Source organism: Fimbriimonadales bacterium (genome assembly GCA_035559795.1).
Classification (GTDB): domain Bacteria; phylum Armatimonadota; class Fimbriimonadia; order Fimbriimonadales; family ATM1; genus DATMAR01.
This window is the reverse complement of record DATMAR010000013.1, coordinates 1-57,671: the sequence shown is the minus strand read 5'-3', so window position 1 is coordinate 57,671 and position 57,671 is coordinate 1. Positions and strand designations below refer to the sequence as shown.

The following is a 57,671-nucleotide window of genomic DNA, read 5'->3' as shown; positions in this document are numbered from 1 at the left end:
GGGAAGCGCATCGTTTCCATATGTCCGCCGGGAAGGTGTCCTTTTCCCATGCCCGGGTGCACGGAGCGACTTCTTCTTCTATGAACTGCTCTACTTCTCGCAGAAACTTTTGTTCTTCTTCGGTAAATTTCAGTGTCATAGGCAATCAAAGACCCAAGCCAATCCATGTTACATCAAACTGCCCAAAAAAATTTATGAGATAAACCCAGTGAATTACGTTTTGGGAATAAAACTCTGGATAAATGCTTGGGCTTTTTCTTTGCTCGACAAATCGGGTAGGGGGACAGGCGCGAGGAGACCTTTTCGAGCACGAACGGATTGCGCTTCCAAGCGGCTCTCCATAGCGAGTTGAATGGCTTTGGCGAGGATTCGCGCGCACTCTTGCGGCGCGTGGAAACCCATTCCGTTGTTCGCCGCGACGTAATCCCAATACATCTGCGCTTTGCGAACGAGATTGCGCGCATTTTCTAATTCCGCATCCGTTGCGCCTTTTCGCCAAGCATCGCCGATTTCTAAATGAGCACGAACCAATTCGTTTTCGGCACGGTTCAACAAATCCTGTGTCTTATCTTGAATGCTCGTTACGCGAATTTTTACTTCCTCTTCCGACCAGCGATGACACACCTGACATGAATTCGCGATATTTAAGAGCGGACTGCGAACTTGATGGTCGGTAAATTTAATCCCCCCCTCGACTTTATACGGCATATGACAATCTGCACAAGACACGCCTCGGAAGGAATGTATTCCCTGCATATATACTTCGTAATCGGGGTGCTGCATTTTGAGCATTTTCGCGCCGCTAATCGCATGCACCCAATCCGTGTGTTGAATGCGTTCGTAATATTCCTCCATCTCTTCTACTTTCAAACCGTTATCCCACGGAAAAGTGAGATATTTTTTGTCTTTGAAATAATATTCCACATGGCATTGCGCACAAACGAGAGTGCGCATTTCCTGATGAGATGCTTTCGTAATGTCCTTTCCCATTCTTTTAAAAGCGTCTATCAACGCTGGACGAGAAATGCGCAGACGCATGGTTTTCGGGTCGTGACAATCCAAGCATCCGATGGGGTTCCGCGCTTCCGGCAACATTTCAAAGAATTTATGTTCATAAAATCTTTCGACTCCGATTTTCGCCATAATGCGAGGCACATCGGAACTTTTGCATGTAATGCATGTCGCAGGACTTTTTTCGTTTATGCGTCCTGTTTTCGAAACGTCTTCGAGTGCATGAAAATGTCCTCGCGCTTGATTGTAATCTTTGCTGAAGGGATAACCTGCCCAGAGAACGACGAGCCTCGGATTCGCCGCTAAATAATCCCGAAAACTCGACCCCCCGTATTTCGTTCGTTCATCCGTTTTTTTCGTGAGTTCCCAAGAATTATATTCGCGTGGAAAGTTAATCCCCCATTTCGCATTATCGGATTCGAATTCCCCTAAAGGTTCGATGATACGAATGCGCGCTAACTCGCGTTCTGCGCGTCGCTCCGTTATAGAAACACCCAAAATCCCAACGAAAACACCGAGTATCGCACTCACGAAAAACAACAAAAATGCAAAGACAATGGATTTGCGTTCGGTTCTCACTTTTCAGTACCTCCTGTTTTCATAAGCCACTCTGGAAGAACGGGCGAGAGAGGCGGAACAGCAGCGTTCGGAGTGGCAGCCAAACTGTGCACGCGCCCATGCGGAACTTCCCTATGGCAATCTATACAAGGTCTTTCGAAATCGGCATGCAATGGCGTGATCGCTTCGGATACAACGTTGGAGTGGCAGCGAAGACAGTTCTTTTGAATTACTTCTCGAGAATCTTTCTTCGCTTGAATGACTTGAGGCTCTCTTCGTAACGTAAAAACAAGCGAATGGCGATAGCCGCTTTTGGCTTTGTACCACCATTTCGAAAACGCACTATCATGAGGGATATGGCAGTCGTTGCATGTGGCAACACGAAAATGACTCGAATGCAGCCAAGAAGCGTATTCCGGAATCATCACATGGCAGTTGATGCAGGCATCGGGGTTATCCGAGAGATACGAAGTCGCCTCCGAAATATAAAATACAACAGACCCCAAACCCGCCGTGAATCCCAAAAGGCTTATGCTTCCCCAAGAAAGGATTCTTCGGAAAAACATAGGGGTAAAGATACCCGTCGTAAAGGAATGAATTTATGACTACATTTCGAATAGTGGTGAAAGGTATGGTTCAGGGGGTCGGTTTTCGCGCTTTTGTATACGATTTAGCGAAGAGGATGAACATTAGGGGAGAGGTATGGAATCGAAAAGACGGTGGAGTGGAAATTCTCGCGCAACACGAAAGCAGAGAGGAACTCGAAGAGTTTATCGAAAATCTATATTTAGGACCGGGGAGAGTGGACGACGTCCGATTCGAGGAAGAGGAATCTAAGAAAACATTCGAAAATTTCAGAATTGTGTTTCGATAAAAATTAAAACTCACTTTCAATCAAAAATTTAAAAAAAATAGTGAGATCAATTGTGCCTATGCCGACCCTTCAACGGCTACACCTACGGGGTATAGGGTAAGCGACAGCACCGACGGCAGCAGAGACTTTCAGTTCCCGTTTTGCCTGCTATAGTTCCTGTCACAATGACTTCAGGTATTCGATCAAGCGAACAGACTAACTCCATCAGCGTTCGCAGAGGCGAAAGTCGAATGTTTTTTTATTCCTTCCCGAATAGTTTTCGCAATTCTTGTTTCGCTTGTTCGAGAACCTTTTTCCGTGAAGCGGATAGATTTTTCCCTGCCCGATTGATATAGAAATTCAGCATGGACATTGCGGATTGATAAGGTGTCTTCGCTTTTCTGCGCGTGCTCGCCTCTGCGGAACGTTTCAGCGATGTCGCTATCTTTTTAGGGTCATTCCAGGTAAAGACACCTGCTTCCAAATCCAGCGCATTGCTGCGCCGCGTAACTTCTGCTGACCATTTCCTAACGCCTGCCATCTCTTTTTTATTACGACCAAGTCGCGAGGGGCAACATCCGGAATGCTCGGCTCTCTGCCTCAGATAAGCGAGCAAGAAGTGCCGTACATAACGATAAGAAATTAGGAGCACAAACCTTTTGCTTGGAGTATTAAAAAACGAAGGAGGATCTTATGAGCGCAACAGGACTCCAAGTATTCGATACCACGCTACAAAAAACGAACAAATGGTTAGACGAAATTATGGAGGAAATGGGGATCAAGACCCGCCAGCAGGCTTACGACGCCTTGCGCGGGTGCCTTCATGCGCTTCGTGAGCGATTAACCATCGAAGAGGCCGCTCATTTAGCCGCGCAAATGCCACTTCTCATAAAAGGAATCTTCTACGACGGATGGAAACCCAACAACAGGCAACCCTTCGCTACGAGAGACAGAACTTTAGAGGGCTTTTACGAAGATATCTTAAGGGCGCATGGAGGAAAACCATACACGACTCCGGAGACAATGGCAAAAGCGGTCTTCAAAGTAATGAGCCGCCACATCACTTCCGGAGAAATCGAAGAGGTGAAAAAGTCTCTTCCGGAAAAGATACGGGCGCTTTGGCCCTGAAGCTTTAAAACGAACAAATCCATCAAAGTAACTCCGCGCGCGGCTAAATGAGCGTGCCGGTATACGCTTCTCGAGTGGGACATAATCGACTCCAAGTGACAAAAAACACTCGCTTCCCTGATAAGTTCTCGAGCTTTAGCGTTGGAGACATCGAGTTCGAGCTTCACGCTAACACTGCTGAACGACTCGACTTTTTCCCTCCCCATCGTCAACGTGGTAGTTGATTTTTGATGGGGTGATAGTGTAACAGAGCCGAACCGACGTCAGTATGGAAGACCAAAAAGATGCGATGACGACCATGTTCATGCCTGACCGGTTACTACGAGGACTTTTCCTTTGGACATCGTTTACCACGGTCGTGTTCTGGCTTCCGGCTGTTCGCGGCGCATTCGACGGAGCTTCTTATCAATGGGAGTTGTTCGGATTCGGTGGTCGCGGCACTGATGGCGATTACTGGTTTCCCGTTGTTTCGGCATTTGCCACATTATTCGTTCTCGCGGCGGTCTGGCGACGCGCGACATGGCCATTACTCGGGGTTATTACGCTGTGGCATCTCGGTCTCTTTGCGGGAACTTTGTGGCTCGCGTTTTTTGTTCCCGATGCTTTTCGATTCAAAGGCGACACTTTTGGGATAGACATATCATTGGTTTGGCTCGGTCCGGCTCTATTCGGGCTCGGAGCTGTTGCGGCTATGAGAGGCTTTTGGCGCGCCTACCATAAAAGACATCTATCCCCCCCTGCTTGGAACTGCCGTAATCAGCGATGGCTTCTGGTACTGCTCGCATGTTTTCCAATCCAGTTCGCCTTATTGCGATTCGGTCCACCGGATAGCGTAGCCGATCAATTGGGTGTCTTATTGACCATCGCGCAGTGGCTGTTGGTTGGCCAAGCGTTTCGACCTTATTCCATGAATGATGAATAGTAACTCACATGACAGCAGAGACAAGATTATTGTGCGTGTTTGTCAGCTGCCTGCTTTTGTAATGCAATCCTATCCTATCAGCGCGTAGGATGCAAGCCCCCCCCTATCACACTGCCTGCATCGTCGTGGGTGTTTCTTTCTTAGTCTCTTCTTCTTTTTCTAAAACAGCTTGCAACGCGACGAGGGCGACTTGGATTTGGTCTTCTCTCGGTTCACGTGTCGTGAGATATTGCGTCATCAAGCCGGGGAAAAAAACGGCACGTATCCAACGATTGTTGCGATGCTTGCCAGCGAAGCGTATCGCTTCGTACGCTATTCCTGCGATAAGCGGAAGCAACGCAAGTTGAAGGATCGTTCTAAGGAATAAGTTGACTACAATACTCCCCTCGATAAGCATTCGAGGAACGAGAGTAAATCCAATAATAGAAATGAGCAACACTACAATCATAAAACTCGTTCCGCATCTCGGATGCAGACGCGTTTGTTTGCGCGCATTCTCGAGCGTGAGCGGTTCGTCGGCTTCCAAGGTGTTTATCGCCTTATGTTCCGCGCCGTGATATTTGAAAACTTCATGAATATCTTTCAAAAACCCTATCAATAAAACATAAAGCAAAAAGATTACAGCCTTGAGAAGACCTTCCACTAAATTGAGCGCAAGCCCCCCCTCGATGCCGAAATAGGTAAAAACTTGCGCAAGCCAAATCGGAGTTACTTTGAACAATCCTATTCCCAACGCAAGCCCCACAATCATCGAACCGACCACTGCCGCTTTCATCCACCCCTCCATTTGCGGGCTCGCAGTGATGACTTCGTTCGTTCGAAGTTCACCGTCTTTCGATTCTGCCATTTCTTTCGGGTTCGTCCACTCCGTTTGGATTTTCGCAGAGAAATTCAACGCTTTGATTCCCAACATGAGCGCATCCAAGAGCGCGAAAGTCCCGCGCAAAAAAGGAATCTTTAGCAGTCCGGCTCGTTTGATCCAACTTTGCGAAATGGATTCGGTGTGCAAAACAATTTTTCCATTAGGTGCTCGGCATGCGACAGCGTAAAAACGCGGAGAGCGCATCATCACCCCTTCGATGACCGCTTGTCCACCGTACTGCATCTCTTCGTTTTGCGGCATTGGGATGAAAAGTATAGCCTTTTTCCGGTACTCTATACCTACTTATCGGTTTTTTGTAATGTCCATTTTTGGGGGTTGTGAAATGACAGTCAAAATCGTTGACCATATTACAGGGCAGGAACTGCTGCTCGAACACGAGTGGCATGAGCAGATTCCCCATGTGGGAGATATCCTCGAACTACACTGCGGAAAGCCAGAACGATGGAAAGTCACGGAGGTGGATTGGGTTTTCATGGACACCCCGCCGGAAAAGCACGAAGACGTTCCTGTGCAATACGCATTGGTTAAAGTCTCTCCTGCCGATGAAGTCGAACATAAAGAAAAGAAGCAAAGAATATGCCTTTGTGGGCATCCCGAAGATTGGCATTCTGCTTGGAGATGTATAGGCGCTGCAGGTACGTGTCCCTGCAAAGGATTCAAAGAAAAAAAAGAAATTTCGATTTAGTTTTGTACCGAACAAGGCATCACTTCAATGAATTAATTTTGGATAACCGAAAATGCCCCCCCTTCGCTCGATCGAGTGGCTTAGATACGGGTTTCGAAGGTTCTCCCCAAATTCTCTGCATCATCTCGTATCCTTTGGGGTCGTATTCTTTTAGTTCATCTCGAGTAAAAGGATAATAGTCGTTTTTTCCGAAATACGCCTCTGTAAGTTCGGCAAAATATTCGATGGGATTTCTGGTAGCGTAAGCCTGCAACTTCTGACCGCGATGATAAGGAACAGAGCGATAAAGGTCGTGCGTCATCGCATTTCGATAGCAACTCTCGATGTATTTATCTTCGTAACCGAGAACGATGTCGTGATAGCCGTGCGCAAGTTCGTGAAGAATCATCATCGGTTGGTCTTCCGTCATCCATTTGACGAAATTCGTCGGGTTGCAAATCTCCACAGAGTTTTCCTTATCCACGTTGTAACCATTTTGCTCTAGCCACTTTCTTTCGGGATGATAACAACAGCAAGGAAAATCGGGATTGTTCCACTCCACCCAAATCGGAATTTTCTGCAATACTGAAAGCGGTTCGGGGGGGACGATTTCGGTGATTTCTTTGAGTTTCGTTTTCAATAGCCCGAGAGCGGCATAAAGTTCGTGGGCTTTCGCACGCGCTGCTCGGCTTATTCGAACCGTGAATCCGTGGTAAATCTTGGTCTCGTAGGCGGAGGTGGGCTCGTGAACGAAATTGTCTACAGGAGCATGCCCCAATAAACCCGCAGCGATTCCGAGTAAAACGACTGGTTGCATTTTTTATATTGTATCCCTATTCGAGTTGCATTGCGCGATGAAAGGAACAAGAATAAAAGATGTACGTGCCCAAACAGAGTTTGGGCACGAGGATAAAGATGTATCGAAATTGTCGCGTCTTACGACGCTCCTATGGTGACAATGCGGTGTCGAAGTCTGCAATGAGGTCTTCCACTGCCTCGAGCCCAACGGAAACGCGAATCAAGCCTTCGCGGATCCCCAATTCTTCCCTTTCATTCACATCCAATGCAGAATGCGATGTCTTCGCTGGCAATATCACCAACGTTTCGACCCCCCCTAAACTCGGCGCCACGAGAGGAATGCGTACCTTTTCCATAAACTTCTTCGCCGCATCAGCCCCCCCTTTCAGTTCGAAACTCAGCATGCCTCCGAAGCCTTCGAAAAGTTTTTTCGCATGAGGATAGCTCGCACTGCTTTGCAAGCCTGGGTAATTCACGCGGGCGACTTGTGGACGACTTTCCAAAAACTCTGCGATACGTAACGCACTTTCGTTTTGATACCTAACCCGCACCGCGAGCGTTTTCAATCCGCGATGAAGAAGGAAACAGGCATGAGGGTCGAGCGTTCCTCCGAAGTGATTGAGTTTCTGACGAATTCGTTCGATGAGCTCCGCTCTTCCCGCACCGGCTCCTGCAACGATGTCACTGTGACCGTTCAGGTATTTCGTCGCACTATGAAGCACTAAATCGAAACCGTGTTCCAACGGTCGAAAATTAATAGGGGTTGCAAAAGTGTTATCAATCATGGAAACGAGACCGTGTTCTTTAGCAAACTTCGCGACCCCCCCTAAATCCCCCACCTCCATCAAGGGATTGGTGATGCTTTCGCAATAAAACACTTTCGTGTTCGGACGCAAATGTTCCTTCCAACGACTCTCCTCCTCGATGCTCACGAAAGTGTATTCGATTCCTAAAGCGGGAAGGTCTTTCACGATGAAATCATGCGTACCTCCATAAAGACCTTTTTGCGCTAAGAGATGGTCACCTGTTTTGAGAACGGTTAAAAGCGCTGTCGTGATGATTGCCATGCCGCTCGACGCCACGAGACCTGCTTCACTGTTTTCGAGCGCGGCGATTTTCGCATGAAGCACTTCATGATTGGGCGAATTGTTCAACCGAAGATAGTGAATGTCGTGGTATTCGCTTTCCTTCGTGAACAAGTAAGTGGAAGACTGGAAAATCGGAGTGACTACGGCGTCTCGAATCCTCGGTTCAGGCTCTCCGGCATGAATGAGTCTGGTTTCCATTCGAGGGGATGGAACTGACATAAGCATTTCTCCTCGTTGATAGGCTGGTTTAGAGTCTACCGAAGTCGTAGGAGCGCCGTAAGGCGCGATTTTCCGACATTTCTTTTTATCTATTTCCTCGCAAGAACGCTACCCATTCAAGAATTCGTTGCGAATCTTTCATCAAAAACCGGTTCCCCTTGCGCAAGCAGGGGAACCATACGGAGGGGGTCAAAAAGCCTCAACAGCGGGAGCTGTTGAGGCATAAAAAAATTCTTACTTCCACTCCGCAAGCAAAATAAAGACTGTTTTGAAAGATTTTCACCCCCTCCTTAAAGTTTCCCCTCTTCGCTACGCTCGAAGGAAAACCGGATGGTTGATTTTTGTAATTGCAGGAGCGCCGTAAGGCGCGATTATTCCCTTCAATTTATCTATCTCGACCCCAAGTTATTGCCGACAGCGGGCAACAACGGAGTGTTAAACTCTAATAGCCCAAACAAAAAGTGAAAACGCAGACAGATATAGGTGCGAAACTCGCAAGGCTTCCCGATAAACCGGGATGCTACATTTTCAAAGACTCCGAAGGAAAAGTTCTTTATGTCGGAAAAGCGCTCAGCCTTCGGGGGCGCGTTCGTTCGTATTTCCAAAGGTCCTCGACGCTCAGCCTTCGCATCGCAAAAATGGTCGAGAAGGTCTGCGATGTGGAATGGATTGTTACCGATGGCGAACTCGAGGCGTTGATTCTCGAATGTAATCTAATCAAGGAACACCGCCCACCCTATAACGTGCGCTTGCGGGACGACAAGAGTTATCCCTACATCGTGATTACAAAGGAAAAATTTCCGCGAGTGCTATTCACGAGGCGTCTCTTGCGCGACGGTTCGCGATATTTCGGGCCATACAGCAGCGCATTCGCGGTCAGAGACACACTGCAACTTCTGCATAAGGTTTTCAAACTCATTCCCTGTGGGAAAAGTTGGTCCGGTGAGCCCGTTCAAAGACCTTGCCTTTACTATCACATGGGAAGATGCATGGCGCCGTGTGCTGGTCTTGCCAATCCCGAAGAGTATCGCAAAGAACTCACTAACGTCACGCTGTTTTTGGAAGGACGCTCCGACCGCTTGCTTACGGAATTGAAAAAGGAAATGGCGGAGGCTTCGGAGAAACTCGATTTCGAGCGCGCGGCGCATCTTCGCGACACGATCGAGAGCATCGAACGGGTGATGGAGCGCCAAAAGGTCATCGCAGGCGAACAAAAAGACCAAGACGTGATTGCGTTAGTGAAAGACGAAAGAGGTGCAGCCGTTCAGATGTTCTATATTCGGGGGGGGAAACTCATCGGGCAAAGGCATTTTTATTTGGATGGCGCTGTGGAGAGTAGTCCCAGTGAATCCGTGCAGGAATTCGTCAAGCGATATTACACCGATGCTCCGGAAGTTCCGAAAGAAGTTTTGCTTCCCGTGGAAATCGAAGAAAAGCACATCGTAGAAACTTGGCTACGCCAAAAGCGCGGAAACACCGTTAAAGTGATGATTCCAAAAGGGGGGGAAAAATTGAAACTTATCGAAATGGCGGCGAATAACGCGGAACTCGCTTTGGCACACATGGCAGAAGAACAAGAAGCGAGGGAAACTTGGGCTGCACAGGCTGCAGCAGAATTGCAAGAAACCTTTGCGCTTCCCACTCCTGTTTGGCGCATCGAAGGTTTCGATATTTCGAACGTGCAAGGCACAGCCCCGGTCGCTTCCATGGTCGTGTTCGAGGGGGGGCAGCCCGTGAAAAGCGAATATCGAAGATTCAATATTCGATACAATCCAGGAGAACCGGATGACTTCGCAATGATGAGAGAAACGATACTACGGCGGTTTCGAAGATACAAAGAGGGGGATACGAAATTCTCGAAACTGCCGGATTTAATCGTCATCGATGGCGGAAAAGGACAACTCAACGCCGCCCTCAAAGCGCTTGAGGAATTGGGAATGGTGTTGCCCATCGTAGGTCTCGCTAAAAAACTCGAACTGCTTTATGTTCCCGACAAGCATGAACCTATCGAACTGCCGTTGAATTCTCCTGCTCTGGTTCTTTTGCGACGTTTGCGAGACGAAGCGCATCGCTTCGCACTTACCTTCCATCGAAAATTGCGAAATAAACAGTTATTCCGTTCCCCTTTGGACGAAATTCCCGGAGTGGGACCTCGAAGGAAACGGATGCTGTTGCGGAGTTTCGGCTCTGTGGAAGCGATTCGCAAAGCAAGCATAGAGGAAATCAGCGCTGTCCCTACGATGACTCGACGCCTCGCCCTTGTGGTAAAGGAAAGTTTAGGGGATTGACTATTTCCTCATTAAAAGTATTAGACTCCGTGCTAATTATTTTTTTCGTTCTCAAACCTTGTTTGGGAACGTTCTTATGAATTGACTAAGACCCCCTCCGTAAGTTCTCCCTAATTACGCGATGTTTAAGAAGAAGATTCCTCAATGGAGCGGTGCTTCTTACTACCCCGCAAAAAATATGGTTTTTCTCTTTATAGCCTAAAAAAAGCACTTCCCCGAACCGAGAATCCAATTAGCCCCGGTATTTCGAGGATGCGAAAACCTCGAGTGGATTATAAGACATGAGTGCGGTCAAGAGTGATTGCCCCGTTGCCCGAGAGAGGTTGATTCCTTATCTGAGCGGAAAACTGGATGGGACGCCCGAGGGAGAAGAATTCGAAGCCCACGTGAGCAACTGTCCCATTTGCAAAGTTGTCGCCTCGGACAGAAGAAAGACCTTACAGGCATTGATTGCCGCGCTCGACCCCGCCGTTGAAAACAGGTCTATCGGGAACGAGCGCAAAAAGACAAAGGACAAATCAGCCAAGATGCTCCTTCTTGCAGGCGTCTGTGCTTTGTTGCTCATCGGGATGAGCTACGTTTCTGGTCCTGTTTCAGCCATCTTGGGAGACAAAATGGCGACGGGGGATGAATCGGTAACGTTGAGTTCTAAGGAGAATCCTCCGATTTCTCAACACGCACAAGAGAATGCATCTCTACACGAGGAAAGCAAGAAATCCATAGCGACAGCGAGTTCCACAAATTCTCCGGGGGGGCAACAAGAAATAAAGGAGTCGAAGAAGGCACAGAACGTTTCGAAAGCGAAAACTTCGAACGATACTCCGGTTCAATCCGTGAATCGTTCTTCGCCTAAAAAGCAACGTTCGAAAGCCGCTCGATCGTCCCCCCCTATGAATCGTATCGAGATTTTCGACGAATCCGGGAAAAAAATCGGCGTAGCCATTACGCCTCAAGGGAGGTAATCCATGCAAAATAAAACTCTGCTCTGCTTCATTCTCGCCATTTCGGCGACGGCGACGGGTTTCGCTCAAAATCAGCAAGTCGAAACAGCCAATGAGCCGCAACCTATCGCCATAGACATCAAAACCAAAAACGTCTCGATTTCCTCGAGGGGGAACGACGTCCGTACTGTTCTCTATGACCTTTTCACACAAACGGGAAAGAATTTCATCATCGAGGTGGGGATTCCCTACAGTTTGCATCTGCATTTGCAGAATGTCCCATTCGATTCAGCCATTGATTTGATTTGCCAATGTGCCGGTCTCACCTATAGGATTCAAGATGGAACCTACATCTTTTCGAAAGCACAATCCAGCAGACCCATTGCTAAAACGGTCGAGATGGTTTCCGGTGAAACGCTCGATACGAAAATGCTTACACGAAAAGTGAACATCAAACTGGAGAAAGTGGACCTGCGCGCCGCATGCGATGAGATGACTCGGCAAACCGGTGTACCTATCGAGATTGCGCAGAATGTCGGCACTTTTCGCATCAATGCATTTCTGACGGATACTCCTTTGAAATCCGCTTTGCAAGCGATCACAGAACCGGCGAATTTGAAATATTCCGTGACGAATCACGGCACGATTCTCATTTCGAAAAAAATAGAAACAAAGGCGAGCACGACTAATTCCCAGCAAAACGTGAGACTCATCATTCGTTGCGATCAATGCAACACCAACCTCGAGAAAGGTTGGAAATACTGTCCGACTTGCGGAAACTACGTCAAGAACATCACCTCCTTGTGACAGCACCCCTCACGTGCACCACGGCGGGCTGACCTTCGCGTCAGCCTCGCCGTTTTTAAAGCCTTTTTTAAAATAGCAAAAAATGGATTTGTGTGCTTTTTGTTTGAAGAACGAAAGATATTAGTTTTTCCCAAAAACTAATCCCCCCTTGCGAACTTGCGGTGTAGGGGGGTCGAAAATCGCGTGCACGTGACTTTTTTAAGGAATCAAAAATCGCACCTTACGGCGCTCTTACAGAGGGTCGACAATCGCACAACACGGCACTCCTAATTTTTCCTGCTTCCATCCGGATTTTTTCCTCTTTCTCGTCTTTTTTCCTCCTTCTCATCCAGGCGTCTAACCCGTCTTTTGAATAACAGTGTTTTCAAAAAGGGATTAAAAAAACTAATAAAATTGCGAGGAATATGCTGGTTCGAAATAGAAGTAAAATCCATCTGGAAACCCTTAAAGATCATAAAACGTTTCAAGAAATGAAAAGAATGAAAACTCTAAAATCAGCACCGAAAGCGCAGACCACAGACCTGAACGCCCTTCGCAAAAGGGCGCGCTGGCTCCGGAAGCAAGCCACTTTTGCTGGGGTGGATGTCCGGCGCATCCTTCCACCGCTCTATGCCAGCAAGCAATGGCAAAACGAAGCACAGTGGCTACGCGCCGCGATAAAAGCCCTCAAAGATGCCATCGAAGAGAAAGAATCGAAAAACGGGGCGCGCTGACCCTAAAGACAGCACCTTTTTCAGGTAATATTTCATAAGGAAATAAAGCATGGTGAACAAAAGCGACATTCAAACCTCCCCGATTACGCTCACGGAACGTGCGGCAACCGAAATAAAGGCTCTTTTGGCAGAACAAGAAAAGCCGGAGGCCGCTTTACGCGTTTGGGTAGCCGGTGGTGGCTGCTCCGGGCTCACCTACGGAATGGCGCTGGATGACGGAGAGCCCGAAGAGACCGACGAGGTTTTCTATCATTCGGACGTAAAGATTTTCGTTGACCAACTCAGCCTGAAATACATGGCCGGTTCGCAAGTCGATTTCGTGGAAGACTCTTTAGGTGGTGGGTTCAAGATAGAAAATCCCAACGCCATTAAAACCTGCGGTTGCGGTTCATCCTTTGCGCCGGGAGAAGAAACTCTGGAAGGTTTGGATACTCCTACCGGCGGCTGTGGCGGCTGCGGCGGTTTTTAACTTTTCGCAGAACCGTTTCCTAGCAATACGAAAAGATTTCCTAACGCGCTTTTATAATGCGATAGCCCTGCAAAAAAACTAATTTTTTTTGTAGAAAAAAATTTTTTAACGTTTGGGTACGAAGACGAAATCTCCCATCCATTCCCCCTGCAAGGTGGCGTATCCCATAGCCCCTTCCGGGCATTTTTCCCATACTATACGATTCGTTTCGACTTCGATTTTTCGCCCGTCTTGCAAAATTAGTTTGCAAAGATAACGAGTAGTTTCCGTGTCCTCCTCTATGCTGTGCATCATGCGGCCATGGTCTTCACGCCATTTGTTTTCTACGAATACGAGCAGGCATTGCCTTCCGAACATGGGATGTCCCCCCCTTTTGAGGTTTAAGTAGAATGTCGTAAGAGCGATGCCAACGATAAAGAAAACGAATGCGAAAAGGGGAACACCTAATTGGAAAGAAATAAAACAAAGGATGAAGAAAAATACAATACCGATTTCAAGAAATCGTTTCATGAGAACCCATTAAAGGGAAATGACAGAAATAACTTCTTCCCCCTTCCTGTGTAATCGGGGGGTCTATCGTTTCACAAGGTGTTCCTTTGCGTGGACATCTCGTTTTGAAGCGACAACCCTCGATTCGTTCACGCGGGTCGGGAATTTCTCCATGCAAAACAGCAGGAAGTTTTCCTAAACGTGCTAATGTCGGTGCAGAATCCAATAACGCGCGTGTATATGGATGTCGCGGTTGCTCGAAAACTTCTTCCGTTTCACCCATCTCTACGATACGTCCCAAATACATTACAGCGACTCTATCGGCTATGAAACGCACGGTCGTCAGGTCGTGGGAAATATATAGATAAGCGCAATGCAATTTCGCTTGCAACTCCTTCAATAGATTCAATATCTGCGCGCGAATCGAAAGGTCTAATGCAGCAGTCGGTTCATCGCACAAGACTAAGGGGGGGTTGAGAACTAAAGCCCTCGCAATGGCAACGCGCTGCCTTTGTCCTCCGGAAAGTTGGTGAGGATAACGAGATTTCAAAGCGGGATCTAAGCCCACTTGAAGCATAATTTCATTTACTCGATGCTCGATGAATTCGCCGCTTCCTTTACCTTCCTTCTCGAGCAATTCTTTTCGATGCAAGATCAATGGTTCTGCAATCGAGCGACCGATTCGCCAACGCGGGTCGAGACTCGCATAAGGGTCTTGCCAAACGATTCCCACCCGCATCGCGAGGCCTTGCAAATCATCCGTGACTTTCTCGTCTAAAACCTTTATTTGACCGGAAGCGATAGGTTCTAAACCCAGAATGGCTTTTGCCAACGTGGTCTTTCCGCAACCGGATTCACCGACGACGGCAAGAGTTTCGCCAGCCTGCAATTCAAAAGAAACGCCGTCTACCGCACGAATAACCCCCCCAGGAACATGGTATTCCACGACAGCATCTTTAACTTCCAAAATAATCTTCTCCATGGAATCGCTATTTGGATGCAATTTTTTCCGTAGCGGCAGTTGGGTCTAATAACCAGCATGCAGCACGATGCAGACTATCTTGCGGGATTAAATCCGGTTCTATGTCGCAAGGCGAAAAACGATAAGAACAGCGTGGTGCAAAACTGCATCCTTTTCCCAAATTCGCCATATCGGGGGGCTGACCCGGAATCGAAGCGAGTCGTTCTTTTCCGCTCGGAAGCGAACCCAATAATCCTTGCGTGTATGGATGTTTCGGAAATCGTAGAACGTTTTCCGCAGAACCCATTTCTACGATTTTTCCAGCATAGTAAACGGCGATGCGATTAGCGACCGTGCCCACTACGCCGATATCGTGCGAAATCAAAATCACCGCTGTTCCGTATTTTTCTTGAAGTTCTTTTAATAAAGTAAGAATTTGTGCTTGTAATGTAACGTCTAAAGCGGTGGTCGGCTCGTCTGCAACGAGGATTTTCGGACGACACGCAAAAGCAATGGCAATCATCACTCTTTGTCGCTGTCCACCGCTGAGTTGGTGCGGATATTTATTCGCCGTGCTTTCCGGTGCGGGGACTTTCACAGCGCGAAGTTCTTCTACTGCTTGTTTTCTTGCCTCTCGCCAAGTTTTATCTTGATGAAGAACAATCGCCTCAGCGATTTGGTCGCCTACTCGCATGGCTGGGTTTAGGCTCGTAAAAGGGTCTTGGAAAACCATCGCGATATCTCCCCCACGAATTTTCCGCATTTCGTGTTCTGGGAGGGTGGTCAGTTCTTTGCCTTCGAAAAGCACGCTTCCTGCGGTGATTCTCCCGTTGGGAGGGAGTAAGCGCATGATGGCAAGGCCCGTTACGGTCTTTCCGCAACCTGATTCTCCTACGATTCCGAGAGTTTCGCCCTTTTCGAGAGAAAAGGAGACGCCTCGGACGACTTCAACATTTCCGAAAGCGATATGGAGATTCGAGACTTGTAAAACACTCACGAAGAACTTTTTCTTTCGAAAATTCTCTCAAGTTTCGTGATAGTTTTGCATATTCGATAAGATTGTTGCATACTTAATGAGTCGGATTTAAAAAGACAAAAGGAGGATCACAATGGCACGTTCATACGACTATCTTCTCTTAGGGGGAGGGACGAGTTGCGGATATGCCGCTGGCTCTATAAGAGAACTCGATAAAGAATCCTCGATGGGAATCGTCAGCGCAGATAAATTTCCACCCTATGACCGTCCGCCTTTTTCGAAAGGATTTCTAACGAATGACGAGATGAAACCAGAGGATGCGAGCGCGAAAGAGGATTCTTTTTACAAAGACAACAATATTGATTTGATTTTGAACACCAAAGCGGTGGCATTAGACCGCGAAAACCACCGCGTTGCATTGGAAACAGGTGAAGAAATCATATACAACAAACTTCTTTATGCGTTGGGTTCTTCTCCGAAGCCGATTCCTGTAGAAGGCTCAGAAAGGATCATGCTTTTGCGAACTGCATCGGACAGTGAAAAAATTCGAGAGGCATCGAAATCGGCAAAGGTCGCAGTAATTATAGGAGGTGGATACATTGGAGCAGAAGTCGCGGCATCTTTACGAAAACGCGGACTGGAAGTTACCATCGTCGAAGCAGGACCGATGCTTTGGGCTCGATTTCCATCGAAGAATATCGCTGCTGCGATACAGAAGTATTTACAAGAGATTGGCTGTGAAGTTATCACACAGGATACAGTTTCACGCGTAAAGGATGGGGCAGTGGAAACCAAATCCGGACGGTTGATGAATGCGGATATGATTATCGCTGGTATCGGTATCGAAAAAAACCTCGACATCGCGAAGCGAGCGGGGCTTCCGACGGATGAAAAAGGTGTATTGGCTGATTCGACCTTAAGAACGAGCGATGCAGACATATGGGTCGCAGGTGATGTCGCGTATTTCGATGACGTTATTTGCAAAGGGACATACAGCGCAGAACATCATCTTCATGCAAAATGGACCGGCGAGCATGCAGGACGTTGTATGGCTGGAGAAACGAACGACTATAAAATGGTCCCTTATTTCTTCAGCGATGTCGGAGAACTTTCGATGATATTGCGAGGATATCCAGAGAGAGCAGCAAAATCTTATTTATTCGGGGATGCGAATGCATCCGTTTTAACAGAAGTGTTCCTTTTCGGAGATGGAAAAATTGACGGAGTTATAGATTTACGAAAAGATTACAAAGAACAAGAACCGCTGAGCGAACTCTTCGAACGACTCGTGCTCCAAGGTGCATACGCAACTCCTCTGGAACAAGAATTGGAAAAGAGAGAGTTCGATATCACCAAGTTCGAATCCTTACTTACCTAACTAAACAGAGGTGCAGAAATGAAAAGCAAATCCAGTCAAAGTAGTATCCAAAATCTTGTGGTCTCGACTACATGGTTTTCTCGTTTCGCGAAATGGGCTTCGCGCTGGACGGGGCATCCGTTCGCTTTTTTAATAGCCTTAGCAATTATTTTAATTTGGTTAATTACAGGACCTATGTTCAGATTTAGTGACACTTGGCAGTTGGTCATTAATACCGCGACCACAATCATCACGTTTCTCATGGTGTTTATCATTCAGAACACCCAAATGCGGGACACCGCAGCGATGCAAATTAAACTGGATGAGCTCCTTCGTGCTACGAAAGGAGCGCACAACTCTCTCCTCGATTTAGAAGAATTGGACATGAACATTTTAGAAAAATTCCAACAACTGTACGAAGAATTAGCTCGCAAAGCGAGAGAGGAGATTAAATCGGGGAAAGCGGATATAGGTACACCAGAAATTTAAAAGCTTACGCCTTGCGAAGGAATAATTCGGGATACTTCGAACGCGCAATTTCTGTGACGGGACTGAAAGGAAAATGTTTCTCCAGTTCGGATGCATAATGGCGGGCGGATGTCGGGTCGGATTTTGCAACGATGTCCAACATCATCGCAAGAGCATGGACGGTTGTCGCATCTCGACTTTCTCGCAGTATGCTCTGCAGAATATGTTCTGCCACTTCGGGCTGAGAAGGTAACAATTGCTCCGCAATTCGAAGCCTGCGAACTGAGGGAATTCTTTCCCATCCCCGAAGTTCGCTGATTTTTTTCACAGCGAAAGCATTTTCGTAAAGCGGATCTTTATCCAACATTTTTTCGAGCGCTTTCAGCGCTTCCTCATGGTCGTTTTGCGCAAGGAACCCTTCAGCGAGTGCTTTAAGAGCAAAGAGGGAGTCGGGGTTTTGAGTTAAAATTTCCTTTGCTGCGTTGATTAATGCCTGCGGTGAGCGGGTGCGTGCTTCTTCCAGCACTGGCGCATAACTTTCTTCTAACGCTGCTTTTCTTGCGCCGAAGAGTATCGCCAGAGAAAACCCAATCAAGAACCCCCCCAAATGCGACCAATAGGAATTTTCTGAACCGAGTTGGATATTCGACCAAAATCCACCAGCGACTTGTAAAATAACCCATACGATTGCAATTACGAAAACTGGCACTTTCCATCCCGGAGCGACGGGAACGCGAAAACGGTAAAAACGTAACCACGAATAGCCGATGAGACCCACTGTCGCCGCACTACTTCCTATCAACGGTTCGGATGCGATATTGGGTTGCGCGGCTAAAACCATCATCGAATGAACGAAAACACCGAAGATACCGGAAAGAAGATAAACGACACCGAATCGAATTGCGCCAGCCGCGGATTCGACAACGGGTCCGACTGCCGCTAAAAACAATAAATTGCCCAATAAATGAATAGGGTCAACATGGACGAATAAAGAAGTGAATATCGTAACCGTTCGTTCGAGAAATCCCTCTTTCGGAATAAAACCCCATGAATATGCGGCATCGGAGTCTCCTAAAGTAAATGCAGCGACAGCGAGCTGCGCAAGAATCAAAGTAAAGGTAACCCAAGGAAGGGGTCTCATTCGTGTGCGAATGATTTTATTCTAAATCGTCCGGCAATTCGGCATTGGTATAGGTATCTTGTACGTCTTCCAGTTCCTCTAAACTCTCTAAAAGACGTAGCACTTTTTGCGCATCCTCACGACTTAACTCGACTTTTTGAATCGGATTCATTGCCAAATCGGCGGATTCGATTTCGTAGTTTTGCTTTTCCAAAGCGTCTCGAACTTTATGAAATGCCTCTACCGGTGTGATAATCGTGTAGTAGCCATTATCCTTAATGACGTCTTCCGCGCCAGCCTCCAAAGCCGCGAGCGTAAGCGCTTCTTCGTCAGCGCTTTGAACAGGCACCATGATTTCCCCTTGCTGTTTGAATTGCCAACTCACCGAGCCGTTCGGCACCAAACTTCCCCCCCCCTTTGTAAACGCATGGCGCAATTCGGGAAGGGTGCGATTTTTATTATCCGTGAGGACTTTGACGAGGATTGCTACTCCGCCCGGACCTTTCCCTTCGTACCATGCTTCTTCTAAGTTCGCTCCTTCCCCGCCTTTCGTGGCTTTTTCGATGGCGCGCTCGATGGATTCCTTCGGCATTCTGTTTTGGCGCGCTTTAGCAATAGCGACGCGAAGGCGTGGATTCGCTTCGGGGTCGGGACCACCCAATTTCGCTGCAACGGTGATTTCACGCGCCAATTTAGTAAACAGAATGCCTCGAAGCGCATCCTGTTTCGATTTGCGAATCCTAATGTTCGCCCATTTAGAATGACCAGCCATAAATCGTATTAATTTTATCTTTTTTCGATCAGAAAAATAAATAAGGAAAAGGCAGAAAAGAATAAGAACAGCATTAAACGCAGACTTTTGCCGAACGTGAGATCTGATTTTTCAGAAACTCTTTATTTAGTCGCGAAACCGCAATTACTGCTACTAAGAATTTAAGATAGAGTCGCTTTTTTCGGAACGAGCAGCGTGCCAGATTCGTCTTTCGCCTCGAGGGCATCTACGGGGCAAACGTCACATGCCTCGAGCAGTCTTTCTTCGTCTATCGCTTCCGGTTCGTTCACGAAAGTACAGAGATTTTTTTCGTCCAATTCGAAAACCTCCGGAGCGACCTTCACGCAATTCGCACTACCGATGCATACGCTCCTATTGATGCGTATCGTAAGGTTTCCGATTTTACGAATTTGAATATCCTCGTTCATTCCATTCAGGACGTTTGTTTGACAACCGAAACTTCCCCGTCTTCCGCTTCTATTTCATCGAAGGGGAGCGACGTCTGCTTCGTGGTAACCGTTGCGAATGCCCCGACTTTCGGTCGTTCGAAAACGTCTTTTCGCACTTCTTCCGGAACAGGAATCGGATAATCTCCATTGAAGCAAGCGAGACAAAAACGATTCTTTTTCCGCCCCACAGCCTTTACGACCCCGTCAATGCTCAGATATCCCAAAGAGGTGGCACCAATTCGTTCTCTGATTTCTTCTTCGGTCCACTTCGCGGCGGCGAGTTCTCCGCGCGATGCCATGTCGATTCCGTAGTAGCAAGGAAACTTGATAGGGGGGGCTGTTATCCTCACATGCACTTCCTTCGCACCGCTTTCGAAGAGCATCCGCACGATTTGCTTCGTCGTCGTCGCGCGAACGATGGAATCGTCTACCAAAACCAGTCTTTTTCCACGAATTGCTTCATCTAAAGGATGGAGTTTCATGCGAACCCCCATCTCGCGCATCCGCTGGTCCGGCTGAATAAACGTCCTGTGGATATAGCGGCTCTTGATCAGTCCCTCTCCGAATGGAATCCCGCTCACACGACTGTAACCGATAGCACCAGGGTAACCCGTATCGGGGACGGGTATGACGAGGTCTGCTTCCACAGGATGCTCTCGCGCAAGTTGTTCTCCCATTCGTTCCCGTGCAACATAAAGGCGTGTATCGTACATGACGCTGTCGGGTCGAGCAAAGTAGATGAACTCGAACATACAAAGCGCAGGACGAACGATCGGAAGACCTTGAACGATTCGAGGACCATTCGCATCCACAACAGCGATTTCTCCAGGACGAATTTCACGTAAAAGTTTTGCCTTTACGGGATTAAACGCGCAGGTCTCGCTCGCCACACAATATCCCCCCCCTTCCAACTCGCCTAAAACCAAAGGGCGTACTCCGTATGGATCTCGGAATGCCGCGATTCTGTCTATCGTGAGAACGGCAACGCTATATGCACCTTGCAAGCGAGCCATCACATTAGCTATGGCTTTAGCGAAATCCGTTTCGGTTTCTCGCGCTAAAAGTTTCGCGATAACTTCGCTATCGTTCGTGGTGTTGAATTTTTCGCCTTTCGCTTCCAGTTCTTCACGCAGTTCTTTGGCATTAATCAAATTTCCGTTGTGAGCAACTGCCAAATCACCGGTATAAACCGTGCGACTGAGAATCGGTTGAGCATTCCTTACGACACTCGAACCCGTCGTCGAATAGCGCGTGTGACCTATAGCCATGTGCCCGGGAAGAGTTTTGAGAATTTCTTCGTTGAAAACTTGGCTCACGAGCCCCATGTCTTTATGCATGCGAACTCGTCTGCCATCGGAGACGGCAATCCCGCAAGATTCCTGTCCACGATGCTGCAAAGAAAAAAGACCGAAGAAGGTTAAACGCGCTGCTTCGAGGTTAGGTGCATAAACACCGAAAATCCCGCACTCTTCCTTAGGTCTATCATCCTCAGGGTAAAGGACGGAAAGAGGAACCACGATACTTTATTATTTTACTTCGTAAAGGCTTCTGCTTTCAGGATTTCGAGGGAATAAATCGAATAGAACGAAGAATTCTTTCTGATGCCTCTTGGGCTTTTAGGTCTGAAGTCGCATAACCCAGGTTGACCTGCCAAAGTTTCTGACCTTCGACGATATAAACACCCGAAAACCCCATAGGGGTCGTCCCTTTGCGATATCTTGCCTTCACTTGAACCGCTCGTTTTCCTGAAATCGACAGTTCCTTGTATTCCACCGTGAAATCCGTCAAGCCCGCTTGTGCCCGGACATTCGCCATAGCACCTTGCGCCGCTTTTTTTGCATCCGTCACCACACCTTCTTTATATTCTAAAAAAGACATCATTACGAATAAGCCCGATGATGAAACCTGATAGGTTTCTATGGTTTTTACTTTCGCACTCATATCTTCCGAAAGTTTGAGATTCGTTTTCTCGGAGGGAGTGGGCAGTTCGATACTTAGCGATGGACTCCCGAATGCGTAGCGTTTCCAAGTCCAATTCTGAATACTCGAAAAACTCGAGGTTGTGAAAACAAGTACTAAAATCAATAGATTCAATGTCATTTCGCTCTTCTATAGTTCACTTATAAGACGACTGAAAGGATAGCCCGGAACGTTCTAAAGATTTATTTGGTTTCAAAGAGGGTAAAACCCCTTAGAAATGTCGGATAAATCTTCTACCGATAAACCCTTGACCTACGAAAGCGCGGGTGTAGACATAAGGGAGGCGGAGCGCGCGATACGAGGATTCCAAGATGCCGTCCGAAGCACATATACACCGCAGGTGTTGAGCGATGTAGGGTCATTCGGAGGGATGTTTTCTGGCATTTTTACAGGGTTCGAAACTCCTGTTCTCGCAAGCAGTATAGATGGCATCGGGACGAAAACGAAAATAGCCGCTATGGTGGGCTATTTCCGGGGTTTGGGTCGAGATATCGTCAGCCATTGCGTGAACGATATTCTTTGCGTGGGTGCAAAACCCTTGTTTTTCTTGGATTACTATGCGAGTTCGAAATTATCAGCGGAGCAAGTGGTGGAAATCGTGCAGGGGATGGCAGAGGCGTGTCGTGAAGTGGAGTGCGCACTTTTGGGGGGGGAACTCGCGGAAATGCCGAGTGTGTACTGCGAAGGCGAATTCGACATCGTAGGAGCAATTGTTGGAGTGGTAGACAAAAACAAAATCTATCCGAGGGAAAATATTTTCAACGGCGATTTAATCATCGGAATTGCGAGCGATGGTCTTCACACGAACGGCTATTCTTTAGCACGCTGCGCACTTTTCGAGAAAAAAGGAAGAGCGGTAACAGATGTGATTCCAGAATTAGGACGGACTTTAGGAGAAGAACTTCTTCGCCCGCATAGGTGCTATTTCAGTTCGGTTTATCCCATTTTGCAAGAAGAAGGTTTAATCAAGGCGGTCGCCCATATCACAGGGGGGGGATTCCAAGGGAATATCCCACGCGTGCTTCCCAAAGACGCAAGAGCGGTCATCGAGCGACGCTCGTGGACTGTCCCTCCGATTTTCGAGATGATTCAATCGGACGGAGAAATAACCATAGAAGAGATGTTCAAAACATTCAATATGGGCATCGGAATGGTATTAATCTGCGCGAGTGAAACGGCGAGTGCCGTCGTACAGCGCTTGAACGATGCGGGCGAAAGCGCTTACGTAATCGGAGAAATTACGAAAGGACTGCGCGGGGTAAATATCGTTTAATATCTTTATCATTCGCCCTGTATATAAAAACAGTCGGACACCTCGCAGTAAAAGCACTTTCTGGTATACTCTCAAGACTTTATGAAGTTGCTCGAAGGGAAAAAAGGGCTCGTATTCGGAGTTGCGAATCAATTCAGCATCGCCTGGGCGATTGCGCAGGCTGCGAGAGAACACGGTGCCGAAGTGGCAATCGGAGTGCAAAACGAAAGAATGAAAGAAAGTGCCCAGCGACTTTTCGAAAATCAAGAACCGTATCCCACCGTCATAGCGGATTTGAACGACGATGCGCAAATCGAATCGATGCGAGAAGAGTTGAGAGAAAGATTGGGGGGGCTCGATTTTACCGTGCATTCCGTCGCTTACGCTTTACGCGAAGAACTCGCAGGCCGTTTTTTGGACACGAGCCGAGAGGGATTTCGCATCGCTCTCGAAACCTCCGCCTATTCTTTTCTTGCCATGACGAAGGGATTGGAGGAACTTTTGCACGACAATGCCAGCCTCCTTACGATGACCTATTTAGGCAGTCAACGCGTTATCCCGTTTTACAACGTCATGGGGGTGGCAAAGGCTGCTTTGGAGGCAATCACACGCCATTTGGCTTACGAAATGGGGGGGCGAGGAATACGCGTAAATGCGATTTCTCCCGGTCCGATAAGCACGGTTTCGGCAAGAGGCATCAAAGGTTTCGCACAAATGCAACCTGTTTTGGTGGAAAAAGCGCCTCTGAAACGACCGGCAGAACAAAAAGAAGTGGCTTCGACTGCCGTCTATCTCATGAGCGATTTGAGCAGAGGGGTAACGGGTCAAGTGATTTACGTAGATAGCGGCTATCACTTCATGGGACTTTAGAAATTCTTTGAAATTCTCCGAATCCAGTACAAAAGGGGGGGATGCGTTTCAAACCCATGTTATTATTCGCACTTTTCTTGCCGAAATTTTTCGATTCGGAACGTAAACCTACGAAATTTCATTTCCCATCCGTTATAATTCTATCTTAGTGAACTTTCTTTGCGTGGCGAACTGGTCTATCGGTCCGAAAGACGCCGTGAGAATCGCCGTCGAAGAATGTAAATCGCTCCCTCTGCAATGGCACTATGCGAAAGGCGACCCTGACCATGCCCGCACGGTCACGGCTTTTTCAGGAAATGCAGAAATCGTTATCCAAGGGGTTCTCACTCTCGCGCACTCCCTTCTGGTGCATATAGATTTGCGCAAACATCATGGTGTTCACCCTCGTATGGGCGCGTTGGACGTTTGCCCTTTCGTTCTTCTCGGCGATGGCTCTGAAAACGAAGCGAATCAACTGATCGAAAAACTCTGTAAAGAGTTCGCCGGGCGATATTCTATTCCGGTCTTTCTGTACGAAAAAAGCGCTAAGGGGGGGCACGCGCAAGATTTACCTTCCCTACGCAAAGGAGAATTCGAAGGATTACAAGGAAAGAAACTTCCTTCCGATTGCGGGCCCGATTATGCGCATCCACAATGGGGGGCTACAGTCATGGGTTTGCGCGATTGGCTCATTGCCGCTAACGTGAATCTCGACCAACCGGACGCGACATTCGCCAAAAACATCGCGAAAGAAATTCGCACATTGCGAGAAACCGACCCACGATTTATCGGTGTGCGTGCGTTAGGTTTCCCTCTGCCTTCACGAGGAATGAGCCAAGTTTCCATGAACCTCACGAAACCAGACGAAATGAGTTTCGACGCAATCTTTTCCTGGATCGAAGAAAAATGCGCTTCGGAGAAAGTGAAAATCGTCTCCACGGAACTCGTCGGCGTCATTCGCAAACGCGACTTACCCAAATCCACGAAACTCCAATGCGAACCCGAACAGATTTTGGATGCATAATTTTTTAATCCGAGGCATACTCTTTCTGTGTTTCGAATCATCGCCTATATCCGCCCGCATAAATTAGAAGAAGTGAAAACCGCCCTCGCTGAAAAAGGGGTGACTGGTTTGACCGTTACGGATGCTCGAGGTTGCGGAAGTTCGCCTGAGCCCACAGAATGGTTCCTGGGCGAATCCTATGTAGTTTCGCTTCCGGCGAGAATAAAACTCGAAGCGGTCGTGCCGGATTCTATGCGGGAAACCGCGGTCGAGACGATTCTGCGTACCGCGCATACAGGACGCTCTGGGGACGGGAAAATCGTCGTTCTCCGAGAACTGGACGCAGTCCGGGTCAGAACGGGGGAGCGCGGCGAGCAGGCTCTCTAATGAACCCTTTTGCCGGGTGTAAGCGTCGAATCTTCAGTCCCGAAGCGGGCAATATTTTCACCTCTTCGAATAAAATTGGAAACGAGAAATAGACATGAAAACCCCTAAACTTCTTTGCTCTCTTTTTGCGGCTTTTCTCGCCGCAACTGCTTTTGCAGACATCAAGATTAACTCCTCTGTAAAGAATGGCGACAAACTCACGGGAGTCGTCGAAATTCGCGTTACCGTTGTTTCGGATTCCCCAATCAACCAAGTCGAGTTTTATGTCAATGACGAACTTCGTAGCACCGATACGAGCACTCCGTATACCTTTACGATTGACACGGTGTTGGAAAAAGAAGGTCCACTTACTCTCGAAATCGCCGCATTTGCAGCGAACGGTGAGAGTAAACGACTCAAACTCAACTTATTGGTGGACAATGAAGTCGGAAAAGGCGCGAAATATCATACGGACAACGCAATAAAGTTCTTACAAGCATCCAAATTCGACGAGGCGATTCGTGCTTGTCGCATCGCACTGAAAGCAGACGAGAATTACGTTCCTGCAAAAATTACGATGGCACGTGCATTTCTGGGCAAAGGCATTTTGGATGAAGCAGAAAAATGGGCGGAAGACGCATACCTTTCCGAAGAGAGTGTAGACACAGCGGAACTTCTAAGCGGAATTCATGTCGAAAGAGCCTTTCGTACGATTTCGATAAGCGGCGAAAAAGGCGATGCGCTCAAAACGATTGCGACGAGTTTGAAAAACGCAGTGATTTATAAACGCAAAGCGAATGAACTGCGATTGAAGGCGCTCGGAAAACTCACGGATGAAAACCGCCTCGCGATAGTGGATTTATACATCGCGAACAACGAATACAGTGCCGCGCGAAGACTTTTGAGGGAAAAGTGGAACGACATCAAACCAGATAACGCGATTGGCAATCGTTTGGTCTTCGTAGAGATGCGTTCGGGTCGCATGAAAGAGGCTTGGGATGTTCTCAAAGCGATAGAAACTCGCGGCACTCCGGACGAAGTAACTTATGCTTTGCTCGCTGCGGGTTATGCATATTATCGTAATTACGACAAAGCCTCGGAAGCGATTCGAAATGCGATCTTAGCGGGAACAGAATCGCCTATCGTCACGACTGCGGCAGCATATTTGGCGGTGAGAAAAGGAGATTTGAACGCCATCAGCAGTCAGATTAATGACATGCTGCGAAAGAACATTACCGACCCAGAAGTATATTTCTATCTATCCGTGTTGCAATATTACAACGGGAATTATGCAGAGTCACGGGAGAACTTCAAGAAAACAGTCATGCAAAATCCCTTGCTTTTCGATGCGTATATTCAGCGCGGTTATGAAGCGCTCGCCAGTGCTTTGGCAAAAGGTGTAGACCCGAAAGATAAAGAAATATTGCTCGAACAAGCGCGAGTTTATATGGAAGTCGCTCTGGAAGCGAAACCCGACGCAGCGGAAGCACTCAATGGCCTCGCCATCATGAATATGTTTTTAAATAAGAACGAAGAGGCATTGCGTTACGCGGAAGCCGCCACGCGAGCGGGGGGGCAATACCCCTGGACATGGTTCACATACAGCGCCGCTCTCGATTTGAACAAAAGATCCGTCGAGGCGCAAAAAGCCGTAGATAAAGCAGGCGAACTGGATTTCGTGGTACTGAAAGGTCGCGCGATACCCTCGAAAGAAGAAGCCTGGATTTATACCTTCCGCAACGGTAGGATTCCTACATTGATCGCACCGAAATAAGAATCTCTTCCTCGTTCATAGGACTTCAGCACGCAGAAGATTAAATAAGATCGTCCATTTTTCTATGTTTCCCTTGCAAAGCAGGGAGATCCCCTCGGAGTGGTCAGAAAACCTACGTCTTACAAGGCTCGTAAAAAAGACAAAAAATGAAAGAAAAATTTTACATTTTTTGTGTTACAAATTAACTAAGTTACGAATCGCATACGAAATGCTCAGAAAAGGAGAAGAATGATGAAGAAGATCATGAAACATTTCTCCATAAAAGCGCTTTTGGTGCTAGGCATTGAGCTTGGCACGTGGATGAGTGGCAATGCACAGAAGTTGACCTGGCTGGGTACGCTTGGCGGTTCTTTCAGCGATGCATGGGGCGTTTCTTCTGACCCGGTCGTGGTTGGCGAGTCGTACACTGCCACTGGTGCTACACACGCCTTTCGTTGGACGTCGTCAGCCGGGATGCAGGATTTGGGTACGTTAGGCAACGCATATAGCTCAGCGAAAGATGTTTCCCCCAAAGGCTCAGTCGTAGTCGGCGACTCAACCACACCTTACGACAATGTCATTACTCATGCCTTTCGTTGGACGTCGATGGGAGGGATGGTGGACTTGGGGACGCTGGGTGGCGATTATAGCAATGCGTATGGTGTATCTAATGATGGCAATGTCATAGTTGGTGGGTCAACTACCGCTAGCGGTAGCGCTCACGCCTTTCGTTGGACGTCGGTGTCCGGGATGCAAGACTTGGGCACGCTGGGCGGCGATTACAGTTTTGCCTATGACGTTTCTGCCGACGGCTCTGTGGTCGTCGGTTTATCCTACATAGCAGGCGACTCCAATACCTGGCACGCTTTTCGTTGGACGCCCTCAGGCGGGATGCAGGACTTGGGTACCTTGGGCGGCCTCACCAGCCAAGCATTAGGCGTATCTTCAGATGGATCTGTCATAGTCGGCGCTTCGTACACTCCCAGCAACAGCAATACTCACGCTTTTCTTTGGACGCCTGGGGGCGGCATGCAAGATTTGGGCACCTTGGGCGGCTCGCACAGTGTTGCGTATAAAGTTTCTGCCGATGGCTCTGTCGTAGTCGGTTATGCATTCCTTCCTGGAGATAGTTTTTTTCACGCCTTTATTTGGACGCCTGGGAGTGGGATGCAGGACTTGGGCACCTTAGGTTGCTCTCATAGCGAAGCACATGGCGTTTCTGCTGACGGCTCTGTCGTGGTTGGTAGGGCGTGGCTCGCCGGGAATACTACTGCTCATGCCTTCCGTTGGACAACGGTGGGCGGAATGGAGGACCTGAATGTGACGTACGCAAATCTTCTTTCTGACGGGTCAGTGCTCAATCTAGCCTCCTCAGCCTCTGCCGACGGACGCTACATTGTCGGGTATGGCTACAACGCGACGACAGGTCGTAATGAGGGGTTTTTGTTGCGTACAGTCGTTCCGAATAAACCTCCCAGAAAATAGGTTGGGTAATCGAGCGGAAAAGATAACGATAGAATGTCCTAACTGCTATGGCGTAGGATTCCCCTACGCCATCTTTTGTCTTCAAGGACCACTTTCGGTCCGCCATGAAATGTTGAATTTTAGCCACAATGTCATTTTAGCGTTGCGACAGGCGTTCGTTCTGCTAAACGTGGAGGCGCTGAACTGGCTTTCATTCCTTTACAATGTCATTTTAGCGTTGCGACATTTCAAAAAGGCTTCTTTCGTTGGATACTTTTGGACTTCTTTCATTCCTTTACAATGTCATTTTAGCGTTGCGACCAGGAGCAAAAACAAGGATGGCGATGTTTGAGGAATCTTTCATTCCTTTACAATGTCATTTTAGCGTTGCGACATGGAAAATGACCTTATATGATATAGCACAGAAATTCAAGGACATCTTTCATTCCTTTACAATGTCATTTTAGCGTTGCGACTTGTATTCCCCATGCTTTTTGCCGAAGCAGGTATGCCTCTCTTTCATTCCTTTACAATGTCATTTTAGCGTTGCGACTCTCTCACTTTAGGTATAGGTACCCTTGAACCCTTGACAGCTTTCATTCCTTTACAATGTCATTTTAGCGTTGCGACTACCGTCTTGTCTACATGTAGTACCGTGAACCCTTGTCAACTTTCATTCCTTTACAATGTCATTTTAGCGTTGCGACGCTTTCTTTTGTCTTTTCATCGCTTTTTCAAGACGCTTTCTTTCATTCCTTTACAATGTCATTTTAGCGTTGCGACGGAATCTTGTTGCAGGGCTTCATGAAAAAGAAGTATTCTTTCATTCCTTTACAATGTCATTTTAGCGTTGCGACAATCTCTTTTTCCATTCGAGGGATGTTCCTTGACCCATTTATCGCTTTCATTCCTTTACAATGTCATTTTAGCGTTGCGACACTCCAAATTTGGAGATGGAAATTATTTGCCCAAAGGACTTTCATTCCTTTACAATGTCATTTTAGCGTTGCGACATTTCAAAAAGGCTTCTTTCGTTGGATACTTTTGGACTTCTTTCATTCCTTTACAATGTCATTTTAGCGTTGCGACATGGAAAATGACCTTATATGATATAGCACAGAAATTCAAGGACATCTTTCATTCCTTTACAATGTCATTTTAGCGTTGCGACGTCTCCCCCTACCACATTTTTTTGACCCCGACCCTGAAGCTTTCATTCCTTTACAATGTCATTTTAGCGTTGCGACATCATTCGTTCGAGTCCGCTCGCTTCTCGTTCCCCGCTCTTTCATTCCTTTACAATGTCATTTTAGCGTTGCGACTCTCATTCTTGCTATTCACGGTAGAGGCCCTTCTATGCTTTCATTCCTTTACAATGTCATTTTAGCGTTGCGACAAAGGTGATCCCCACGAACTCCGGCGGGATGACGGCTTTCATTCCTTTACAATGTCATTTTAGCGTTGCGACTCGCACTCATCCGATACGCAATGCCGGAGATGCGCAAGCTAACTTTCATTCCTTTACAATGTCATTTTAGCGTTGCGACTAGCTTGTCACATGCCTCTCTGAGCTCTTCTATCGTTTTGCTTTCATTCCTTTACAATGTCATTTTAGCGTTGCGACTTTCGGGGGGAAGGATAGACGGTCGGTAGTTTATTCCCTTTCATTCCTTTACAATGTCATTTTAGCGTTGCGACTCTTTCTACTCCTTCGGAGCCTTACGCTCCACCGAGTATTTTTCACTTTCATTCCTTTACAATGTCATTTTAGCGTTGCGACAGCAGCAATAGATGAAGAAAAAAGTCTTGCGAAGAAGTGCTTTCATTCCTTTACAATGTCATTTTAGCGTTGCGACTTTCTGCCGACACCGTGGGTTCGGATTACACTCACCAGTCGTCTTTCATTCCTTTACAATGTCATTTTAGCGTTGCGACGCGAGTATCCTCCGCGGTCGCTCGTGCAGGTGTTCAACTTTCATTCCTTTACAATGTCATTTTAGCGTTGCGACGAACGAAGAACTTTTAGACGAAGTGCTTCGTTTCCCGCACTTTCATTCCTTTACAATGTCATTTTAGCGTTGCGACGTTCGGCTTCACGATTCTAAAGACGAATTATAGCAATAACTCTTTCATTCCTTTACAATGTCATTTTAGCGTTGCGACGATTTCGCCGCTCTCGGGCTCGCCATCATGATCATCGCTTTCATTCCTTTACAATGTCATTTTAGCGTTGCGACCCTCCGTCGATGCAGCTATCATCGTCATCTGCTTCTGCACTTTCATTCCTTTACAATGTCATTTTAGCGTTGCGACCATAAGCAGCATTGAAAGCAGCAACAGGGTCAAGATGACTTTCATTCCTTTACAATGTCATTTTAGCGTTGCGACCGCAATGAGAAGATACGGGACGCATTCCCGGTGTCTTTCATTCCTTTACAATGTCATTTTAGCGTTGCGACCGGAATTGAGCGCGGCGTTCTCGCTCCTTATGGGATCTTTCATTCCTTTACAATGTCATTTTAGCGTTGCGACGTCACTCATCCTTCCCACGCACTTGCGGATAGCTTCGCTTTCATTCCTTTACAATGTCATTTTAGCGTTGCGACGAAGGAAGTCGGTGGGTTGAGAGGGACTGGATGGAGATTGCCTTTCATTCCTTTACAATGTCATTTTAGCGTTGCGACTGTATACTCTTATTTTCGTCATCTTTCTACTCCTTCCCTTTCATTCCTTTACAATGTCATTTTAGCGTTGCGACTAGATTTTCTGCCTATAGCCCCTTCTATGGATTTAACCCTCACTTTCATTCCTTTACAATGTCATTTTAGCGTTGCGACAAAGCCGTAAGAGACAAGGGGGCAGAACGGGTCTTCGGAGCTTTCATTCCTTTACAATGTCATTTTAGCGTTGCGACGAATCATGAGAATCAGCTATGCCGACCATTCGGCATAGAAGCTTTCATTCCTTTACAATGTCATTTTAGCGTTGCGACAGGCAATGCACATCGTGAGGAGGGTTCGCCTCGAATAGGCCTTTCATTCCTTTACAATGTCATTTTAGCGTTGCGACACCCGCTCCTCCTCCCACCAAAATCGCCAGCGTCGACTATAACTTTCATTCCTTTACAATGTCATTTTAGCGTTGCGACCCGAAGGTCTCGACACGAAATCGGGCTGGCTCGCACACTTTCATTCCTTTACAATGTCATTTTAGCGTTGCGACTTATAAGGTTCTGACTCCGGTTCCGATTGTTTTAATTCCTTTCATTCCTTTACAATGTCATTTTAGCGTTGCGACCGTTCACATTGTCGTCCGCAAAGTGGTTGAAAGGCCTCTTTTTGCCATTTTACCCTCTATAATGCCTCCAAATTCGCCTTTTTTAGGGAATGGGTGGCATTTTGAGCCAAAAAAAGGTATTTCGAAGATTGTCAGATGCCACGAAAAGGGGCTCGATCTTCGAAAAATCCCACTTTAACGAACCTAAAATCTCGAAGGAAAGGACTTTCCCAAAAGCCAACTGTCAAAAAAAGCCTTGAGGAAACAAGAAGCATAAGTACAAACTTAGGTAGTTTTCGAAGATTGACCGCATATCCTATCCAAGAAATCAATCTTCGAAAACTACCAGATATCGTTGCAAAAGCGTTTGAATTCGCAAGACATGCATTTTGCCCTATTGGGGGTCGGTTCTGGCATGGTTGCCTCTCTTAAAGCCTTAATGATTTGATCACGTAGTCTAAGCACCTTCCTACATATCTTTGCATCGAATATGACGCTTTCTACTCGCATGGAAGGAAGAGAAACCAACAAACCAAAATCGCATTGTCCTTCTGCCTCTCGCAAAAGCATGCCATAACCTGCGAGTTGCACTCTATGTCGCGAATCTAATTTCTCAGAGGTCGCTTTCCATTCGATAGGAATTATACGATTGGTGTTATCCTGCCATAATTCAAGCACCATATCGCATACACCAACGAGTTTCAATGTTTTAGAAAAAAGATAGACATTGTAGAATTTCCGCCCGGGTATTCCAACGATTTCGCTGCGCCTTTTCTCCCTTGACCTGCGTTCTTCCTCAAGAGATTTTCCATCCTCCATCGAGGCTGTCGTTGGTCTTTGGCATCCTAAAACTCTTTGATGCCATACAACGCGAGGGCAATAGAGCCATTGTCGTAATTCAGAAATGTTCACCCAGTCGTCGAACTGCATTAAACCTCTATGGAAATTTGTCCGGAGAGGTCTTTCTCACAAATAGGTACTAACCGTATTTTTCCTGGATTATCACCGAGTTTTTTCTTACATTTGCTTGCGAGTTCTTTCGCTAATGCTCGCGTCATATCTCCGAGAAAGCAACTGTATTGAATTCGCTCTAATCCTTTATCGAGACAATAATCACTAATTTTACTTCGGATTTGGTCGTCTTCGATATCATACACTACTATCCATTTCATTGCTACCATCCTTGAACAAAAGGTTTATAAGTTTCCTTACCGAGGAAATGCATAGCAGCGGAGCGCGCCTGGAGTTGCATGATATTCCTTAGAGAGTGTTGTTTATCTTTGTAAAGTTCTTTTTTGTCCATTTTTTCAGCTATGGTATCCAAAAGTCTACGCTTGCAATCTATAGTAAGCCAATGATGATCATCGAGTTCGATTTTCCATTTTTTTGAAATCAACGAGAAAACTATTCTATCGAATATCGGTCTAAACTCTTCCATTAAATCGAGCACAAAGCTCAACCTTCCTGGACGGTCTGCATGAAGAAATCCTGCGTAAGGTTCTAATCCTGCAAGAATCGTTGCTCGCCAAATCTCCGCTGCTAAAACGCCATACGCATAATTCAATGCCGCATTTACTGGATTTTTCGTGCCTCGTTGTTCCCTCTCTGGAAAAGTTTCTTTCCCGAAGATAATGCTCAATACAAACCAATATTCGCGAGCAGCGGCAGCCTCCATACTCATCACAGCTTCACGACAAGATTCCATGTCTTTGAAAACTCCTAATGCGCTTATCGAGTCACATATAGTTTGTATTCGGAGCGAGGCCTCTTTTGAACATTTCACTAATTCCTTCTTCTGGACTCGGCTTTTCGTAAAGTACTTCAAATTTAGCATTTGATTTTTCAGTTTACCAATAACCACTGATATTGCAAAGGATTGTCCCGATGGCTTAGAATATGCTGAGATTTGGGCACGGCGAGTACGACATGTACCATGCAAAGCAGGAGCAAAGAATTTCCCGATTGGTATTCCACGTTTATTGACAATCGTGAGGTCAACGCCCCTTTCACAGCATAAGGCTATCGCATCAGAGGAGACGGTTATTCCGTGTTCTCCCAAAAGGAGATGGTCGAGGTGAAGGACAGGAACGTGAATCTTGTCGGAACGGGGATAGGGGTTTCTAAGGGTTGCACGTTTTTTATTCTTTATGAGCCGTAGTGATGCTTCGAGTTGTTCTTCAAGGGACGCTTCATGTCGAGCAGGGTTTTTAGGGCGGCAAAGTATTAACCGTTCTGAGTGCTTATAAACGATGCTTCCTGGCTCTTCGACGAGCTCGAATCTCATTTCTTCCCCTTTCTCTACTCGATTTGGTTTAGAGGCTCCCCGAGATCGAGGAGCCTCCATCGCTAAAATGACTTTGTAAAGACCTTACCCCCTGAAAGAGGGTTGTCGTGCGGAACCCTTTCGGGTGGTGCTGTTCACGTTCGTCATATAGACCATCGGACCAGGAACCGACCGCACCCGAGGTAAGGACTTATATTATACCACGAAAATTCTCATTTTTTGGGCGTAAAGAAACTTTTCTCAAAGCTCCACGGGGGTCTCCGTCTACTTCCACGAACTCGTAAGCAGTGACTTCACAATCGAACTTTACGGTGGGGTTCAGTTTTTGGTGCGCTTCGACGACTTCTCTTTTTCCAAAACCTTTACCTTTACCGTCTTTTATAACAGGACGCAATGCTATGTTGAAAGCCCCCACGAAATCAGCGTCTAAAACAATTCCATGAGGGAAGTCAACATCTGCAAAATGTTTTACCGTGGGGTCCCAAAAGAGTTCTTGTCCAAAGAGTCTCCATCGTTGCCCTTTAGAATCTCTTTCCGTTCCTTTCACCCATGGAACCGGTTTCCTTCCACCGCTCGACGGTGGGGCATACTTCACTTTGTGGTACAAGCCTCGTTCATCTGGTTCGCAACAGAAGTGAAAACCTATTTTTCTTCCTATATATTGCGTTTTGTCTTTCGCTAACATGCTCTCTACGATTTCTTTCGATGCATACCAACCTGATGGCGAAATCTGACTCGTGGCATATGCCCATTCTTCTCGAAGTCCATCTACAACATTCGGATTGTTTTTTCTTTCCGTGAATTTATACCCGTGTTTTCTCATTTGATTGAAAAGTGCATCGTGAATAGCAGCCAGATATTTGACCCTATTGTTCCTTTTCAAATTCATATCTCTTAAGTCTTCGATTACAAAACAATACTCCCCTGCGCCAAGTTCTCTTTCCGTCCAAGAGACCAAGTTTGCAATGGATTCTACGGTTTTTATTTTGTTTAGCCCTCTTTCTTTTCTTCTCAATCTTCTTATTTGCTTAATTTCTCGTTCAATCGCAGTAGGCGAACCCCCTGCGTTCCGCAAAGTATCTCTCCGACTTTGGTGATAAGCGAGAGCATCTCGCAATCGTTTCCACTCATCTTTTCCGCCACGGATGAACACGTCGGCTACTACCGTATTCGATTCTGTGTCGAAAACTACGGCTCTGTACGGATAGTTAATCCCTCTGTCTATACCTATTAGATAACGACACTGGGGTTTCTTATAAAAGCTATGGGTATCTACTACCTCGATATCGTTTTCGTCAAGGAATTTGAACACCGGTCGTATAAAGATTTGAGCGGGTCTCTTTCCTTCAGAGGGAATCAAAACATATTGCGTACAGAAATTCGCGCATCGGCGATGCAACGGTGCATTCGGGTTATGATTTTCTACGTGCTTTTCGTACCATCGTAAAAAGTCGTGTTTCGGTTTTAGCGGCAAGATTAGACAAGACTTTTCCGTCAGTTGGTTATCCGAGTGCAGAGATTTTCCATCAGTATAAACGTATCTTTCTTCGTCTATTCTAGGTTCCCCATCGACGGGGATTGCGAATACGAATCTGTTCTCTTGTTTATCCCACAATAGCGCTCCTTCTCGTCGTCTGCTCGTGATCGCTTTATAGTAAGTTCTGCCAGCCCATGGCTGTCCTTTTTCCGTTGCTCGCCAATGTTTTAGTCTTTTGAGCCTTCCGAGGTCTTGTTGTAATAGAGTCAAATACCCTCTCTTTTTAGGGTCGTCAGGATGCGATTTGAAACGCTCCTCCAATGGCAGACCGAACCATTCTTCGAGCGCAGCGTTCAAATCCGGCACATCAGCATCGTCTTCTGCCAAATATGGAAATTGCGGATTAGTATGTTTGCCACGATTAGCAGCAGCATGAAAACTCGATAAATGCGCTTTAAGTCTTCCTTCGAGGTGATCTTTTGCAACACCTTTAGGTGCTGTTTGTTTTATTTCATCTGCTGTCGCTTTCACCCATTCAACTTCATGCCATTTCCGTGCGATATTTCGCGCGCTTTTGTCCGCAAGTAAATCATCATCGGAAATGCTATCGAATTTACTTCCCGATTTCGAACGCTTTATAAGCGCACGCCACACGGCTGCATTTTCAGGAAGAGTGGCTTGTAGTTTTAAACTTTCTTTCGCATTTTTAATAGAACCGAATTTATCTATTGCCCACTTGCGGACTATTTCCTCGTCATGCTTGTTGCTTATCTTTTCGAGTTTCCCGAATATTTTATCTTCTTTTCCTAACGGAATCTCTAATTCAACGAACGCAGCACAACACCAATCGCGACCTGTTCCTCTCTCTAAACCTTTATCACGTTCCGGAGGCAAAGGTTGTGGCTCTTTGATGATGTGAGTTTGCGGTCCTGGCTGCGGACCCATTCGTTTTAATGGTTCAGGAATAAAAGGGAGTTCAATTTTTCGCTTCTCCTTCACCTTTTTGGGTTTTGGAACCCACTCTTCGTCCTCTTCTAGATTACGTTTGATGTCGTTATACTGCACCAATACTCTATGCAACAGATAATGCCACGCTTGTAAGTCTTCAGGTTTTTTCTCGAGATGGTTACGAATATGTTCAGCCTTTTTATCGAGGCGTTCGAGTCTTTTTTGTGCCACTTCACGTAATCGCTCATTCCTTGTCATTTCTCTGACCTCTCGGAAATTTTAGGTGTATTCTTTTCCAGAACTTCCCCCAAGGGAAGACCTTAGAGCCCTCTTTAGTTTAACTTAAACCACAACATAGCGAACCCCGGATTCGCAAAGAGACGTACTTTATAGGGTAAAAACAGCTTTCCTGAAGCCAAGAGACGGATGTATGTCCCCTCACAAAAGGAGATATGAATGAAAAGAAACACTATCGGAAAAGCCATTACTGTATTATCCCTGGCAGCGCTAGGTTCGCTCGTGCCTGGGTTGTTGCGACCCGCCGCTACAGGTAAAAAGCCACCCGAGCGGAGCCCCCGCATATTGAAGACCCAGTTTTCTTATACCGCCGAGGTTTCTGAAATTCCTGCAGGCATAAACGTCTTGGACGTCTGGCTGCCGATTCCCTCGGACACCGCCATGCAGAAAATTACAGGGCTCAAGGTGGATTCCTCCCAACCTTATCGGATTACGCAAGAGAAAAAACACGGAAACCGCATGGTTTATTTCCGTATCGAAAATCCGAAGAAATCCTTTTCGAGCGTCGTAACATTCACCATCGAGCGGTTCAAGCCTGAGAACTCTTCCGAGAACCATAACGGTGTCCACCCCGAAGGATATTTGAAAGCTGATTCGAGAGTTCCCGTGGGGGGGCGTTTCCTTTCGCTCGCGCAAGAAATTATTAAAGACAAAACCGACCCCATGGAGAAAATGCGCGCAATATTCGACAACACGGTCGCTACGATGCAATACGACTATAACAAGGAGTCTCCGCGTTTGGGAGAGGGCGATGTGGCTTTCGTCTGCGATTACCGAAAAGGAAACTGCTCCGACTTGCATAGTTATTTGATTTCTCTCGCGCGAAGCGTTGGCATTCCTGCATTTTTGGAATACGGATTTCCGATTGTCGGGATTCCTTTTTCCGACACTATCCCCACCGAAGGAAAAATCGCAGGTTATCACTGCTGGACGTGGTTTTACATTTCCGGAAAAGGATGGATTCCTCTCGACGCTTCGGATTCGAGGCGATGGCTCGATGCGAAGAAGGCGGATATCGCGGAAAAACTCTTCGGTGATTTGGTTTTGGAAAGAACCGCAGTCGCTTTTTCGAAAGGAAGAGACATCATCCTCGAACCCCCCCAGAAGAACGCGCCATTGAATTATTTCATTTATCCTTATGCGGAAGCGGATGGAAAATCCGTGAAGGCATCTTGGGAACTATCGTATAAGATACTATCGAACGGAAAACACTGATTATATAGGAATCCTTTATCGCGCCTTACGGCGCTCCTACTTGCATGCGAGTAGATGCTTATAAAGCATCCGCAAAGATTTCTTTTATCGCGCCTTACGGCGCTCCTACTTATATGTGAGTAGATGCTTATAAAGCATCCGCAGATTTCTTTTATCGCGCCTTACGGCGCTCCTACATCTCGTCTATATTTATATCGGCCTTACGGCGCTCCTATCTTTTGCAACTTTCTTACATGCGCAATCAAGATAGCGATGTCCGTAGGTCGAATTCCAGGGATTCTCGATGCCTGCGCGATCGTTTCAGGTCGAACGCGTGAAAACTTCTCTCGCGATTCATAACTCAATCCCTTCACCGAATCGAAGTCGAAATCGAGAGGAATTCGCAAAGATTCCAAACGCCGCAACTGCTCGATTTGGTCTGTTTGCCGTTTCAAAAAGCCTTCGTATTTCGCATAGAGTTCGACTTGTTCTTCCGCTTCGAGTTCTAAACGACTCGCCGGTTCCGAATATCCATTGCCGTTATCCGTGGGAAGATAGCCGGCTACTTCAGACAACTTAATGACATCCCGATAACGCATGTTAGGACGCTTCAGCAATTCGAATCCTGTCGTCTTCGTTTTCACGGGGGGGAAGCCGAACGATTCGAACAAGTTTTCGTCGCGCACACTGAAAGCGATAGATTCGATGAGAAACTTCTTCGAGTGAATGAGGCGTTGTTTTTCGCAAAATCTTTTCCAACGTTCGTCGTCCACCAGCCCGACTTCTCTGCCGATGGGGGTCAATCTTTCGTCCGCGTTATCGTGACGAATTTGCAAGCGATATTCGCTTCTCGCCGTAAGCATTCGGTAAGGGTCGTCCACGCCTTTCGTCACCAAATCATCAATCAAAACACCGATGAAAGAACTATCGCGCGTGAAAATCACTTCCGGTTCGTTCTTCGCGAATCGCGCGGCATTGATTCCTGCGACGATTCCTTGCGCTGCGGCTTCTTCGTAACCGCTCGTTCCATTGATTTGTCCTGCTAAAAACAAACCTTTGCATAGCTTGCTTTCTAAGGTGGGGCGAAGTTGCAGTGGGTCTGCCATGTCGTATTCCACAGCATAACCTGGACGCAGCATTTCGACGTTTTCCAAACCCGGAATCGTTTTCAAAAATGCCATCTGTACTTCTGCAGGAAAACTCGTGCTCGTTCCTTGAACGTAAACCGATTCCCCGTCCCACTCCTCGATTTCTAAAAATACAGGATGGGATTCCTTATCGGGGAAACGCACGATTTTGTCTTCGATGCTCGGACAATATCTCGGACCTATCCCTTCGATTTGCTTACCGTAAACTGCACTGAGATGCAAATTTTCTAAAATCACATCGCGAGTGTGCTCGTTCGTGCGCGTTTCGTAGCAGTCGTACATTTCTTTGAGCGGCATCACTTTGTCGTGCAAAAAACTGAAAGGACTGGCATCCGGTTCGCATGGCTGAATATTCACGCGTGAAAAATCAATGCTTCCCAAGCGAATGCGGGGCGTCGTTCCCGTTTTGAATCGTTTCACACGAACTCCGATAGATTTCAAGAATTCGCTGAGACCTACGACTGCCTGGTCACCATAACGCGCCGCACGAGTTTTGCGATGACCTTCATGACATAACCCATTCAAAAATGTACCGGTCGTGAGTACGACTGCGTTGGCTTCGACTTCACCCCCCCCTGAAAGACGGACACCTACGACGCGACCTCCATCCGTCAGCACCGTTTGCGCTTCGTCCTGTATGAGGGTAAGATTTTTTTGTTCCTCAATTACTTTCCGCATGATTTGCGGATAAAGCGCTTTGCATGCATGCGCCCGAAGCGTCTGCACCGCAGGACCTTTCCCTGTCCCTACCACTCGAATGTGGGTGAGCGCGTAATCCGTAGTTACGCCCATTTGTCCTCCGAGTGCGTCCACCTCCCGCGCCAAAGTGCCCTTCGCCGAGCCGCCGATAGAGCAATTGCAGGGCATATGACCGATTCGGTCTAAGCGCAGGGTAACGCATGCGGTTTTCACACCCATGCGAGCGCAAGCGAGGGCTGCTTCGATTCCCGCATGCCCCGCGCCAATCACGATGACATCGTAACGCGTCATAGAGGAAAATGTAAGTTTACCGAAATAAGATAAATTTAGTTTACGTCTTGCCGAACGTCTTGCCGAGATCCATAAGCAGGAACTCTTTCAAGAATTCCGAAACGTTATAAACTATGTAGAATCTTTCCTCGAATGAACTACCGGAGCAAGTATCTAAAGGACATCCTCGAAATGACGCCTCCCGTGGAGGTCGAGGCATACGGCTGGGTGAAAACACGGCGTGATAGCAAAGGTGTCCATTTCGTGCAAATCAACGATGGGAGTTGTTTCGACGATCTACAAGTCGTGATTCCCGCCGATGTATTCGATGAACAAACTCTCAAGCACATCACGATAGGTGCTTGCGTTCGATTCAGTGGGACACTCGTCGAGTCACCTGCTCCGGGGCAACGTGTCGAACTTCAAGCCAAAGCAGTAGAAATTTTCGGGGAAGCGGACGCTGCGACTTACCCAATTCAAAAAAAGGGCGCTTCTTTCGAGTTTCTGCGAGAAGTTGCACATTTAAGACCGCGCACGAACACCTTCGGAGCGGTCTTCCGCGTTCGAAACGAACTCTCTTGGGCGATTCATAAATTTTTTCACGAGCGCGGCTTTTTGTACATTCACACTCCTATCATCACAAGCAACGACTGCGAAGGCGCAGGTTCTTTATTCCGCGTTACGACGCTCGATTTAGAAAATCCGCCGAAAATACAAGGACAAATCGATTGGTCGGAAGATTTTTTCGGCAGACCGACTTATCTCACGGTATCCGGACAATTAAACGTAGAAGCATTCGCTCTCGCATTGACGAATGTATACACCTTCGGACCGACATTTCGCGCCGAAAATAGCAACACCCCCCGTCATTTAGCGGAATTCTGGATGATCGAGCCGGAGATGGCATTTTGCGACATCGAAGGCAATATGAATCTCGCTGAAGAGTTTTTGAAATATCTCATTCGTCACGTTCTCGAAAATTGTCAAAAGGATTTAGCCTTTTTCAATCAACGAATCGAACCTTCTTTGCTCGAAACGTTGGAACATGTGGTGAATAGCGCCTTCGAGCGCATTTCCTATACCGAAGCGATTCGATTGCTCAAAGAAAGCGGAGAAACTTTCGAGTTTCCCGTTTTTTGGGGAAGCGACTTGCAAAGCGAACACGAACGCTATCTTACGGAAAAGAAAATCGGACGACCGGTAATCGTTACGGATTATCCGAAAGAGATCAAGGCTTTTTATATGCGTTTGAACGACGATGAAAAAACCGTGCGAGCGATGGATGTCTTGGTGCCTCGAATAGGTGAAATTATCGGCGGATCTCAACGCGAAGAACGCTATGATGTTTTATTGCGCAGAATTCGCGAATGCGGTCTCGACGAGAAAGATTATTGGTGGTATCTGCAACTTCGCCAATACGGCTCTGCTCCTCATTCCGGTTTCGGTCTCGGGTTGGAGCGAATGATGATGTACGTCACTGGTATGAAAAACATTCGCGATGTCATTCCATTCTTCCGCGCACCCGGGCAAGCGGAGTTTTGAAAGAAATTATTCTGTTTTATTTTTCGATATAACTCGCTAAAAACTTATGCAACCAATCGCTGATACCATCGTAATGGTCACTCCCGACCATTTCGGATTCAATCCGCAAACTTCCGAAACGAATGTTTTCCAAAACCAACCACGAGCAGGTGAAACTCCGTTTCATATCCGCGAGGATGCATATCGCGAATTCACGAAAATGGTGGAGCGTTTGCAAGAAAACGGGATTCGTATCGTCTTGCTTTCGAGCCCGAAAGTTTCAACGCCGGATGCAGTTTTCCCCAACAATTGGTTCACCACTTATGGTGGGAAACTCGTTTTGTATCCCATGCATTCACCGAATCGCAGCGCGGAACGTCAGCCCGAAACCTTAATCGAAGCACTGAAGAGCATCGGTTTCGACTACACGAATCATGTAATCGACTTGACGCATTGGGAAAAAGAAAATTGTGCATTGGAAGGTACAGGCAGCCTCGTATTTGCCGCTGACGATACTGTTAGCGTTTTTGTGGCGCTCTCTCCACGAAGCAGTCTGAAGGTAATCGAGGAATTAAAGCGACATTTCCCATACGATTTTCACACTTTCACAACCGTGTCGATAAAAGGTCTTCCCATTTATCACACGAATATGCTTATGAGCGTAGGCGAGCGTTATGCGGTGGTTTGTTTCGATGCGATTTCCGAGGAATATCGTAAAAACATACGCGATGAATTAGAAAAATTGAATAAAGAAATCCTCGAGGTTTCGATGGAGCAAATGCTTACGTTTTGTTGCAACATCAGCGAGTTGCAAAACATCAAAGGCGAGCGAATGCTCGTTATGTCGAAACGCGCGTGGAACGGTTTCACGGACGAACAAATCGAGCGACTAGAACGTTATGGGACTATCATTCCGATAGACGTGGAGACAATCGAAAGAATAGGAGGGGGGAGTGTTCGCTGTATGATTGCCGAAGTTTTCCCTCCACTGAAAGCGCGTGTTGATAAGACATGATTAGACCTCAAAGCCTCAACTGCAGGAGCAGTTGAGGCAAGAAAAAGGCATGAAGAAGTTGAGGCATGACTATGTATTCTTTAAGGCTTTTTCGACAACGAGTTGCAATGTTGTTTCTAAATTATCTCCCTTCTTCAAATATTCTTGCCAGTGCGTTTCGACGAGCTCAGAAATCTTGCCCATCTTCGAATAATATCCGCTTGTTTCACCATAAGGTCGATGCTTTCTATTAACATATTTTCGTATTGCTTCAGCGGAATGAACAAACATAAGAGTGTGAGGCAAGTTTCGATAAATCGCGTCTTCACGCCCGACCCCATTACGCAATAACATTTCTCTCAACATACTCAACGCATTGTCGCTCGATGCAAAAGTCGCATCGAAAGCGTGAATAGATTCATGTACAATAGCCTCGTAAAAGGTCGACCCAGAAAATTGCGACATACCGATAATACAAACTGCACCATTATTAGAAGAACGAACGGTCAACCCCCCCGGATGCGGCGCGAATGCGACCAAAATAATTGGTACACGAAGTGTTTCCTTCGGGAAACGAAGACCTCGAATCATAAAATCGACCACGTCTTGTTCATGGGGCGAAAAACCTTTTTCGATATCCTGTAACTTCTTTTGAAACTGTTCTTTATGTTTTTGCTTCAAATTCTTTTCATATAAAGGGCGTGATAGTCTCATTGCTTTCGCAATGCTCTCTAATGGTACACGAAGTAGGCTTCCACGAGAAGATTTCTCCGGTGCTTTCATTGCATAATTTTCCAGTTTTTCGTAATCTTCGAATCCAGTGACGATGCCATCTATGAGAGCAAATCCGAAAGGCTCGGAGAGCAACGATTGCGCTTTTTGAAATTCTTTCAAAGCTTCCTCCCACCCTTTCGGTGGGTTTTTAGACGCTATGGAAAAACGAAGGAAAAAATAATGGTCGAGCAATGGAGTCCAACAATATTCGAAGGTACCGCTCCGCGTCTTGTCCTGCAGAGTATCCAGTGAGATTCGTGCGAAAAAGAAAGATGCCCCAAATGAGCTCACGGATTTTATGAAATCTCTTCGCGAGATTCGAAACTCCTTATCTGAGCGCACCGCGAAACTATACCACGCTGTTTACCAAGATTCTTTCACACGCGGTCAAATAGAGCGCGTGTGAAACGGAAAATAACTAGGAGCATCTCCAAATGATACGATAAAAAATATTTCCTCCAGAGAAAGCCTCAACTGCAGGAGCAGTTGAGGCATAATAATAAAGAAGTTGAAGCATAAAATTTTTTAGCACGCCTCGAACAGAAAGGTGCGTTTCCAAACGGAGTTTGGAAACGAGGATAACGAGGAAACAAGGAAAATCCTTAAGGAGCGCCGTGAGTCGCGAACGGAGTTCGGAAACGAGGAAAGAAATTCGTGGGAGCGCCGAAAGGCGCGATTTTTAAAGGCACATCAACAGCGGAAGATGTTGAGGAATGGATGCGTGGTCTTTAAGACTCTCCCGATAAGGTATTCTTCGTACACGTCCAAACGGACAGTATGAAAAATCTCGACATAGGAGAAAAGCAATGAAAAACATGAGCCCATTTTTGATTGTTCTTTTTGCGTTTTCTGCCTTTGCTCAAATAATAGAAAACCCGCACGTACCTGAGGAATTGAAAAAAATCGAGTTCCTCCTCGGTAATTGGAATACGAAAGAAAAATACTACGGTAGCAGTCCAGAACCTTACGAAGGGACTATGGAGATTTCCTTTCAAAAAGCCCTATCCGGGACTTTCCTTCAAGGGAATTACAAAGGTTCTATGAAAAGAATGGGAAAGCACGAAGATATTTCTTTCATCACGTACTTCGAAGGCATGTTGCTCATTACCTATGACAATCAATCAAAGAAGTATCGAGCCTGGTGGTTCGATGTCAGATGGTCCGATACCCCGTCTATGCAACCAATAGAATTGGAAGGCATCCTGGAAGGCAACCGTTTAGTGTTCACGAGTAAGCCTTACTCAATGCCTGGAATGGGAGATGCCATCATCCGCATTACCTACGAAAAGAAAAACCAAAATGAGGTCAATTTCCTCCTACAGACGAAAGGTAGAGGTGACTTTGTAAAACAAATAGAAAGCGTCTACACGCGCGGGAAAACCAACTTAAGTGTATCTTCGCAGTGATACGACGCAGCGATACGATAAGAAATAATTGTTTTTAAGTCGAAAGCCTCAATTGCGGGAGCAGATGAGGCTTTTATACATTATATAAACATGCATGTTATAAGGAGCCTTATGCGAGATATAGGTATAGGACTTATATCAATTTTATTTCATGCTGGAGTTTGCTTCCGCCATTCTCGATAATAAAAATACACGTAGCCTCTTTATCCATCGGATAACCGAGTAAATAACCTTGTGCGTACTCGCATTCGGCTTTACGAAGTGCTTCGAGTTGTTCCGGTGTTTCCACGCCTTCTGCAACTACACTTAAACCGAGAGCGTGGGCGAGTTGAATCATCGCATACACCACTTGACGCCCCTGATTCTCTTCCACCATAACCGTAACGAACGACCGGTCTATTTTCACACCGTCAATCGGAAAACGATGTAGATAACTCAACGACGAAAAACCGATTCCGAAATCATCGAGCAATATTTTAATTCCCATTTCTCGCAATCTTCGAATCGTTTCTGCAACTTCTTCGTGTTTCTCCATGAAACTTCTCTCTGTTATTTCGAGTTGGATGTCTTCTCCTTTCAATTCCGTCTCTTGCAGAATCTCCTCGATCTCATTCACGAATTCTCTTTGAGAAAACAATCGCGGAGAGAGATTTACGCTGACGGGAAAAGCCCGAGCGTCGGGATGAAATTTCCGCCAATCTCGGATTTGCTTGCAGGTTTCGCGCAAAACCCAACGGTCGAGACTCCAAATTGTTCCGCAATCTTCCGCCAAATGAATGAATTGCGCGGGCAAAAGTAATCCTTGTAGGGGATGATTCCATCGAATGAGCGCTTCGAAACTCCGCAACTCGCCCGATTCCAATGAATAAATAGGCTGATAATAAATCATCATCTCCTTGCGTTCCAAGGCTCGGCGCAAATCTGTCTCCATTTGAAGAGTATCCATCGGGTAATCGCATTGTTCGCTATCGAAAATAACATGCCGATTGCGACCGAGCCTTTTCGCTCGATACATCGAGGCATCGGCATCCCGCAAAATCTCCTCGGGACGTTGATACGTATCATTGCCGAGAACGATTCCGACACTCACGCTGATAAACACCTCTTGACCGAAAAGAAGAAACGGTTCTTTGAGAGCCATCTGAATCCTTTCTGCGATGCTTTCGGCATCGGACGCCTTTCGAATACCTCTCAAAAGTATTGCGAACTCATCTCCGGAAATTCTCGAAAATGTATCTCCTGGACGCAGCACCCCAATGATTCTTCTCCCGATTTCGATAAGCAAGGCATCACCTGCTCCGTGTCCGAGTGAATCATTAATCAATTTGAGCCGATCCACATCGAAAAAGAGCACTGCAAAGGTGGGTTCGTCATTTTGATGATTTTTCAAACATTGTTCGAGTTGGTCCAAAAAGAGCAAACGATTCGAAAGACCGGTCAACGGGTCGAGAATTGCCTCACGTCGCAATTGTTCCTCGAACTGTTTCCGTTCGGTGATATCTATACAAGTTCCCACATATCCCACGAATTCCCCATTCGGTAGAAATCGCGGCACACCGGAGTTGAGAACCCAACGATAAGAGCCGTCTTTGTGGCGCAAACGGTAATCCATCGCGAAACTTTCTCGTTTCTCGAAAGCGGTGAGATATCTTTCGATGAAGTTATCTACGTCTTCAGGGTGAACGCTATTCGTCCAGCCGATTCCCGTGGTTTCATGGGTGCTCGTTCCGGTGAAATCAAGCCAAGTTTTATTCAAAAAGGTATATAAGCCTTCTTCGTTAGAAACCCATATCATAGCGGGAGAACTGTTTGCCAAACTCTCGAAACGCTCTGCACTTTCACGTATGGCGTTTTCAGCCTGTCGTTGGCTATATATTGCCGTAGAAAGTAGCATTGCCATAACGGAAGCGACTGCGACAAAAATTTGACTGATAACCAAGGCGACGTTCAATCCTAAGCCTTCGACCAAAGCACCCCCCCCTGATAATGTACCGAGCAAGGCTACCCACCCGAGTAAAAGTACAGCGAAGGAAGTCGCCTTACGTGAAAAACGAAATGCGATCCATAACAAAGGAGGAATGGTAAGAAAAGGTTGCATGTATTCTTGAGTCTTCGAAAGCACCCCCCCAAAAACGAACACAGCGGAAACGGAAAGCAGGGTCATCGCCACGCTCGCTTCAATGATCCGTGCATTGTTTTGGAACTCCCAATCGATTTTAGGGTTTGCTCCCCAAAGAATTAGTAAGGGTGATACAATTATAATTCCCGACAAATCTCCCAGCCACCACGTCAGCCATATTCCCCAGTAATTCCCCCATTCCGCCAATCCTCCCAAAGCTAAACTCGTTACCCCGATTGTAGGGCTTATCATGCTGCTGAATAAAGCAGCAAGAGCGAATGTAAGAACACGTTCGGGTTTTTCGAAGACATGGATGCCACCTGCAAAGCGATTGATTAAAAGAGCACCCGTCAGCGCTTCGAGCGTGTTCCCACAAGCAATACCCAGCGAAGTCGGAATATCACCACTCGTGGTCGCATTTACGAGAAAAGCGCCGAGAAAAACGCCCGGAAAGACCCTGTACCCGAAAGACAGGAGAACAGAGAGCGCGAGTCCAGCGGCGGGCCAAACCGGGGAAGCGCTGGCGTGAAAATACGCAAAAGCCAGCCCTAATTTGCCTACCCCGAAATATAGAGCCGCTACTATGACAATAAGAAAGACTGTGGCTGCTGGCTTCCCTGTTTTTCTCATCAAAACCCCAACACCCAAGAAAACCGTTCTGAGGTGCCTCTTCATTTTTACTTAACTTCGCTAAATTTTGATGGAAAATTGGGAAAAAAGTACTCTATCCCTCCTTGCTCTTTAGAGAGACGAGGAAAGGGTGAAGAGCACTCGGCAGGAATATGCCGCATTTTTCCCTCATAAACCGATATCTTATTCGTATCTGCGGGGGGGATTAGCACTTAGGAGTACAGCCCGCTCGCCCAATATCTCCCTCTCTCGTATATTCATCGAAGAAGAAAATATATACTATCAGCAATGAATCTTCACGTCGGTCTCTCCGGATACTCTTACAAAGAGTGGCAGGGCGAGGGGAAATTCTATCCGAAAAACCTAAAGCAGAATCAATTTTTAGAATACTACGCAACGCAATTCGATGCAGTAGAACTCGACGGAACATGGTATCGAATGCCTTCGGAAAAAATGGTGTCGGAATGGAACCGCGCGACACCGGAAGGTTTTCAATTTTGCCCCAAAGCGCATCGCGACATCACGCACATCATGCGCTTGCATCCCGAATCCATTCGTTCGTTACAATTCATGCTTTCCCGTTTAGAACCGTTGAAGAAAGCGCACAAATTAGGTCCGATTCTCATTCAACTCCCCCCCAACCTAAAAAGAAAGGAGGGTCTGCTCGAAAATTTCCTGAAAGACATACCGGAAGGGGTTTGGGCTATAGAATTTCGACACGATTCTTGGAACATCCCTGAAGTAGAAAATTTATTGCGTTCGTACGAAATAGCATGGGCAATGGTGGAAACCGATGAGAAAGAAGCAATGTATAAAGACACGGCGCGGTTCGTATACGTGCGTCTTAGAAAAAGTGATTATAGTGATAAGGAACTGAAAGATTGGGCAAAAAGATTGAAATCTATCGGAAAAGATTGTTACGTATTTTGTAAGCACGAAGAAGAAGTTACTCGCCCATGGGAATGGGGAAAGAAGTTATTGAAGTATTTTGCTCGATTATAACCAGAAAGCGAGAAGACCCCCCCATCATTTTTTACTCTTTAAATTCTTTCAGCTTGAAATCCACTTCATATAAATAAACTTCCACATCGTTTAATTTCCTCAACGCATATTTAAGACGTTCATCGAATTGGCCTGCTATAATTACCCCTTTGGTAGCTATTTGTTTATTTTCCTCAATCCAACCCATATACCGAGTTAGCTGTCCAACAGTATCATCGCTGCTTTGATTTCTTTTCAGTTCGATTACCACGAGTTCACCAGTTTTTTTATCTTTAGCCAATATATCGATTTTTCCTATGCCTGTCTTGTATTGCTGACTCACTAATTCGCCATTTTCTTCAATTAGTTCATATTTCTTTCCAAGCTCAGTTTTGTCCCAGTTTTCAATAAGAAAGTCTTCTAATTGTCTTTCCATATAAAATAACCCGGCGAGGTTTTCTTGCTCGTCAAATGATTCAGGAAGGGGCTCATCTTCTTCTAGTTCTGTAGGTTTCCATAAGGTTTTAAACTCTGGCCAATAAAAAAACCGATCAATTGTTCTCGCGGAATAATTAATGCCGTAATCTCTAAACAAATTAATAAGTTTCTGATTGGATAATGTAATTTTTCTGCCGACACTGTCTGTCGAAAAATTTATTTCTTTATCGAGACCAAAGTAGTTACAAAGGCTCTCTCTATCTTTTAATGTCACCACGGAAAGGTTCTGAAAAGGATCAAAAGCCGCCAACATGGTACAGATAGCCGCACCTTTATCACCTGTCAAGCTTCGTATATGCTTTTTCCCATTTCGCTTATATTCCTCATTCAATTTATATAACTCATCTATTTTTTCCGCTTTCTTGTCAATGTCGTTCTCCAAAAAAATGCTATTGAGCGTTTTTGAAAATTCTGGTCGTTTTTTTATTTCTTTGAACATTCTTCGCCATTCACCTATTGCAATCCCCACCCTTGCGATTGCTTCACTAATTTCTGTATTTCCTTTTCCTGCCCTATCTAAAATCCGTATTATTTGGTCTAGTTCTATATCATTCAGCTCACTGCTAGGAGAAAGGATTTTATCGTTCCAGAATTGTCTGAATCTATCGCGTTGCTCTGCCCAAACTGCATCTTTTTTCGCGAAATCGTATGTGTTCAAAAAAGAGTTGAAAAGTTGTTGCAACCTCACCTTATCCATCTAAATCTCCTGTCTGGTGGAGGCGGGGGGAATCGAACCCCCTTCCAAAGTCGGTGCACTTCCGGTCGCTACGAGCGTAGTCTGCGCTTTTCTTTCGCCGAGAGATTCTCCGGCAGACAGGCTACCTCTCGGCTATCCCGTTTCTTTTCGCGTGAGTCGCCTCGGGAAGCGGCTTCCCACACTATCCGGATTTGGCGACGCCCGTTTCGAACCTACCGGCTCGGTTCTCACGGACGGCTGTTTTTAAGCAGCGTATGCGTATTGATTCGCAGTTACTTTTTTGCCGCTTTTTTACGAGGCTCGCGGCACCTCGGCTCGCTACCGTGAAGCCGACCAGCTCTGTCGAAACCGGTCGCCCCCATAGGGTATTCCATATTATAGAACGCTGCCAGCATCCTGCAGTATCCCTCGTTTTCGGTATTTTTAGGTAATTGACGCTTAGACCCCTACTGGAAAAAAGATAAGAACCTATCTGACCCATAAACGACGCACATCGATAAAAGCTATCCCACCCCTCTCCGAGGGGGCGATTTTCCAGGTGGGGGGCGAAATTTTAACGCTTTTTCGTGTATAATCCCCCCCATGAGAAAAACTACCGCTAAGAAGGGGGGCTCGGTGAAGTCTCGGGCAGCCCTCGCAAAACTCATATCCTATTTCCGAAGAAACGGCTACCTGCGATTGCCGGACAAGCGGAAGACCGCACGCTCCAAATACGCCTACAAAAAGGGGTACGAAGTACGCTTCGTCGCCTTCAATAACAAAGAACTGAACGAGATTCGGAATGCTTTGCGGGAAGCCGGCTTTCCGGTACGTAAGCCTTTCGGGAAACAAAGCCAAATGATTCAACCCCTCTACGGAAAAGAATACGCAGAGATGTTTCTGAAACTCGGCGGCAAAAGGAAGGCGAGCAAGAAAAAAGCAACGAAACGCAAGAAATAACGAAGCCCTCGAATCAGTAAACCAACTAAAAACTCGACTGAAACGAGTCGAGAAACTCGCGTTTATCTATTCTTTGCTTTCTTAACAGCCAACCTCTCGTTTCGCGAGCCTGTGCTATGGGACAGACAAAAGAGATATGATGACGAGCGAAGCAAGTGAGCTTTCACTATTCTCGAATCAACCCCCCCGAGCAAAAAAGAGGAAAACAAAAGTTCGATTCCCTTGATAAACAAGGGAAATCATACTTATGAAGTCAAATTAGGGTGCTTTACTTTCTTCCGGGAACCCGAATACGGACGTAGTAGACATCCTGCTCGAGATTAAACGTCGCCGTAAAGGCAACGTGCACATCGTTGTAATCCGATTGTATGTCTATATAATCACCCATCTTTTGGTTCCCCCCCGGGTATCCGAGGGTATGGTCGAAAGGCTCGGTGATGGCTTGAGCAGGAGCCCAATTCATCCCACCGTTGAAGGAAAAAGAATAGTAGAGTTGCGATTTTTTGTTCGTCGGGTCGTTTTGTGTGTCATACCAAACGACGTCTATCCTTCCATTCGGTGCGACATCCATCGCCGCAAGCCACTGATAACCGGTTCGCACGGAGTTCACTCGTACGGGACTACTCCACGAACTTCCATTATCCAAACTGCGAATGATATGCACATCGCAAGGGTCGCTATCGGGGGGGTTTACGGAGCAGAGCACATAAATCGGCTTTGGGCCAGGTGTAGGAGTCCGGTCGCACGAAATATTCACTTGCCCCATCAAACCAATCGGATTCACGTTCGACCCGTATTCGAGTGTCCCCCCCATATTTAGATTCTTGAGAAGGTCGAATGTCGGTGTTTGATCTTTGTATTTGGCATTGCTGGAACGCGCGTATCGAAAAGAACTGCTCGAATATGCAGGGCTTGCGAGACCTGCAAGATGCAAAGTGCCATCGCGAGAGACATCGAGTTGCCCCCAAACGCAACCGTTAGGAATCGCGATAGGACTCATCCAACTATCGGCATCGGTCGTCGAACGCGTAAAATTTTCTCCTTCGAGCGTGCTATACGACATATAAATGTTTCCGTAGCCGATGCTATTGGGCCAATTGTCTACGGTAAACCACTGTTTGTCCGAACCATATGCATAAATCGGATTGCTCCAATTGAGTCCGATTTCAGAAGCCTTGAAGAAATGAACGTTGTAATTTCCTCCAGAAACGTTGAGACTGCAGTACAACCATAATCCAGCCTTTTCGCTTCTCCGCATTACGGGGTCACTGCGGAATTTTCCGTTATCGAGTGTCGTCATCGTCCAGGTTTCGCCCCCGTCGGTCGTAATTCCCAGCCCTGCTTCGCGGAAATCGGAGGTAATGCTATCGAATTGCCTCCAATTGACAGCGACTTCGTTCGGCGCAAGGGGATTGAAAGTGAGAGAGGGCTCATTTGCGGCATCCCCAATGATGTTCAGCCCTGAAGAGTCCACATTGACCTGGGAAATGCTCCTTCCTCTATATGTATGGCTCCCAGAAGTGGACAGAATCCGCAAGCCGGGTTCGACATGTCCGCGGGTAGGCGGTGTCTCCAGGATAATTCTGCCTTGAGGACTTGTCCCTGCGTTCAAAGGCAGGAGAGAGAAACTAAGTAAAAGAGGTAACAAAATAAGAATCTTCTTCATGAAAACATTTCTCCTTTTTGGCTAAGCCAGCCAAGATAGCCATGTTTTTGTCGGAAGAAACGAGGAATTAAGTTCGCGCGCCTCCTACTTCGAGCGGGATAAAAGTATGCACGAGCGTAAAATAATCGAAAAATACGCGAAATACGCACAGCGGTTGACATTTTTAGTAGATTTGTGTGGTAAAGTGAAAAATATGCTTTTGGGCGTTCGTCCCTGCTTCAGTGGGGGAGGATAATTCGACACCAAAGGAACTTAGAGTTTAGGAGAATCAAAGAGCCTCGTATTTCTAACAGCACCTGGCTGAATCGAATTATTAAGGAGAAGATTATGAAGTTCATATCGAGCATCTTTTGCGCTGTTTGTTTATCTTTTTTGTTGAATTTTTTAGTTTTCGAAAGAGCCGAACCTTCAAATTCACATGATGTCGCATTATTCGGAAAAATCACTGACAAGACTATTCCTGATGGGGAAATCTCGCTCGCCTTCAATTTTTATGATAAACAATCGAAGGAATTCATTTATCGTGCTGTTTCGAAGGCACGTATCGAAGACAACACGTATTCCACGCAGCTTCGAAACGTATCTTTGCCTCGGGGAGAAGAATATTATTTGTATCTAACCCCCCCTGAAATAGCGGCTCCTGGTGTTCTCCAAGATCAAACCCCAAAACCAATAGGGGTAGTCATGCTGCAAGACGAAACACCAGGAATCCAACAAATTGGACATGCGAACATCAGCGGCACTCTGCTTGCTGGGAAAATAGGGATCGGCAAAAACAATCCTATCTACCCCCTTGAAATAGTCACATCGGCTTCGATTGCTTTAACAACATCTACGACCGACACATCTGGCATGGGTCTCCTCGCAAAAACCGATGGAAGTGGGGGTGCCGCTATCAGGGGCCATGCTACTGCAGATAGTGGCAACACCTTTGGTGTCCAAGGCTTCGTTGATAGTCCGAACGGTTATGCTGGATACTTCCTTGGACAAGGATACTTTAGCGGCTTCCTAGGAGTTGGCAGAACCTCAAAGGTAACTTCAGCAGAAGTGTTTGGAATCGGAAGTTCGAATGCATCGGGCTTCGCTGGTATGTATGCACTTACTGGTGATACAGGGAGACCATTTTACGGATACTCTACCGCGGGAGTTGTCGATGCCTACCATTACTATGATGGCGCAGACAACACCTGGAAGCTTTATTGCGGTGGCGATAGAATAACCGTGCGTAAGTCGGACGGATTTACGAATTTTCCCTCCTCGGTTAAGATAGCCAATCTTGGGATAAATGCAGACCCTATAAACCCTTACCATCTCACGGTAGATGGGGAAGCGTTTTTCAGCTATATTAGTCCAGCCGGAATTCGAATCAATTCCTTTGAATCTAGTATAAGGCAAGTTGGAAGCAACTCCGCTTCTATTTGGACTCTTCGTGGTAATTTTGATGGAACAAATTACGAAGGCGACCTCAGAATTAGCACATATGGGGGAGTACCCGTGGCTCAGGTGTATTCCAGCCAGCAAACAGGTTATATATACGCAGATGTCAAGAATTTCAGAGAGGTTAATCCAAACAATCCAGAAACCGACATTTGGTACGCTTGCATCGAAGGACCCGAGGCTGCTATGTATGTTCGGGGAACTGCTACCCTTGTAAATGGCAAAGCAGAAGTCATATTGCCTGAGCACTTTTCCGCACTCGCTTCGGAAAAGGAAATAACAGTCATGCTGACACCTCTTTCGGAAGATTCCCTTGGTTTAGCAGTTACTAACAAGTCCACTCAAGAATTTACGGTAAAAGAACTTCACAAAGGCAACGGAACTTACGACTTCGATTGGGAAGTAAAGGCGGTAAGGAAAGGGTACGAGGACTACAAAGTCGTGCGCAGTTGGCTGGAACACGGCAGAGGTGATGAGAATTCAGAATCCCTCTGGCGCCACCGAATGAAGAGATTGGAACGCTTGAAAAAATAGACAGCGGATTATGCCGTTTTAAGCGATTCTATAAACCATAAACCTGAAGGGTCTGCCATATTTTATAGAATCACTCCATCGAAACTTTAGAGACTTTGCAACGAGTTCGTCCATTCTTAGACATCGGCACGAAATTCCTCGAATCCGGAATTGATATATTCACATACGACAAAGATGAACAAATACGCGATTTTTCCCGCTTTCGAGATTTACTTCATATAAATTTCCAGCGTATCTGTTTCGCTGTGCTCTCATCGAAGCGCTCGGCTTGCCCTCCTCAGCGCATCAAACCCATTAAAAAATGTACAATCTCTTCACGAAGCTTACCAATTTCCTGAGCGTACTCGAACTCTCCTAAGGAGGACAACTTGTTTAAAACGGAAACTGCATGCAATTCTATAGGAAGTAAATCATAACTTTTATCTATTATCTTTGTAGCTGCACTCGTCATTTCTGGATGATGATACGAAATTTTACAAAGGACACATAACAAATATTTTATTCTTACATGTACAGGTGCATGGAATGGAATAAAATCGACTATCTGCCTGAGTTCGCCAATCAAGTCGAAGGATGCAAAATCTATAGGAGCAACGATTACGATGTGCCCGAGCCGATTTTGAACGTCTTCTCGTAGTTTCGTAGATGCCAGTAAATATGTTGCCCACAACCAGTCGAGTTCCTTATACGTTGCAAAGTAACCATTAGAATATCCTGTATCTGCCCAAGCCGACAAAAGAGTTTCGATAATCCACTTGTCGATTCTGCTCATTTCCCTTTCGGAACGAGAGATTTTTTTTAAACTCCAGTAAACTTCCTCCAGCTCTGCACATCCGTGGAGCAACAACTCTAAACCTTTTCGGACAGGTGATTCTTCCATCATATTTCATCAGAAACAATTGGAGCAGTCATTGGACGATTCTCATCATCCCAAAAAGGGAAGGCGAATGGAATAAAAGTATTCCTTGACCGAGTCCACCAATGAGACTTTTGAATAACGTTGTCGAGTAATTAAGACTTTCATTTTATTCCCTTTCGGAATAATCTCGACGGAATCATGATTATAAAAGCAGATAATATGAAAACGAGAACGAAGATAAAAATACATAACATTAGCAAGAATTGAATAATATTCCACACTGGTCGAGGATATCCTTTCGAACGCCAATCCTCTACTGCTTCTTTCCATCCGAAGATATCCCATAATTGACGAAGAAATCCCTTCGAGCGCCATTCCACCTCTGACTCTTCTATTCCCTTTTTATACTCAGATTGAACGTATTCCCATTCACTGAAATCGCCGCTCAAAAAATCATGAGCATAATTCTTCACCATTCGCGCATATTCTCGGAGGATTAGAGGCTGATCTTTCTGACTGATAAATGCGTCAACCTTTGGTCCATTATATCTTCCACCGCGTAGTTCGGCAATAGTTTCTATCGGAACAATGTATACATCAGATTGTTCTGTAATCGCTCCGAATGGTATGATAATTTGACCATCTACGAGTTTACATATCCATACATTGAGCCCTTCGTAATCCTGCTTATCGATTAATATAGCGGCTGCTTTGTTTTTTAGTTCTATACTGACACCCATTGCGTCTTCATTTCTTATAGTTGGCTCTGACATTGAAAATGATTGTATTACGTCAGCAAACGCGTCTTTAATGTCAATCAAAAATTTTTCGTTTTCTTTTCGCATGTCGACCTGTTGTCAATATTAGTACGTTGGAATTGACTCTCTGTTACGTCCTATGCTATCTTCTCCATTCTCGAACCGCATAAAAAAGCTCGATTATTATTCCCGCAATGCAACTTTCCTGAAACGTCGAAACTGCCCGTTCGTAGACATCGGCACGAAATTCCTTCTATTCCAATCTACATGTATATTTTATCACCGAATTTTATCACCGAGCGATAAACAAAAACCGGTTCCCTTGCGCAACAGGGGGAACCTTCGAGGAGGAGGTCGAAAATCCCGCTTCAAGTCCGCATGATAAAAGCGGGAAACTTGCGTCGCCATATTCCGCTCCGAAAGACCCGGGGTGTAACTCGTCGTCGTCCCCCCCTTCGTGACCGTAAGAACAGGAGAAACCACATCCGTCCACGAGATTTTCTTTTTCATATCAAACCTAAGATTATCGCTAGCATTCACATATGACAACTTCTATTGCACATGATAAAAAGAACAAAAATAACTACACCTATCACCAAACACGGCACAGAAAGACGAGGCTTATTAGGAGTATGCGCTTCTTCATGCAACGCTGCCATCCTTTTTTTATACTCGGATAGAACGTATTCCCATTCACTGAAATCGCCGCTCAAAAAATCATGAGCATAATTCTTCACCATTCGCGCATATTCTCGGAGGATTAGAGGCTGGTCTTTATGAATGCTAAATGCGTCAATTTTTGGTCCTTTGTATCTTCCGCCGCGTAGTTCGGCAATAGTTTCTATCGGAACAATGTATACATCAGATTGTTCTGTAATCGCTCCGAATGGTATGATAATTTGACCATCTACGAGTTTACAAATAAATACACCAAACCCTTCAAACTCCTGCTTCCCGATTAAAATTCCTGATGTTTGGTTCTTTAATTCTACACTGACACCCATTTCATCCTCAAACCTTATAATTGGGTCTGACATAGAAAAGGATTCTATGACATCAGCAAACGCGTCTTTAATGTCAATCAAAAATTTTTCGTTTTCTTTTCTCATGTCGACCTGTTGTCAATGTTTTAGTACGTTGGGATTGACTCTCTGTTACGTCCTATGCTATCTTCTCCATTCTCGAACCGCATTAAAAAGCTCGATTATTATTCCCGCAATGCAACTTTCCTGAAACGTCGAAACTGCCCGTTCGTAGACATCGGTACGAAATTCCTTCTATCCCAATCTGGAATATGGATATTTTATCACCGAATTTTATCACCGAGCGATAAACAAAAACCGGTTCCCTTGCGAAGCAGGGGGAACCTTCGAGGAGGAGGTCGAAAAATTCTTCGTATCCGCATGATAAAAGCGGAAGCACCCGTTCTTTCTGAACTATAACTAACTTCCTCTTCCGCAATGAATCCGGTTTCCAACGTTGAAAACATTTCATCTAACCAAACTCAAAATCCAATTTCCAACCATGACGCAAACAAAAGGAATAAATACACCAATGATAAGTTTATCCCACGTTAATGTACTCATCAATGTAGTGCTTATAATTAGTGCACCACCTAGTGGAACTCCCAAAGGCGCATAAGGCATTCCCCACCAGAATAACGA

Annotated in this window: 52 protein-coding genes, 1 other RNA gene and 1 CRISPR repeat array (1 of these 54 running past the window's edge); of the genes, 24 read left to right on the top strand and 29 right to left on the bottom strand. The window is 46.2% G+C overall.

The genetic code is table 11. The features are described from left to right. The 3 genes from VNK96_09990 to nrfH form a co-directional block, all read right to left on the bottom strand. A protein-coding gene (locus tag VNK96_09990; GenBank protein ID HWP32036.1) for an acyl-CoA dehydrogenase family protein crosses the window boundary here: on the bottom strand, positions 1–139 show its beginning. 977 nt of this gene lie to the left of the window's left edge; the window shows 139 of its 1,116 coding nt (coding positions 1–139); the start codon lies at positions 137–139; its stop codon lies off the left edge, out of view. Positions 140–213: 74 nt separating this feature from the next. Then, positions 214–1,590, bottom strand: a complete 1,377-nt coding sequence (locus VNK96_09985) for an ammonia-forming cytochrome c nitrite reductase subunit c552 (GenBank protein ID HWP32035.1) — start codon at positions 1,588–1,590, stop codon at positions 214–216. Further along, complete coding sequence (nrfH, locus tag VNK96_09980) at positions 1,587–2,135, bottom strand: cytochrome c nitrite reductase small subunit (protein HWP32034.1); 549 nt, start codon at positions 2,133–2,135, stop codon at positions 1,587–1,589. Before nrfH ends, VNK96_09985 begins: the two co-directional genes overlap by 4 nt. 35 nt (positions 2,136–2,170) lie before the next feature. Here nrfH and VNK96_09975 point away from each other — a divergent pair, with 35 nt between their 5' ends. Next, positions 2,171–2,443 carry an acylphosphatase gene (locus VNK96_09975; GenBank protein HWP32033.1) on the top strand — a complete coding sequence of 91 codons (273 nt, stop codon included), beginning with the start codon at positions 2,171–2,173 and terminating at the stop codon, positions 2,441–2,443. A 238-nt stretch (positions 2,444–2,681) separates the two neighbouring features. Here the strand turns inward: VNK96_09975 and VNK96_09970 are convergent, their stop codons facing one another. Then, a complete protein-coding gene (locus VNK96_09970) occupies positions 2,682–2,963 on the bottom strand; it encodes a DUF3175 domain-containing protein (GenBank protein ID HWP32032.1) in 282 nt (93 codons plus the stop codon). 152 nt (positions 2,964–3,115) lie between these two features. On the opposite strand from VNK96_09970, the gene VNK96_09965 reads away from it, so the two are divergent. Further along, positions 3,116–3,550 (top strand): DUF2267 domain-containing protein, encoded by a 435-nt coding sequence (locus tag VNK96_09965; protein ID HWP32031.1) that lies wholly within the window; start codon positions 3,116–3,118, stop codon positions 3,548–3,550. A 268-nt stretch (positions 3,551–3,818) separates the two neighbouring features. After that, on the top strand, positions 3,819–4,472 hold the full coding sequence (locus VNK96_09960) for a hypothetical protein (protein HWP32030.1): 654 nt from the start codon (positions 3,819–3,821) through the stop codon (positions 4,470–4,472). A 106-nt stretch (positions 4,473–4,578) separates the two neighbouring features. On the opposite strand, the gene VNK96_09955 is transcribed toward VNK96_09960, so the two are convergent. Beyond that, entirely contained in the window at positions 4,579–5,595 is a 1,017-nt protein-coding gene (locus tag VNK96_09955) for a DUF1385 domain-containing protein (protein ID HWP32029.1), read from the bottom strand. 82 nt (positions 5,596–5,677) lie between these two features. Here VNK96_09955 and VNK96_09950 point away from each other — a divergent pair, with 82 nt between their 5' ends. Further along, positions 5,678–6,040, top strand: coding sequence for a hypothetical protein (locus VNK96_09950; protein HWP32028.1), 363 nt, complete (start codon positions 5,678–5,680; stop codon positions 6,038–6,040). A gap of 19 nt (positions 6,041–6,059) precedes the next feature. Here the strand turns inward: VNK96_09950 and VNK96_09945 are convergent, their stop codons facing one another. After that, the gene (locus tag VNK96_09945; protein HWP32027.1) at positions 6,060–6,836 is read right to left on the bottom strand and encodes a hypothetical protein; all 777 of its coding nucleotides are present in this window, start codon (positions 6,834–6,836) and stop codon (positions 6,060–6,062) included. Between the two features lie 130 nt (positions 6,837–6,966). Further along, positions 6,967–8,124 carry an aminotransferase class I/II-fold pyridoxal phosphate-dependent enzyme gene (locus VNK96_09940; protein ID HWP32026.1) on the bottom strand — a complete coding sequence of 386 codons (1,158 nt, stop codon included), beginning with the start codon at positions 8,122–8,124 and terminating at the stop codon, positions 6,967–6,969. A gap of 461 nt (positions 8,125–8,585) precedes the next feature. Between VNK96_09940 and uvrC the strand changes: the two genes are divergently transcribed. From uvrC to erpA, 5 genes are all read left to right on the top strand, one after another. Next, entirely contained in the window at positions 8,586–10,412 is a 1,827-nt protein-coding gene (uvrC, locus tag VNK96_09935; protein ID HWP32025.1) for an excinuclease ABC subunit UvrC, read from the top strand. A gap of 281 nt (positions 10,413–10,693) precedes the next feature. Further along, positions 10,694–11,374, top strand: a complete 681-nt coding sequence (locus VNK96_09930) for a hypothetical protein (protein HWP32024.1) — start codon at positions 10,694–10,696, stop codon at positions 11,372–11,374. Between the two features lie 3 nt (positions 11,375–11,377). Then, on the top strand, positions 11,378–12,160 hold the full coding sequence (locus VNK96_09925) for a hypothetical protein (GenBank protein ID HWP32023.1): 783 nt from the start codon (positions 11,378–11,380) through the stop codon (positions 12,158–12,160). Positions 12,161–12,639: 479 nt separating this feature from the next. Then, positions 12,640–12,873, top strand: a complete 234-nt coding sequence (locus tag VNK96_09920; protein ID HWP32022.1) for a hypothetical protein — start codon at positions 12,640–12,642, stop codon at positions 12,871–12,873. A gap of 49 nt (positions 12,874–12,922) precedes the next feature. Then, positions 12,923–13,342: an iron-sulfur cluster insertion protein ErpA gene (erpA, locus tag VNK96_09915; GenBank protein HWP32021.1), complete on the top strand. Its 420-nt coding sequence runs from the start codon at positions 12,923–12,925 to the stop codon at positions 13,340–13,342. A 105-nt stretch (positions 13,343–13,447) separates the two neighbouring features. Here the strand turns inward: erpA and VNK96_09910 are convergent, their stop codons facing one another. The 3 genes from VNK96_09910 to VNK96_09900 are packed head-to-tail and all read right to left on the bottom strand — an operon-like array spanning position 13,448 to position 15,789. Next, entirely contained in the window at positions 13,448–13,852 is a 405-nt protein-coding gene (locus VNK96_09910; GenBank protein HWP32020.1) for a hypothetical protein, read from the bottom strand. Beyond that, positions 13,836–14,813: an ABC transporter ATP-binding protein gene (locus VNK96_09905; GenBank protein ID HWP32019.1), complete on the bottom strand. Its 978-nt coding sequence runs from the start codon at positions 14,811–14,813 to the stop codon at positions 13,836–13,838. The genes VNK96_09910 and VNK96_09905 overlap by 17 nt, the downstream gene beginning before the upstream one ends. 7 nt (positions 14,814–14,820) lie before the next feature. Then, positions 14,821–15,789 carry an ABC transporter ATP-binding protein gene (locus VNK96_09900; GenBank protein ID HWP32018.1) on the bottom strand — a complete coding sequence of 323 codons (969 nt, stop codon included), beginning with the start codon at positions 15,787–15,789 and terminating at the stop codon, positions 14,821–14,823. 112 nt (positions 15,790–15,901) lie between these two features. On the opposite strand from VNK96_09900, the gene VNK96_09895 reads away from it, so the two are divergent. Continuing rightward, positions 15,902–17,146 (top strand): FAD/NAD(P)-binding oxidoreductase, encoded by a 1,245-nt coding sequence (locus VNK96_09895; GenBank protein HWP32017.1) that lies wholly within the window; start codon positions 15,902–15,904, stop codon positions 17,144–17,146. 18 nt (positions 17,147–17,164) lie between these two features. Next, on the top strand, positions 17,165–17,614 hold the full coding sequence (locus VNK96_09890) for a low affinity iron permease family protein (protein ID HWP32016.1): 450 nt from the start codon (positions 17,165–17,167) through the stop codon (positions 17,612–17,614). Between the two features lie 4 nt (positions 17,615–17,618). On the opposite strand, the gene VNK96_09885 is transcribed toward VNK96_09890, so the two are convergent. From VNK96_09885 to VNK96_09865, 5 genes are all read right to left on the bottom strand, one after another. Continuing rightward, positions 17,619–18,734 (bottom strand): rhomboid family intramembrane serine protease, encoded by a 1,116-nt coding sequence (locus tag VNK96_09885; GenBank protein HWP32015.1) that lies wholly within the window; start codon positions 18,732–18,734, stop codon positions 17,619–17,621. Positions 18,735–18,750: 16 nt separating this feature from the next. Continuing rightward, entirely contained in the window at positions 18,751–19,485 is a 735-nt protein-coding gene (locus VNK96_09880; GenBank protein HWP32014.1) for a YebC/PmpR family DNA-binding transcriptional regulator, read from the bottom strand. A 161-nt stretch (positions 19,486–19,646) separates the two neighbouring features. Next, positions 19,647–19,913 (bottom strand): ferredoxin, encoded by a 267-nt coding sequence (locus VNK96_09875; protein HWP32013.1) that lies wholly within the window; start codon positions 19,911–19,913, stop codon positions 19,647–19,649. Between the two features lie 5 nt (positions 19,914–19,918). Then, the gene (purF, locus tag VNK96_09870; GenBank protein ID HWP32012.1) at positions 19,919–21,451 is read right to left on the bottom strand and encodes an amidophosphoribosyltransferase; all 1,533 of its coding nucleotides are present in this window, start codon (positions 21,449–21,451) and stop codon (positions 19,919–19,921) included. Between the two features lie 37 nt (positions 21,452–21,488). Beyond that, positions 21,489–22,034 carry a hypothetical protein gene (locus VNK96_09865; protein ID HWP32011.1) on the bottom strand — a complete coding sequence of 182 codons (546 nt, stop codon included), beginning with the start codon at positions 22,032–22,034 and terminating at the stop codon, positions 21,489–21,491. A 97-nt stretch (positions 22,035–22,131) separates the two neighbouring features. On the opposite strand from VNK96_09865, the gene purM reads away from it, so the two are divergent. From purM to VNK96_09835, 6 genes are all read left to right on the top strand, one after another. Continuing rightward, positions 22,132–23,187, top strand: coding sequence for a phosphoribosylformylglycinamidine cyclo-ligase (gene purM, locus VNK96_09860; protein ID HWP32010.1), 1,056 nt, complete (start codon positions 22,132–22,134; stop codon positions 23,185–23,187). 81 nt (positions 23,188–23,268) lie between these two features. Then, positions 23,269–24,036, top strand: a complete 768-nt coding sequence (locus VNK96_09855; protein HWP32009.1) for an enoyl-ACP reductase — start codon at positions 23,269–23,271, stop codon at positions 24,034–24,036. Between the two features lie 163 nt (positions 24,037–24,199). Further along, positions 24,200–25,039, top strand: a complete 840-nt coding sequence (locus VNK96_09850; protein HWP32008.1) for a hypothetical protein — start codon at positions 24,200–24,202, stop codon at positions 25,037–25,039. 27 nt (positions 25,040–25,066) lie between these two features. Beyond that, complete coding sequence (locus tag VNK96_09845; GenBank protein HWP32007.1) at positions 25,067–25,405, top strand: P-II family nitrogen regulator; 339 nt, start codon at positions 25,067–25,069, stop codon at positions 25,403–25,405. A gap of 94 nt (positions 25,406–25,499) precedes the next feature. After that, positions 25,500–27,158, top strand: a complete 1,659-nt coding sequence (locus VNK96_09840; GenBank protein ID HWP32006.1) for an Ig-like domain-containing protein — start codon at positions 25,500–25,502, stop codon at positions 27,156–27,158. A gap of 321 nt (positions 27,159–27,479) precedes the next feature. Further along, positions 27,480–28,622 (top strand): hypothetical protein, encoded by a 1,143-nt coding sequence (locus VNK96_09835; GenBank protein HWP32005.1) that lies wholly within the window; start codon positions 27,480–27,482, stop codon positions 28,620–28,622. 112 nt (positions 28,623–28,734) lie between these two features. Further along, positions 28,735–31,898: direct repeats of the CRISPR family, unit length 37 nt; unit sequence CTTTCATTCCTTTACAATGTCATTTTAGCGTTGCGAC. A gap of 321 nt (positions 31,899–32,219) precedes the next feature. Here VNK96_09835 and cas4 read toward each other — a convergent pair. From cas4 to VNK96_09815, 4 genes are all read right to left on the bottom strand, one after another. Further along, positions 32,220–32,807 carry a CRISPR-associated protein Cas4 gene (cas4, locus tag VNK96_09830; GenBank protein ID HWP32004.1) on the bottom strand — a complete coding sequence of 196 codons (588 nt, stop codon included), beginning with the start codon at positions 32,805–32,807 and terminating at the stop codon, positions 32,220–32,222. Then, complete coding sequence (gene cas2 / locus VNK96_09825) at positions 32,807–33,049, bottom strand: CRISPR-associated endonuclease Cas2 (protein ID HWP32003.1); 243 nt, start codon at positions 33,047–33,049, stop codon at positions 32,807–32,809. Before cas2 ends, cas4 begins: the two co-directional genes overlap by 1 nt. 2 nt (positions 33,050–33,051) lie before the next feature. Continuing rightward, the gene (cas1, locus tag VNK96_09820) at positions 33,052–34,161 is read right to left on the bottom strand and encodes a CRISPR-associated endonuclease Cas1 (GenBank protein ID HWP32002.1); all 1,110 of its coding nucleotides are present in this window, start codon (positions 34,159–34,161) and stop codon (positions 33,052–33,054) included. A gap of 190 nt (positions 34,162–34,351) precedes the next feature. Beyond that, positions 34,352–36,844 (bottom strand): hypothetical protein, encoded by a 2,493-nt coding sequence (locus VNK96_09815; protein ID HWP32001.1) that lies wholly within the window; start codon positions 36,842–36,844, stop codon positions 34,352–34,354. Between the two features lie 198 nt (positions 36,845–37,042). Here VNK96_09815 and VNK96_09810 point away from each other — a divergent pair, with 198 nt between their 5' ends. Continuing rightward, complete coding sequence (locus VNK96_09810; GenBank protein ID HWP32000.1) at positions 37,043–38,098, top strand: transglutaminase domain-containing protein; 1,056 nt, start codon at positions 37,043–37,045, stop codon at positions 38,096–38,098. Between the two features lie 200 nt (positions 38,099–38,298). Here the strand turns inward: VNK96_09810 and mnmG are convergent, their stop codons facing one another. After that, positions 38,299–40,215 (bottom strand): tRNA uridine-5-carboxymethylaminomethyl(34) synthesis enzyme MnmG, encoded by a 1,917-nt coding sequence (gene mnmG, locus VNK96_09805; protein HWP31999.1) that lies wholly within the window; start codon positions 40,213–40,215, stop codon positions 38,299–38,301. A 132-nt stretch (positions 40,216–40,347) separates the two neighbouring features. On the opposite strand from mnmG, the gene asnS reads away from it, so the two are divergent. Both asnS and VNK96_09795 read left to right on the top strand, forming a co-directional pair. Beyond that, positions 40,348–41,736, top strand: a complete 1,389-nt coding sequence (asnS, locus tag VNK96_09800; protein ID HWP31998.1) for an asparagine--tRNA ligase — start codon at positions 40,348–40,350, stop codon at positions 41,734–41,736. Positions 41,737–41,782: 46 nt separating this feature from the next. Beyond that, positions 41,783–42,730 (top strand): arginine deiminase-related protein, encoded by a 948-nt coding sequence (locus VNK96_09795; GenBank protein HWP31997.1) that lies wholly within the window; start codon positions 41,783–41,785, stop codon positions 42,728–42,730. A gap of 69 nt (positions 42,731–42,799) precedes the next feature. Here VNK96_09795 and VNK96_09790 read toward each other — a convergent pair whose 3' ends face one another. Then, a complete protein-coding gene (locus VNK96_09790; GenBank protein HWP31996.1) occupies positions 42,800–43,603 on the bottom strand; it encodes a hypothetical protein in 804 nt (267 codons plus the stop codon). A 686-nt stretch (positions 43,604–44,289) separates the two neighbouring features. Here VNK96_09790 and VNK96_09785 point away from each other — a divergent pair. Beyond that, entirely contained in the window at positions 44,290–44,889 is a 600-nt protein-coding gene (locus VNK96_09785) for a DUF1579 family protein (GenBank protein ID HWP31995.1), read from the top strand. A gap of 133 nt (positions 44,890–45,022) precedes the next feature. On the opposite strand, the gene VNK96_09780 is transcribed toward VNK96_09785, so the two are convergent. After that, positions 45,023–47,683, bottom strand: a complete 2,661-nt coding sequence (locus VNK96_09780; protein ID HWP31994.1) for an EAL domain-containing protein — start codon at positions 47,681–47,683, stop codon at positions 45,023–45,025. A gap of 243 nt (positions 47,684–47,926) precedes the next feature. Between VNK96_09780 and VNK96_09775 the strand changes: the two genes are divergently transcribed. Continuing rightward, positions 47,927–48,640: a DUF72 domain-containing protein gene (locus VNK96_09775; protein HWP31993.1), complete on the top strand. Its 714-nt coding sequence runs from the start codon at positions 47,927–47,929 to the stop codon at positions 48,638–48,640. Between the two features lie 31 nt (positions 48,641–48,671). Here VNK96_09775 and VNK96_09770 read toward each other — a convergent pair whose 3' ends face one another. Further along, positions 48,672–49,814, bottom strand: coding sequence for an endonuclease NucS domain-containing protein (locus VNK96_09770; GenBank protein HWP31992.1), 1,143 nt, complete (start codon positions 49,812–49,814; stop codon positions 48,672–48,674). A gap of 14 nt (positions 49,815–49,828) precedes the next feature. Beyond that, positions 49,829–50,174, bottom strand: a transfer-messenger RNA (tmRNA) gene (gene ssrA, locus VNK96_09765). A 222-nt stretch (positions 50,175–50,396) separates the two neighbouring features. On the opposite strand from ssrA, the gene VNK96_09760 reads away from it, so the two are divergent. Further along, a complete protein-coding gene (locus VNK96_09760) occupies positions 50,397–50,753 on the top strand; it encodes a hypothetical protein (protein ID HWP31991.1) in 357 nt (118 codons plus the stop codon). A 268-nt stretch (positions 50,754–51,021) separates the two neighbouring features. On the opposite strand, the gene VNK96_09755 is transcribed toward VNK96_09760, so the two are convergent. Further along, positions 51,022–52,419: a sialidase family protein gene (locus VNK96_09755; GenBank protein HWP31990.1), complete on the bottom strand. Its 1,398-nt coding sequence runs from the start codon at positions 52,417–52,419 to the stop codon at positions 51,022–51,024. Positions 52,420–52,746: 327 nt separating this feature from the next. On the opposite strand from VNK96_09755, the gene VNK96_09750 reads away from it, so the two are divergent. Beyond that, positions 52,747–54,390 carry a hypothetical protein gene (locus VNK96_09750; GenBank protein HWP31989.1) on the top strand — a complete coding sequence of 548 codons (1,644 nt, stop codon included), beginning with the start codon at positions 52,747–52,749 and terminating at the stop codon, positions 54,388–54,390. A gap of 277 nt (positions 54,391–54,667) precedes the next feature. On the opposite strand, the gene VNK96_09745 is transcribed toward VNK96_09750, so the two are convergent. The 4 genes from VNK96_09745 to VNK96_09730 form a co-directional block, all read right to left on the bottom strand. Next, the gene (locus VNK96_09745; protein ID HWP31988.1) at positions 54,668–55,273 is read right to left on the bottom strand and encodes a hypothetical protein; all 606 of its coding nucleotides are present in this window, start codon (positions 55,271–55,273) and stop codon (positions 54,668–54,670) included. A 137-nt stretch (positions 55,274–55,410) separates the two neighbouring features. After that, on the bottom strand, positions 55,411–56,022 hold the full coding sequence (locus VNK96_09740) for a hypothetical protein (GenBank protein ID HWP31987.1): 612 nt from the start codon (positions 56,020–56,022) through the stop codon (positions 55,411–55,413). A gap of 264 nt (positions 56,023–56,286) precedes the next feature. Further along, positions 56,287–56,517 (bottom strand): hypothetical protein, encoded by a 231-nt coding sequence (locus VNK96_09735; GenBank protein HWP31986.1) that lies wholly within the window; start codon positions 56,515–56,517, stop codon positions 56,287–56,289. Between the two features lie 26 nt (positions 56,518–56,543). After that, positions 56,544–57,116 (bottom strand): hypothetical protein, encoded by a 573-nt coding sequence (locus VNK96_09730; GenBank protein HWP31985.1) that lies wholly within the window; start codon positions 57,114–57,116, stop codon positions 56,544–56,546. Positions 57,117–57,671: the final 555 nt, after the last annotated feature.

Bases quoted from the DNA above. Each gene is read 5' to 3' on its own strand.
- VNK96_09965 (HWP32031.1), top strand. From the start codon at position 3,116: ATGAGCGCAACAGGACTCCAAGTATTCGATACCACGCTACAAAAAACG.
- purM (HWP32010.1), top strand. From the start codon at position 22,132: ATGTCGGATAAATCTTCTACCGATAAACCCTTGACCTACGAAAGCGCG.
- cas4 (HWP32004.1), bottom strand. From the start codon at position 32,807: ATGCAGTTCGACGACTGGGTGAACATTTCTGAATTACGACAATGGCTC.
- VNK96_09785 (HWP31995.1), top strand. From the start codon at position 44,290: ATGAAAAACATGAGCCCATTTTTGATTGTTCTTTTTGCGTTTTCTGCC.
- cas2 (HWP32003.1), bottom strand. From the start codon at position 33,049: ATGAAATGGATAGTAGTGTATGATATCGAAGACGACCAAATCCGAAGT.
- VNK96_09905 (HWP32019.1), bottom strand. From the start codon at position 14,813: ATGGAGAAGATTATTTTGGAAGTTAAAGATGCTGTCGTGGAATACCAT.
- asnS (HWP31998.1), top strand. From the start codon at position 40,348: ATGAACTACCGGAGCAAGTATCTAAAGGACATCCTCGAAATGACGCCT.
- mnmG (HWP31999.1), bottom strand. From the start codon at position 40,215: ATGACGCGTTACGATGTCATCGTGATTGGCGCGGGGCATGCGGGAATC.
- VNK96_09795 (HWP31997.1), top strand. From the start codon at position 41,783: ATGCAACCAATCGCTGATACCATCGTAATGGTCACTCCCGACCATTTC.
- VNK96_09745 (HWP31988.1), bottom strand. From the start codon at position 55,273: ATGATGGAAGAATCACCTGTCCGAAAAGGTTTAGAGTTGTTGCTCCAC.
- nrfH (HWP32034.1), bottom strand. From the start codon at position 2,135: ATGTTTTTCCGAAGAATCCTTTCTTGGGGAAGCATAAGCCTTTTGGGA.
- VNK96_09875 (HWP32013.1), bottom strand. From the start codon at position 19,913: ATGAACGAGGATATTCAAATTCGTAAAATCGGAAACCTTACGATACGC.
- VNK96_09925 (HWP32023.1), top strand. From the start codon at position 11,378: ATGCAAAATAAAACTCTGCTCTGCTTCATTCTCGCCATTTCGGCGACG.
- VNK96_09755 (HWP31990.1), bottom strand. From the start codon at position 52,419: ATGAAGAAGATTCTTATTTTGTTACCTCTTTTACTTAGTTTCTCTCTC.
- VNK96_09880 (HWP32014.1), bottom strand. From the start codon at position 19,485: ATGGCTGGTCATTCTAAATGGGCGAACATTAGGATTCGCAAATCGAAA.
- VNK96_09865 (HWP32011.1), bottom strand. From the start codon at position 22,034: ATGACATTGAATCTATTGATTTTAGTACTTGTTTTCACAACCTCGAGT.
- VNK96_09730 (HWP31985.1), bottom strand. From the start codon at position 57,116: ATGAGAAAAGAAAACGAAAAATTTTTGATTGACATTAAAGACGCGTTT.
- VNK96_09770 (HWP31992.1), bottom strand. From the start codon at position 49,814: ATGGATAAGGTGAGGTTGCAACAACTTTTCAACTCTTTTTTGAACACA.
- cas1 (HWP32002.1), bottom strand. From the start codon at position 34,161: ATGAGATTCGAGCTCGTCGAAGAGCCAGGAAGCATCGTTTATAAGCAC.
- VNK96_09885 (HWP32015.1), bottom strand. From the start codon at position 18,734: ATGAGACCCCTTCCTTGGGTTACCTTTACTTTGATTCTTGCGCAGCTC.
- VNK96_09930 (HWP32024.1), top strand. From the start codon at position 10,694: ATGAGTGCGGTCAAGAGTGATTGCCCCGTTGCCCGAGAGAGGTTGATT.
- VNK96_09895 (HWP32017.1), top strand. From the start codon at position 15,902: ATGGCACGTTCATACGACTATCTTCTCTTAGGGGGAGGGACGAGTTGC.
- VNK96_09855 (HWP32009.1), top strand. From the start codon at position 23,269: ATGAAGTTGCTCGAAGGGAAAAAAGGGCTCGTATTCGGAGTTGCGAAT.
- VNK96_09775 (HWP31993.1), top strand. From the start codon at position 47,927: ATGAATCTTCACGTCGGTCTCTCCGGATACTCTTACAAAGAGTGGCAG.
- VNK96_09740 (HWP31987.1), bottom strand. From the start codon at position 56,022: ATGTCAGAGCCAACTATAAGAAATGAAGACGCAATGGGTGTCAGTATA.
- VNK96_09760 (HWP31991.1), top strand. From the start codon at position 50,397: ATGAGAAAAACTACCGCTAAGAAGGGGGGCTCGGTGAAGTCTCGGGCA.
- VNK96_09810 (HWP32000.1), top strand. From the start codon at position 37,043: ATGAAAAGAAACACTATCGGAAAAGCCATTACTGTATTATCCCTGGCA.
- VNK96_09910 (HWP32020.1), bottom strand. From the start codon at position 13,852: ATGAAACGATTTCTTGAAATCGGTATTGTATTTTTCTTCATCCTTTGT.
- VNK96_09960 (HWP32030.1), top strand. From the start codon at position 3,819: ATGGAAGACCAAAAAGATGCGATGACGACCATGTTCATGCCTGACCGG.
- VNK96_09920 (HWP32022.1), top strand. From the start codon at position 12,640: ATGAAAACTCTAAAATCAGCACCGAAAGCGCAGACCACAGACCTGAAC.
- VNK96_09970 (HWP32032.1), bottom strand. From the start codon at position 2,963: ATGGCAGGCGTTAGGAAATGGTCAGCAGAAGTTACGCGGCGCAGCAAT.
- VNK96_09890 (HWP32016.1), top strand. From the start codon at position 17,165: ATGAAAAGCAAATCCAGTCAAAGTAGTATCCAAAATCTTGTGGTCTCG.
- VNK96_09735 (HWP31986.1), bottom strand. From the start codon at position 56,517: ATGAAAAAGAAAATCTCGTGGACGGATGTGGTTTCTCCTGTTCTTACG.
- VNK96_09940 (HWP32026.1), bottom strand. From the start codon at position 8,124: ATGTCAGTTCCATCCCCTCGAATGGAAACCAGACTCATTCATGCCGGA.
- VNK96_09945 (HWP32027.1), bottom strand. From the start codon at position 6,836: ATGCAACCAGTCGTTTTACTCGGAATCGCTGCGGGTTTATTGGGGCAT.
- erpA (HWP32021.1), top strand. From the start codon at position 12,923: ATGGTGAACAAAAGCGACATTCAAACCTCCCCGATTACGCTCACGGAA.
- VNK96_09955 (HWP32029.1), bottom strand. From the start codon at position 5,595: ATGCCGCAAAACGAAGAGATGCAGTACGGTGGACAAGCGGTCATCGAA.
- VNK96_09750 (HWP31989.1), top strand. From the start codon at position 52,747: ATGAAGTTCATATCGAGCATCTTTTGCGCTGTTTGTTTATCTTTTTTG.
- VNK96_09975 (HWP32033.1), top strand. From the start codon at position 2,171: ATGACTACATTTCGAATAGTGGTGAAAGGTATGGTTCAGGGGGTCGGT.
- VNK96_09815 (HWP32001.1), bottom strand. From the start codon at position 36,844: ATGACAAGGAATGAGCGATTACGTGAAGTGGCACAAAAAAGACTCGAA.
- VNK96_09950 (HWP32028.1), top strand. From the start codon at position 5,678: ATGACAGTCAAAATCGTTGACCATATTACAGGGCAGGAACTGCTGCTC.
- VNK96_09780 (HWP31994.1), bottom strand. From the start codon at position 47,683: ATGAAGAGGCACCTCAGAACGGTTTTCTTGGGTGTTGGGGTTTTGATG.
- VNK96_09840 (HWP32006.1), top strand. From the start codon at position 25,500: ATGAAAACCCCTAAACTTCTTTGCTCTCTTTTTGCGGCTTTTCTCGCC.